Raw genomic sequence first — 56750 nt, forward strand, 5'->3', positions numbered from 1 at the left:
GCCACCGAACACCTGCCTCCCATCACGCGACTCGCATTCGACGGGAACAACGTGTTGAGAAACTACACCTAGGCCACTAGGGCAAGATCAGTTACAGGCCGGCGCGTTGACGATGGCGCGCAGTGCCTCGGTGTCCAGGATGCGCACATGGCGCTGCTTGACCTCGACGATGCCGTCGTCCGCGAATTTCGAGAAGGTGCGGCTCACGGTTTCAAGTTTCAGGCCCAGATAGCTGCCGATCTCTTCGCGTGTCATGCGCAGTACCAGCTCGCTGGACGAGAAGCCACGCGCGTGCAAGCGCTGCACCAGGTTCAGCAGAAAGGCCGCCAGACGCTCCTCGGCGCGCATGCTGCCCAGCAGCAGCATCACGCCGTGCTCGCGCACGATCTCCCGGCTCATGATCTTGTGGACATGCGTCTGCAGGGCGGGTACTTCGCGCGAGAGGTCTTCGATGCGCTCGTAAGGCATGACGCACACCTCAGCGTCTTCCAGAGCGATTGCGTCACAGGTGTGACGGTCGCCCACGATGCCATCGAGCCCCATGATCTCGCCGGCCATCTGAAAACCGGTGACCTGGTCGCGACCATCTTCAGTGGCCACGCAGGTCTTGAAGAAGCCGGTGCGGATGGCGTAGAACGCAGTGAACTTGTCGCCGTTCGAGAACAACGGGGTGCCGCGCTTGATCTTTCGTCGCAGCGCCACCAGGTCGTCCAGCTTCCCCAGATCGTCGCCGCTGAGCCCCATGGGCATGCACAACTCGCGCAGGTTGCAGTTGGAACACGCGACTTTGATGGCTTGAGGTGTCATGCGGCTAGAAAGAAACGCACCACCATTGGTGCGGAGGGTATGTAACCGATTTTAGTTCATATGTCCGAGCTGCGTGTGATTTTGATCCAGGACAAAAACCAGTGCCGGAGCCGGGCGAAATTGATCGTCGTCAAGGTGCCGCAAGCGTATCCGAGCCACAGTACGCACTGACTTTTTCGAACATTTTGAGAGGCGTCAGCGATGCCCGCGATCACCACCGACTTGCTCTCCCGGTTTGATGTACCGGGGCCCCGTTATACGTCCTATCCCACCGCCGACCGCTTCGTGGAGGCCTTTGGCGAGCCCGATTACGTCCAGGCGCTGGAGCAGCGCCGCGCCGGCCCCGCGGCCATGGCCTTGCCGCTCTCGCTGTACGTGCACATCCCGTTCTGCGAATCGCTGTGCTACTACTGCGCGTGCAACAAGATCATCACCAAGCACCACGATCGCTCGGCGCCCTACCTGCGCTACCTGAGCCGCGAGGTGGATCTGCACGTGCAGCGCTTAGGCACCGGCCAGAGCGTGAGCCAACTGCACCTCGGCGGTGGCACGCCGACCTTCTTCAGCGACGAAGAGCTCACCGAGCTGATGAGCATGTTGCGGCGCAATTTCAGCCTGGTGCCGGGCGGCGAGTACTCGATCGAGATCGACCCGCGCACCGTCACGCCGGCGCGGCTGGAGACGCTGGCGCGCCTGGGCTTCAACCGGCTCAGCTTCGGCGTGCAGGATTTCGACCCGCTGGTGCAAAAGGCGGTGCACCGCATCCAGCCCGCCGAGCAGGTGTTCGCGCTGGTGGAGGCCGCTCGGCGCATTGGCTTCGAGTCGGTCAACGTCGATCTGATCTACGGTCTGCCCAAGCAGACGCCCGAATCGTTTGACCGCACGCTGGCTCAGGTGTCCGAGCTGCGGCCCGACCGCATCGCGCTGTACGCCTATGCGCACCTGCCCGAGCGCTTCAAGCCGCAGCGCCGCATCATCGCCATTGAACTGCCGGGCGCGGCCAACAAGGTGTCGATGCTGGCGCGTTCGTTGGCCGCGTTCGAGCAGGCAGGCTACGTTTACGTGGGTATGGATCACTTCGCGCTGCCCAACGATTCGCTGGCCGTGGCCAAACGCCAGGGCCGCCTGCACCGCAACTTCCAGGGCTACAGCACGCAGCCCGACTGCGACCTGATCGGCCTGGGCGTGTCGGCCATCGGCAAGGTGGGCGCCACCTACAGCCAGAACGCCAAGACGCTGCAGGAGTACCAGGACGCGCTCGACCACGGCATGCTGCCGGTGGCGCGCGGTCTGGCCGTTACGCGCGACGACTTGCTGCGCCGGGCCGTCATCATGGGCCTGATGTGCCAGGGCGAGCTGTCCTATGAATCGATCGAGCTGGCGCACCTGATCGACTTCAAGACCTATTTTGCCAAGGAGCTCGAACAGCTCGCCGCCATGCAAGAGCAGGGCCTGGTGGTGCTCGGCGACACCGGCATCCAGGTCACCGCCACGGGCTGGTTCTTCGTGCGGGGCGTTGCCATGGTGTTCGACAAATACCTGCAGGCCGACCGCACCCGCGCGAGGTTTTCTAAAATCATCTGATGCAAACCTCTCTGGCCGTTACCGCCTTGCTCATGGGCTTGGCGGGCGGCCCGCACTGCATTGCCATGTGCGGTGCGGCCTGCGCCGGCATCGGGCAGGCGGCTGCGCCCCGCAGCGCACAAGCCATTGGCCTCTTTCAACTCGGGCGCATCGCCGGGTATTCGGTGCTGGGCGCCTTGGCCGCCGCATCGATGCAGGGCCTGGGCTGGCTGACCGTGCATTCGGCGGCGCTGCGCCCGGTGTGGACCATGGTGCACGTGGCGGCCATCCTGCTGGGCCTGACCTTGCTGATTCTGGCGCGCCAGCCGGTTTGGCTGGATCAGGGCGCGCGCCGCGTGTGGGCGCGCGTGCGCGGCGCCACCCAGCGGCTGGGTCTGGCGGCGCCGCTGGGTTTGGGCGTGGCCTGGGCGCTGTTGCCGTGCGGTTTGCTTTACTCCGCCGTCATGGTCGCGGCGCTGGCCGGCAGCCCGGCGGGTGGGGCGACGGTGATGGCGCTGTTCGCCATCGGCTCGGGCGTCGCGCTGTGGGTCGGGCCGTGGCTGCTGCTGCGGCTGGGCAGCAACGGGCGCGGCGCTTGGGGCATGCGGCTGGCCGGGCTGGCGCTGGCGGCGACGTCGGCTTGGGGGCTGTGGATGGGCCTGATGCACGACCAGGCGCCCTGGTGCATCGTGCCGACCTGATCGCCGATTTGCTACTAATAAGGTAGCTGCTTGCGCAGGTGGCTGTACGGCTGCGGACGTATTTTCTTCAAAGAATTGGCTCAGTTGCCCGCGGCGGTGACGCCCTTGTACAGCATGTAGATCGCCAGCACGTACAGGATGCTGGCGAACACGCGCTTGAGCTTTTTCACCGGCAATGCGTGTGCTGCCTTGGCTCCCAGCGGCGCCATGAGCACGCTGCACGAGGCGATCACCACCAATGCCGGTAGCCACAGGTAGCCGAATGAATAGGGCGGCAGGCCCTCGATGTGCTGGCCCGCGATGATGTAGCCCGCCACGTTGGCCACGGCAATCGGAAAGCCGAGCGCCGCGCTGGTGGCCACCGCGTTGTGGATGGCCACGTTGCACCAGGTCATGAACGGTACGCTGACAAAGCCGCCGCCCGCGCCGACCAGGCCCGACAGAAAGCCGATCACCCCGCCCGCGCCCAGCAGGCCGGGCGTCCCGGGGATCTGGCGCGCGGCGGCGGGCTTCTTGTCCAAAAACATCTGTGTGGCTGAAAAGCCCACGAAGATGGCAAAAACGAAGGCCAGCACCGAGCCCTTGAGCACCGCAAACACGCCCAGGCTCGCCACCATCGCCCCCAGCACGATGCCGGGCGCCAGCGCCTTTACGATGTCCCAGCGCACCGCACCGCGCTTGTGGTGCGCACGCACGCTGCTGATCGACGTGAAGATGATCGTCGCCATCGACGTCGCGATCGCCATCTTGACCGACAGCCCTGGCGCCACCCCGCGTGCCGCCAGAATGGCCGAGATGAACGGCACCATCATCATCCCACCGCCAATGCCCAGCAGGCCCGCCAGAAACCCTGTTGCGAGGCCGAGCAGGGCGAGTTCAATGATCAACAGGGGTTCGATGGGCATGGTTGGCTGCGCGCAGGGGACGGAAAAGAAAGCCCGCTGGCAAGCGGGTGCGCCCCAGAGTCTAGGGGAATGCGGCGTGGTGCTTTTAGCTGGACCACGTCGTACGACGCCCCAGCAGACGCATACCGATGGAGCAGGGCGGCCAGGTTGCCGGATCAGAAGGCCGCGGAGCAGGCCATCCCAGCGAACGCCATGTGCGGACCTGCGCCGCACATCGGCGTTGTCCCCCCTCGCGCAGCAGAGGGGGGAAGGCGCGCAGCGCCATAGGGGGGTGTACCAAATAAGGTGTCTGCGAATGCCGCCGGACCGTCATCCTGAACGCAGGGGTTCAGGTGGGCGAGGTCAGTACTGGCCTTGGGTTCATCTGACGCGAGACGATCACGCTGACCAGACAATGTTCCAAGCCCGTGCTCGTATGAGCATTGGTTCAAGGAAATATAAAGCCCGGCGCGCACCGCAGACATCGCCATTTTAACCGCCGCTCCTTGCTTGCACGCCGACTGGAAACGGGGCGGTACTCTTCCCAATGAGCCTGTTCCCGACTCGGAAGCGTCCGGGTGATCACTTCAAACACCCTGCCTACAGTGGGCTCGTATTCGGCCGCCATGGCTACCCAAGTAGCCCAGATGAACATCTCGGGAACATCCACCGTAGCCGTTGCATTGCCGCCATTCGAGCGCGGGCCTGATCATGGGCTCACCGACGCGCTGGACCGGTGCCTGACCAACGGCCAGCACGGACCCCCACCCAACGCGTTCGGGTTCGGGCCAAAACTGGGCGGACCGCCAACCGCTCCGGACGCCCAAACCGTTCCCACGACCACCGACGGCTTGTGAGCCACGACAAGGTGAAGGTCACGGACAACCGTCCCACTCTGAAGATGCTCGATCCCAACCCGGTCGACGTGTTCAATTTCCTCTGAAGCATCACTGAGCAGGCTCTCGGTCGCACCATGAAAAAACCCCTGGATCGGTCCGATCCCGGGGCTTTTCTTCGGCTGGGCGGCCAGAGCGGCTACAGCAGGCGCCCGTCGTCGCCCAGCGCCTTGTCCAGGCGCGTCAGCAGGGCGCCCAAGGTGGCCTGCTCGGCCACGCTCAGTGCCGGCGGCTGCGCCGCGGCAGGCTCGCCAGAAGGGGCAGCGGATGCGGCGCCTTCAGTCTCTGCAGCGCGGTCGTCGGTCAGTTCATACGCCATGTTCAGCGCCGCCAGCACGGCGATGCGGTCGCGCGCCTTGATCTTGCCGCCGTCCCGGATCTTGCACATCGCCGCATCTACGCGCTGCACGGCGGCCTGCAGCCGGCTTTCGCCACCTTCTGGTGCACCCAGCAGGTAGGCCTGGCCCATGATCTTGACTTCGATCTGCTTCATGCCGCGTCATCCTTGTGGCTGACCACGGCAGGCGAGCCCACGCGGCCAGCGGCTACATCCGGCAGGCGGTCGATCAGCGAGTCGACGCGCGCCCGGGCCGCCATCAGGCGCGATTTGAGGCTGTCGCGCTCCTGCGTGAGCGCCTGGACCTGCTGTGCCAGCAAATCGTTGGTCCGCTGCAGTTCTTCATGGCGCACGAGCAGTCGCTCGACGCGTTCGGCAATCTGTTCGATCAGGGGCGGGGTCGTCATCTGTCTGGGCGCACACGGCTCGGGACAAGTGGGCCATTGTAGGCGGCCCATCTCCGGCGGCGACCCCCAGGCCTGCACTTACAATCGCTTGCGTTGGTGCTCGCGTGCCGTGGTTCACACGGACGCAGTTCAACGGGAAGCAGGAGGGTCTGGGCGCAACACGCGCCATGCCTAACCTGCGCTGCCCCCGCAACGGTAAGCGGACGGTGGCTGGCCGCGCCAGCCCACCGGCTTCAGCCTGACACCGCCACTGGCGTGCTGCCCTGCAGCACCGCCGGGAAGGCGAGGCATCAGAAGCGACCTCCGCCAGCCCGGATACCGGCCAACGAGGAGGGAGCGTGCGCTATGCAAAGCAGGCGGACGGGCCCGTTTTTGCCCCAGACGCCGGCGGGGAAGCTGGCAGGGGTCTGCTTCTGTTGCGTTTTTCCATGACCCACCGTTTGAACCGTTTCCGGCCCGTTTGGCTGCCGCTGGCCTTTTCCTGCGCGCTGCCCGCCGCCTGGGCCCAATCGCCTGGCACGTCTCGGCCCGAGTCAGTCACCGTGGCGCAGATCGATGCGCCTGCCTTGCCGGATACAGTGGTGACCGCCACACGTACCGCGCAGCCGCTGACCGATGTGCTGGCCGACGTGACACTGATCGACCGCCAGCAGGTTGAGCGCAGTGGCGCCGTCAACATCGCCGACCTGCTGCAGCGCCAGCCCGGACTGGAGCTGTCGCGCAACGGCGGCCCGGGCTCAACCACCAGCCTGTTCATGCGCGGGGCCGAGACCCGCTTCACCGCCGTTTACATTGATGGTGTGCGGGTGGATACCCAATCCACCGGGGGTGCGCCCTGGGAGTCGATCAGCCTGAACCAGGTCGAACGCATCGAAATCGTTCGTGGCCCCGCTGCGGCGGTGTACGGCTCCGACGCCATGGCGGGCGTGATCCAAATCTTCACGCGCAAGGGCGATGGCCCTTTCACGCCCTACGTCGGCGCGGGCTTTGGCAACCAGGGCACGCGCAAGTTCGAGGCCGGCTTCAGCGGCCAAAGCGGCGCGGTCGACTATGCGCTGGGCGCTACCCACGCCCGCAGTGACGGTTTTGACAGCCGCCCCGGCACCAATCCCGACCGCGACGGCTACCGCAGCAATGCGCTCACGGGGCGTGTTGGCGTCCAACTGAATGATGCGCAACGGCTGGAGGCCAGCGGCACCTACAGCCGCATGAAGGCGCAGTACGACGGCTACAAGCCCGGACTGGACGACCTGGGCGACAACCGCCTGGCCACCTTGGGTGCGGCTTGGTCGGCGCAGTGGACCAAGAGCTACAGCACGCGTTTCACCGTGACCGAATCGCGCCAGCGCTACGAAACCACGCCCGATCCCTACCGGACCGAAACCACGCTGCGCAACTACCTGTTCCAGAACGAATGGCGTTCGGGCGGCCACTTGGTCACGGCTGCGCTGGAGCGGCGCGAGGACCACCTGAAGAACGACCCGATCGACCAGGGCCGCCACCAGAACGCCATCGCGCTGGGCTACGGCTTCACGGGCGGCGCACATACCCTGCAGGTCAACCTGCGCCACGACCGTGACAGCGAATTCGGCGGCGAAAGTACCGGCGGCCTGGCCTACGGCTACAGCTTTGCGCCTGGCTGGCGTGTAACGGCGGCGGTCGGCACCGCCTTTCGCGTGCCCACGCTCTACCAGCGCTTCAGCATGTACGGGCAGCCTGCGCTGCAGCCGGAAGAGGGACGCAACGTCGAGTTAGGCCTGCACTGGTCACAAGGCGCCAGCCGCTTTGCCGTGGTGGCCTACCGCAACAAGGTGCGCAACCTCATCACCTTTGGCGCGGCCGGGCCGTGCGGGTCGACCTTCGGATGCTACGAGAACACCGGCCGCGCGCGCCTGCAGGGCGTGACCATCTCCGGTGCGCACAAGTTCGGTGGCCTCAACCTGTCGGCTTCGCTCGACCTGCAGGACCCCAAGGATGCCAACACGGGCAAGCAACTGGCCCGCCGCGCCAAGCAGCTGTTCAAGCTGAACGCCGACACCCGCGTGGGCGACTGGACGCTCGGCGCTGAATGGCTGGCGGCTGGCAAGCGCTGGGACAATGCGGCCAACACCAACAAGCTGGGTGGCTATGGCATCGTCAACCTCTACGCCTCGGCCACGCTGGCGCGCGAATGGACGCTGCTGGCGCGCATCGACAACATCGGCGACCGCGACTACCAACTGGCGCGCGGCTACGCCACGGCGGGCCGCACCTTCTACCTGGGCGTGCGCTGGACGCCGCGCTTCTGAGTACGGGGGGCGAAAATACAAGTCAAATCGCCCTCCGGCCCTAGATGAATCTGCGAAGGCAGCTATGAAATTAATAGTTCTGATGCCCCGCCGTGACGCCTTCGCCGCATCCGAGGCGGCGCCAACGGGCGCCTGCGCGGCTTGACGGTGGCGGACATGGCGCAGCGCGAATTCATTCTGGGCGGGCAAAAAAGCGGCAAGTCGCGCCGCGCCGAGCAGCTGGCGGCCGATTGGCTGGCGGCCGATGGCGCCCACCGCGCCGTGCTGATCGCCACCGCCCAGGCGCACGACGACGAGATGCGCGCCCGCATCCGGCGCCACCAGCAGGACCGGGCGGCGCGGGTGCCCGCCCTGCATACCGTGGAGGCGCCGCGCGAGTTGGCCGCGGCACTGGCGGAATGCTCCCGCGCCGATACCCTGGTGGTGGTCGACTGCCTGACGCTGTGGCTCACCCACTGGCTGATGCCGCATGCAGACACCGCTTCAGAGCAAAATACGGTCCTGGCGCACGGCTGGACTGCGCAGGAAGCTCACTTTTTCGAAGCACTGGGCGCCGCGCCCGGGCCGGTGGTGCTGGTGGGCAACGAGATCGGCCTGGGCGTCATACCGCTCGGGCGCGAGGTGCGCGCCTTCGTCGACGCGCTGGGCGCGCTCAACCAGCGCGTGGCCGCTGCGTGTGACCGCGTGACGCTGATGGTGGCCGGCTGTCCGCTGGCCTTGAAAGGAAGTTTATGAAGCGCTGGCTGTGCGCCTGGTGGCTGGTCTTGTGGGTCTGCGTGCCCGCCTGGGCCTACGACGTGACCGACGACACGGGCCGGACGGTGCAGTTCGACACCCCGCCGCTGCGCATCGTGTCGCTGCTGCCGTCGCTGACCGAAACCGTGTGCGAGTTGGGCGGCTGCGAGCGCCTGGTGGGCGTGGACCGCTATTCCAACTGGCCGGCGCCGGTCAAGAGACTGCCGCAGGTGGGCGGCGGCCTGGACCCGAACGTCGAGGCGGTGGTGGCGCTCAAGCCCGATCTGGTGCTGGCGTCCGTCTCCACCCGCGCCGCCGATCGTCTGCGCAGCCTGGGCCTGCGCGTGCTGCAGATGGAGCCGCGCACCGGCGCGCAGGTGCGCGAGGTCACGCAGCGTCTGGGCACGGCCCTGCAACTGCCGACCGCCGACCGGGTGCTGCGCGCCATAGACTCCGGTGTGGACGCGGCGGCGCTGTCGGTGCCCCCCAGCCTGCGCGGCCAGCGCGTGTATTTCGAAGCCAGCGGCGGCCCGCACGCTGCAGGGCCTCAGTCGTTCATCGGCGAGATGCTCACGCGGCTGGGCCTGGGCAACATCATCGGGCCGGAGCTGGGGCCTTTTCCGCGCATCAACCCTGAACTGGTGGTGCGGGCCGATCCGGACCTGATCATGGTCGGCGCGCGCAGCGTGCGCGAGCTGACCGGACGGCCCGGCTGGGGCCAGCTGCGCGCGTTGCGCGAGCGCCGCATGTGCGTGTTCACGACGGAAGAAGTCGACATACTGGTGCGGCCTGGCCCGCGCATGGCCGAGGCGGCGCGCCTGATGGCGCGCTGCGCGGTGGAAAAGGGCCTGCGCGGCCAACGCGAGCCGGCGCGCTGAGCATGCGCCGCTGTCCCTGCACGCTGGCCGGAGTGTCCACATGAGCCAGATGACCGCCAACGGTCTCGCCGTCGAGGGGCTGCACGCCCGCGGTGCGCGCCGCCGTTGGCTGGCACCGCTGCTGCTCGGCCTGTCAGCGCTGGTCATGGTGCTGGGCGCCAGTGTGGGCAGCACCGGCCTAGATGCGCTGTGGCAGGCTGTGCGCGACCCGGTGGCCTGGCAGATCGTGATGGACATCCGCCTGCCGCGCACGGTGGGCGCGTGGCTCACAGGGGCACTGCTCGGCCTGTCGGGCGCGGTGGCCCAGGGGTTGTTTCGCAACCCGCTGGCCGACCCTTTCCTGCTGGGCAGCGCTTCTGGCGCCGTGCTGGGGGTGGCGGTGCTGCTGGTGTTCTCCGGCACGCCGGTGGCTGCGGCCAGCTGGTGGCTCAAGCTGGGGCTGACCGGCGGGGCGTTCCTAGGTGCACTGGGCGGCGTGCTGCTGACCCTGTTGCTGGCCCAGGGCGTGCAGCACACGCTGCGCCTGCTGCTGGCGGGCGTGGTCGTGGGCTACGTACTGGGCGCGGTGAAGGACCTGGTGACGCTGAGCGCCCCCGATGTGCTGAGCAGCATGCTCGCCTTCGTGCTGGGCAACACCGGCCTGCTGGGCTGGTCCGCATGCGGCGTGCTGGCGCTGGTGCTGGTGCCGCTGCTGGTGCTGTCGGCGGCCACCGCGCGGGTGCTGGACGGCCTCAGCCTGGGCGAATCCACGGCCTTCAGCCTGGGGCTTCCGTTGACGCCGATGCGCGCCTTGCTGGTCGCCGTGCTCGCGCTGGGCACCGGCGCGGCGGTGGCGCAGGCGGGGCTGATCGGCTTTGTCGGGCTGGCCGCGCCGCACCTGGTGCGCGGGCTGTTGCGGGTGACGCACGGGCCGCTGCTGCTGCTGTCGGCCATCACCGGCGGGCTGCTGCTGTCGGTGGCCGACATCGCCGCGCGCGTGCTGATCGCGCCGCAGGAGCTGCCGGTCGGCGTGCTGACGGCGGTGCTGGGCGGCAGCTACCTGCTGTGGTTGATGTACCGGCGCACGCGCGGGGGCGGGGGATGAGTATCTTTGCTGCAAAAACGATAGCTGTTCGTGCAGATTCCTCCAGGACGACCATCGGAAACCGTGCGGTTTTGGGCGCGCTGCAGGTGGCACTGCCCACGGCGCGGTGGACCGCCATCGTCGGCCCCAACGGCGCCGGCAAATCGACCCTGCTGCGCGTGCTGGCTGGTCTGCTGCCGACGGAAGGCCAGGTTGAGTTGGCCGGACGCCCGCTGGCGGACTGGCCCGCACGGGAGCGTGCGCGTCAGCTGGCCTGGTTGGGCCAGAGCGAGGCTGGCACCGAAGACCTGCGCGCCTACGACGTCGCGCTGCTCGGTCGCCTGCCTCACCGCGCGTGGCTGGCGCCGGCTTCTGCTATCGACCACGCCGCGACACGCTCCGCGCTGCAAGCCATGCAGGTCTGGCCGCTGCGCGAACGCCGTCTGGGCGCGCTGTCGGGCGGCGAACGCCAGCGCGTGCTGCTGGCGCGCCTGCTGGCGGTGCAGGCGCCGCTGTGGCTGATGGACGAACCCCTGGCCCACTTGGACCCGCCGCACCAGGCCGATTGGCTGGCGGTGGTGCGCGCCCACGTGGCCACGGGCGGTACGGTGGTCAGCGTGCTGCACGAGCTGGGCATGGCGCTGCAGGCCGACGACCTGCTGATCGTCAAGGACGGCGCCGTCGTCCACCACGGCGCCTGCGCCAGCCCGGATACGCACCGCGCGCTGCAGGCGGCGTTTGACTGGCGCGTCAGCATCTACCCGGTGCGCGAACACTGGGTGGCGGTGCCGCGCATGGCGGCAGCGCCGCAGAGTGCGGCGCACGCAGATCACTCGGGCGACCCCGCAGCCGCCCGCGCTGACACCCCCTGAAAGGATTTCACCCATGCAGATTGAAAACCCACCCACCGAACGCAACACCCCCAAGCCCGAGGGCGAACGCCGCGGCCTGGTCATCGTCAACACCGGCGACGGCAAAGGCAAGAGCACGGCGGCCTTCGGCCTGGCGCTGCGGGCGTTCGGGCGCCAGCACGTGCATGGCAAGCAGGTGCGCATCTTCCAGTTCATGAAGGTGCCGAGCGCGCGCTTCGGCGAGCACCGCATGTTCGAGCAGCTGGGCATACCCATCGAAGGGCTGGGCGACGGCTTCAGCTGGAAGAGCAAGGACCTGGACCATTCCGCCCAACTGGCCCGCGACGGCTGGCAGAAGGCGCGCGCCGCAATCCTGGACGGTGAGCATTTTCTGATCGTCCTGGATGAGATCACCTACCCGCTGATCTACGGCTGGCTGCCGCTGGAAGACGTGGTGCAGACCTTGCGCGAGCGGCCCAAGGACGTGCACGTCTGCCTGACGGGGCGGCGCTGCCCCCCAGAGCTGATCGAGCTGGCCGATACGGTGACCGAGATGACGCTCATCAAACACGCCTTCAAGGCCGGTGTGCCTGCGCAGCGTGGGATCGAGGACTGAAGGCGGATGCCGTGAGTTTGATCCTGCACCGCTACGACAGCCCGCTGGGCGAAATGCTGGCCCTGTGCTCGGCCAGCGGCGTGTGCCTGCTGGAGTTCGTGGGGCAGGGCGGTGTCGAGCGCGAGCAGGCCCAGGTCGAAGCGGCGCGCGGCGGTGCGGCAGTGGCCGGCGCCAGCGCGCTCACCGAACAGCTGGGCCGCGAACTGACTGAGTACTTCGCTGGCGAGCGCCAGGGTTTCGGCGTGGCGCTGGATCTGGTCGGCACGCCGTTTCAATTGCGCGTGTGGCAGGCGCTGCAGGAAATTCCGTACGGCTGCACCTGGAGCTACGCCCAGGAAGCGCAGCACATCGGCCAGCCAACTGCCCTGCGCGCCGTGGCAGCAGCCAACGGACAGAACAAGGTGTCGATCGTGGTGCCTTGCCATCGCGTGATCGGCAGCAACGGCACGTTGACCGGCTATGGCGGAGGCCTGCCGCGCAAGCAATGGCTGCTGGCCCTGGAAAGCGGCGAGCGCCGACTGATCTGATCGAGTATTTGCAAAGGAGAACTGTCCATGACATCGAACGACCTCATCGAACACCCCGTCACCCTGCACCCAAGGCGGTCGACGGCCGCTGACGAGGCTGTGCGCGAGCGCTGGAGCGTTGACGCCATCGATGCGCTGCTCAACCTGCCGTTCAACGACCTGATGTGGCGGGCGCAGCAAGTTCATCGCCAGCACTTCGACGCCAATGAGGTCGAACTGGCCACGCTGCTGTCCGTGAAGACCGGTGGTTGCCCCGAGGACTGCGGGTACTGCCCGCAGTCGGTGCACTACGACACGGGCGTCAAGGCCGAGAAACTCATGGCCAGCGGTGAGGTTCGCGCAGCGGCCGAGGCGGCGCGCCAGGCGGGAGCGACCCGTTTTTGCATGGGCGCGGCCTGGCGCGCACCCAAGGATCGCGACATCGACGCTGTCGCCGAATTAGTGCGCACGGTCAAGGATGTCGGGCTAGAGGCCTGCGTGACGCTGGGCATGCTGGCCGAGGGGCAGGCGGAGCGCCTGCGCGATGCCGGGCTGGACTACTACAACCACAACCTCGACTGCGCGCCGGATTTCTACGGTGAGGTGATCAGCACGCGCGACTACCAAGACCGCCTGGACACACTCGGGCGCGTACGGGACGCGGGCGTCAAGGTCTGCTCCGGCGGCATTGTCGGCATGGGCGAAAGCCGTCGCCACCGCGCCGGCCTCGTCGCGCAACTGGCCAACCTGCCCGAATACCCCGAAAGCGTGCCAATCAACCATCTCGTCAAGGTGGAAGGCACGCCGCTGGCCGATCAGCCCGATCTCGACCCGTTCGAGTGGGTGCGCGTGATTGCCGCCGCGCGCATCACCATGCCCACGGCGCGCGTGCGCCTGTCGGCCGGGCGTCAGCAGCAGGGCGATGCGGTGCAGGCGCTGGCGTTTCTGGCCGGCGCCAACTCGGTGTTCTATGGCGACAAACTGCTGGTCACAGGCAACCCGGATGTGGCGGCCGACCGGACCCTGTTCAAGCGCCTGGGCATCGTCAGCCGCGCCGGAATACCCGGCGTGTCAGGACGATAGGGCGCCGCAGCTTCGTCAGGCTCGGGCTGCGGAACGACCGCACCGCGTGGCGGGCGAGTCCGGTTTTCTGGCATTTCAGGTCGCCAGCCCCAGTAGCGCAAGCGCGGCACGCTATAAAAACGAATCATTCTGTACGGTGCTGGTTCGATTCCGCATGTCAGTGCCGGCGCCATGCACATTCGCGTGACACCGGTGTGACCGTTTTGCTGGGGTGATTCCCATCGGGAACCGCACCAGATGACGGAAGCGGTTCAGCTTTCTAGACTGCCCACATCCAACCCATTGCCGTCGCACGCCGACGTGGTGGGTGGCATGTGCGGCGTCGTTGGCGCGCACGTGCTTCATTTTCTGAAAGCACACCATGACCACGCCAGTTACCGAAGCGCCTCAGCGTCCCGTTGCAGCCCCACCGCCTCCCCCACCGCCACCGCCGCCGCGCAAGGACGTTGACCCGGCGGTGCGGCAGCCCGAGTTGCACCAGGGCAAGCCCGATGTGCCACCGCCCGAGCACTACGTCCGACACACGGTAGAGCAGGGCGAAAACCTGACCGAGATCGCACGCCGCTATCAGACCGACGTGCCCATGCTGAAGACGGCGAACCCGCAGATCGGCGACGGCAATCAGATCGAAATCGGACAGGAGATCAACGTCCCCATCGGCGCCGACTACGGACGCGAGCCCACGCGGGACGTGGTCGAGCCCGGCCAGACGCTGACCGAGCTGGCCCGACAGCACCCCGGCGTCAGCGCGCAGGACATCGCCGGCGCCAATCGCCACGAAATCCCGAACGCCAACGCGGTCCGCGCGGGTCAGGAAGTCTGGGTGCCAGGCCAAACCCGGGCCACCCCGCTGGAGCAGAAGGTACAGGCCACCGATGCCGCCGTTGCAGACCTGGGCCGCGCCCAGCGCGCCTACGATGAACTGCCGGCCGACACCAACCGCGCCGCGCGCGATGAGGTGCACCAGGGCGTCACGGCGGCCGAAGGCAAGCTCAAGACCGCTGTGCAGTCCGAGCTGGACGAGCGCGTGCGCACCACCTTGCCGCCTGGCGCCAAGCCCAGCGAGGCCGACTACGCCGCCGCCGGCAAGCAGCTCAAGGACCGCTACCAGGCGGACGCGCCGGCCAGTCGCCAGCTCGACACCGCGCTGACCCGTTTGGCCGACGACCGCTACCGCGCCAGTCCCGCCGGCCAGGCCGAAGCGATCATCGACAAGGCCCGAGCCGCAGGCGACGCGCCGGCGCAGGTGAAAGCGCTACAAGAAGGCGTGCAAACAGCACCACCGGAAGTGCGCGACGCTGTGCTGGCCAGCCCGAAGCGCGAACAACTGCTGCAGGACGCGGCCAATTGGGCCATGGACCCGCTGGCCGGCGGCGACGCCAAGAAGGCCGATGAAAAGGCGCGCAAGGAGTTCAATGGCGCGGGGCAGCAGGTGCCGATCGCCAAGACGATGGAGCGCTTGGAGCTGCTGACGCGCGGCATCGATCCTGCCCTGGCCACTGCTCTGACTGCCAAAACGCTGCCCACCCTAGGGCGCTACGTGGAAAGTTACCGCAACGAAAGCGGTGGCAATCCGTTCGGTCCGTCCGGAATGGCCAACATGCTGAAGGTGCTCGACCGCGGCGCCGACACGCCCGCGGGGAAAGCCAACCTCGAATCGATGGCCAAACTGGGCGTCAATGATCGCGACGCTATCCGCCTGCACGTGTCGCAAGGCGGCAGTCCGGCGTACGCTGTGGCGCTGTCCAAGCAACCTGGGGTTGACGCGGCCTCGGTGGTTCAGCAGGCTTACGACGGCATCGCCAGCCGACGCAGCGAGATCACAGAAACCGCCAAGCAGTACAGCGAGCACATGAGCGAGCTGGGTTGGCTGGTTGACAACTACGCCGGCTCGATGACACCCGAGCAGCTTGAGAAGGCTGTCGCGGACTACACCAAGAGCAAAGGCCCGGAGTGGGAAGCCAAGGGCAAGGCGCTGCAGGACAAGCTGGCCTCGCAGGGCGAGTCCTTGCAGAGTCAACTGGCGACGCTGGGGCAGCTGCCGCCCAATGCGCCGGGCCGAGATAAGGCGCTGGCCGATGTGCTCAACGATCCGGCGGTCGCACTCTCACTGAAGACCGCCTGGGATAAAAAACCCGCGCTGCTCGACGGCAAGTCGGGGGATGACCTTCTCCATCTGCTGGCCGACCCGACAGTCCGCGGCTCGACCAAGCTGACCGACGCAGGCCGCAAACTCATCGCGCAGGCGGGCACCTCCTTCGTTCAGGCCCAGATCAACCAGTTCAAGGACTTCAAGCCCGGCGATGCCGCCAGCGCGGCGCGTCTGGATCGCGCCATGGCGCGACTCGAAAGTCCGGCTTTCGCCAAGTACCTGGGCGTCAAGCAGGACGATCTGAAAAGTGCGGTGGCGGAACTGCGCAAGCTCACGCCGCAGGCCGGAGACACGGTGGAAGTCGCCGCGCGGCGACTTAAGGACTTCAACGAGTTCCTCAGCAGCGACGGTGGGCTGGGCAAGAACATGGGCTTGCAGCTCAAGGATCCTGTCACCGGAAAACCAGGGCTGTACGAAGGCAAGGAAGGTCTCAAGGCCTTTGACAAGAGCACGTTGGCCGGTCAGCTGCTGCGGGGCGCGGGCGTGGCGCTGGCGGGCGTGGGCCTGGCCGGCTCCACCGTGGTCGCTGCGGGTGACCAGTCGCCGGATCGCATCGCCAAGGTGCTGGTGGACGCAGCAGGACTTGCCAACAGGGTGACCGAATTCCGCATCGGCACGGGCGCCGTGGCGGATGAAGGCGCGGCCAAGATCGTCGGCGGCAAAGTGGCGGGCCGTGTGCTCGGGGCCGTGGCTTCGGGTTTCGACTTCATCGCCGCTGGCCGCGCGTTCGGCGAGGGCGACGGCGTCAGCGGCACCCTGTATGCCGCAGGTGGCGTGGGCGGCGTGATGACCTCGGTGGCCGCTGCCGGCGTGTGGGGAGGTCCGGTGGCCTGGGCCGGCATTGCGCTGATCGGCATTTCCGCGGCCGGTCTCATGGTCTGGCAGCACCACAAGCAGGTCACGGCGCACGAGTTCGACAACGATGGCGGCGCTTCTGCCCGGTTCATCCAGCACATCGGCCAGGACGCCGACGGCAAGGGCGGTGTGAGCGAAGCCGCGGCGCGCGCGCTGACCGACCAGAGCGGCGAAGGCTACAGCGTGGTGCCACTGCTCAACCGCTACGCCGAATTGAAGGGGTTGAAGCTCGAAGACCCCGCGCAGCAGCGCAAGTTCGTCGACTGGATCAACCAGCTGTCGCCGCAGCAACTGGGGCAGATGCGTGACCACATGCACCGCACCCTCGATAAGACCGACGGCGACGTCGGGCAAGTCAAGGCGACCCAATCCAACGACGGTGACTGGGAGCCCACCACCGAAGTGAGCACGGAATCCGGCTCGGTTTTCGTCGAAAACGGGCCGACGTCGACCGCGCAGATCGACAAGCTGTTGCGAAGCCTTGGCGCGCCGACCCTGGCAGGCTGACGCGGTGCCAGGCCAGCAGCGGTCTAGCAAACGCCGCGCTGCCAGCGCACCCCCAGCATCCGGCAACCGCCACCTGGGCGGGGCGCACTTCAGCGAACGCCCAGGCGCTACAGTCGTTCCATGAAAGCACTTGCAGCCATCTTCGCGGGCGCCGTGATCGGTGGCTTCTTGCTGTTGGCGCTGCTGCTGGGTATGCAGCAGCTCTGGGGCGGCTGGCCTGCGGCCACGCTGATGATCGCGCTGGTCTGTTTTCCGGCGTTCTGGGTGCTTGGCGGTCTGGCCTGGGCTCGCATGGCCGATGCCCGTGGGCGCGGCCATTCATTGTGGGCAGCGACGGTCGGGCTGGGTTGCCCGCGTTGCGGCCACGCCGCCCTGTCTCCGCTGCGCAAGTGGTCGCTCGGCAGGGACGACACTGCGCAATGCCGCCATTGCGGCGAGACGCTGACCAACAACGACTTTCCCTTCGTGGTGCTGTGCGCGCCGCCGCTGCTGTCGCTGCTGGTGTTCCCTTTGATCGCGGCGCTGGTGCCTGGGGATGCTCCGGTCAGTACGCTGGTCTGGCTGCTCGGCGCCGGCTGCGTGGTGTCGGTGGTGATGGCATTGACCCGATCCTTTGTGCCAGTCAAGCCGCTCGCGCCTGTTGCATCGCCGCTGCGTGCGCAGGAGTCGACAGTGGCAGCGCCTGAGGAATGATCCGGCCAAGCCCGCTTGGGGGTCAGAGGCCAGCCCGCGCAGCGCGCCTGTCCGACGGTTCCGACGGCAGACTGGGCCCAAGTCCAAGCTCGACGTTCTCATGCGGAAATTGATGAAACTGCGGCTCCAGCTGCATCCAGAAAGCGCGAGCAGCTATAAAAAAATGATCGATGGGCTGGACGAACGCTTGTGCAAAGTTCGCCCCGCGGACCCCGCCTACCTGCGCTGGGCTCCGTCAAATCGCTGATGGCACGGCGTCCAGCCTGGGCGTGCGCGTCACTGGCTCAAGCCGCCTCACGACCGTCCCTCGCGCGCCCTATGCGGGCTCAAGGACAATCGCCCCCATGACCGCATTGGCTCGCCCCTGCAACCGACAGCCTGGAGAAATACGCCATGACAACGTGGCTGTCAGGAGCGCCTGACCCCCATGCCGTGCTGCTGGCGGTGGTTCCCGCGCTGGCGTTGACGATCGACCGTGTGTTGGGCGAGCCGACCTTGCGCTGGCACCCGGTGGCATGGATGGGGCGTTACCTGGCTTGGGCGGGCGAGCGACTGGCGCCGCGCGTGGGTGAACCGCGCGTGCTGTCCGACGCGCGAGTATTTGGCTTCGCCGCGCTGTCATGGTGCGCCGCGGCCACTGCGGTGTTCGCGTTGGCGTGGCTGTTCCAGGCCTGGGTGCTGACGCAGCCGGCGTGGCTGGCAGCGCTGGCGTTAGGGTTGCTCCTGAAACCCATGCTGGCCTGGGCCATGCTGCACGACGAGGTGCTGGCGGTGGAGGGCGCGCTGACCGAATCGCTGGCCGCGGGGCGCGTGCAACTGGCGCGCCTGGTCAGTCGCGATGTGGCCGCGCTGTCGGCTGAAAGCGTGCGCGAAAGCGCCATCGAAAGCCTGGCCGAGAACCTGAACGATTCTTTGGTCGCACCGCTGTTCTGGTTTGCCCTGCTGGGCTTGCCGGGCGCGGCAGTGTTCCGCTTTGCCAACACGGCCGATGCGATGTGGGGCTACCGCGGCGAGCGCGGTGGGCGCGACTGGACCTGGGCCGGCAAGTGGGCGGCGCGCGCCGACGATGTGCTGGGCTGGGTGCCCGCGCGCATCACCGCCGCGCTGATCTGGCTGGTGGGCGGATGGCGCGGCGCCGGTGCGCTGGCGCGCGAGGCGCGTCAAACGCCGTCACCCAACAGCGGCTGGCCGATGGCGGCCATGGCGCTGGCGCTGGGCGTGCGGCTGGGCAAGCCGGGCGCATACGCGCTGAACGCGGGCGCTCGCCTGCCCGAAGCGGCGGACACTTTGCGCGCCTGTGCCATCGGCTCGCGCAGCGTAGTGTTATCTGTGTTGTTGGCAGGGGCGGTTCTCCTGTTTTTGTCGCTATAACGACTCAAGGGGCGCCACCAGCATCTCTGAGTACGCCAGGCACAATCCAAGCATCCGCTGTCATAGTCAACTCTGTTGGCTGCAATAGATGGTTAACGCATCCTCTCGCTATGACCCCAAAAATCACCTCTCTAGCCAACCCTGATGCGGTGCTTCAGCAGGGACTTCGATTGCATCAGCAAGGTCAGCTTGACCAAGCCGCGGAGATGTACCGGCACGTTCTGGCCAAGCAACCGCGCCATTCCCAGGCCTTGTATCTGTTGGGCACACTAGCATTACAGGGGCGCCAGTTTGAACTTGCGGAGCAGTTGCTTGGTCAAGCGATCCAAGCGAACGCCAAGCATCTACCCAGCTTGATCAATCTTGCGATGGCTCTGTCGCAACAAGATCGAGACGCTGACGCGCTGACGCGCATCGAACAGGCATTGGCGGTGAATGAAAATTCAAGCGCAGCGCAAAGCACCCGCGTTGGCATCTTAGTTAAATTGAATCGATCAGGGGAGGCTGTGGAAGCTGTTGATCGACTCGCAGAACATGGACATCAGACGCCAGAATTGTGTTTAAACAAGGGGCTTGCACTCTTGGAGATGGGGCAACTTTCTGCAGCTGAGTCTTGCTTTGACACTGCTATTGCAATGGCACCGGGGTACCTCAGCGCGCATCATCATAAGATTCTCTGCTACGTTGCCCAAGAGGACTTCAGCACGGCCCTGATCTTGGCGGATCGGCTGATCGCGACTGCGTCGAAGTATGCCGAAGCGCACGCTGATCGAGGGCTTGCACTGCTGGGGTTAAGGGACTATGAAGCCGCGGTTGTTGCGCTCGAGCGGGCGTGTGCTCTTGCAGCGACAGACCAGCGCATCGCGTATCTCGCGACCAGTTTGGCACTATGTGGTCAAACGCAGAAAGCGCTGGCCTGCGTGGCGCGTGGATTGCAGATCAATCCCGGGAGCGTGGCGCTTTGGTCAGCAGAAGCACAAGTACATATGGCGCTGGGCGACTATGCCAGTGCCGTACAGGGGTTTGACAAGTACTTGAACGCAAAAGGTGAGGTTTCCAAAGTTTTGCTGCTGAAGGCATTTGCGCTCATGCAACTCAAGCGCTATGAGGAAGCAAAGGCTGTAATTGAACGCTGTAACCAGCGTGATCGTGATCGCAATCTAGCGGTCTTGCTATACGCCAAACTGATGACGGCAGACTGGAGCGGTTTGGACGTCTATCGCGAACGCCTTGCGAATTTGGTTGATAGCGATGACCACGACTGCAACCCGTTTGCGACTCTCGGGCTCCTGAACGACGGCGCGGCGCAGCGGCGGGTCGCGTCTACATATTCTGTATCGCATCGTCTTTCGGGTTCGACCTGGGTGCCTGCTCCGGCTCCGGTGACGAGGCTGCGGATCGGATACTTCTCGGCGGACTTCCATCAGCACGCTACGTCTCAATTGATGGTAGAGATGCTCGAGTGTCATGAACACGCGCGATTTGAGTTGTTCGGTTTCTCGTATGGACCCGTCCGAGAAGATCCCATGACAGAAAGAGTTGCTGCGGCGTTTGACCACTTCACTTATGTCAAGGACTGGTCGGATCAAGAAATTGCAGCCAAGGCGCGCCAATGCCAGTTGGATATTGCCGTGGATCTCAAAGGTTTCACGCAAGATGCGAGACCACGCATCTTGCGCGCTGGTTGCGCGCCGATACAGGTTAGCTTCCTGGGTTTTCCTGGGACGCTTGCAATGGACTGCATCGACTACATCATCGCGGATGACACCATCGCGCCGACCGAGCATGAACAGCACTTTTCGGAAAAGATCGTGCGCATGCCGCACAGCTACCAATGCAACGATAGCCACCGCCCCATCGACACGCGTCGCTTTTCACGTGCTGAACTCGGTTTGCCGGACACGGGATTTGTTTTCTGCTGTTTCAACAACAACTACAAGATCGTGCCGGAGGTATTCGAGCGCTGGATGCGCGTGCTGCTGGCCACTCCCGACAGTGTTCTGTGGCTGTACGAAGGCAATGCGTCGTGTGCAACGAATCTGAGGGCACATGCTCAGGCAGCCGGTGTGGAACCTGATCGGCTCGTATTTGCGCCACCGCTTCCGCTTGCTGAGCACTTGGCGCGAATCCAGGCGGCTGACTTGTTTCTGGACACCTTGCCCTGCAACGCGCACACCACTGCTAGCGATGCGCTGTGGGCAGGCGTTCCTCTGTTGACGTGCCTCGGACAAGCATTTCATGGGCGTGTCGCAGCAAGCCTATTGCGCGCACTTTCAATGGACGAATTGGTCACACACGATCTGGATGCCTATGAGGCCGAAGCAATCGCGTTGGCGCGGGAACCGGAGCGCTTGCAAGGTCTGCGTCAACGGTTGACTGAATGCCGGGAGACAGCGCCGCTGTTCGACGGTCGTCGCTTTGCCCGGAACATAGAGCAAGCCTATGAAACGATGGTGCAGCGGCAGCGCTCCGGCCTTCCGCCTGAGAGCTTTTCAGTGATTGAGGCGACGTCGACAGCAACCCCGTAGCGCTGATTTTCGGACAGACGGCACGCGTCTTCTTATTCCAGAACAGTCGGACGCGTTTTCGATAACGCTGTTTTATCAACATCCTCATGAACCGCATGGGTTAAGCGTTGCGTTTCCTCCCTTTGCACGGCGGGGCCGACGCGTTAGGCGTGCCAGCGCACGATTTTTCGACGAATGCCAATGCCTGCGGTCCATGCCCCTGTGCGCTGGCGGCCCTGTCCGCGGCCGACCGCAGCCGCTACCCCGACCCGACCTACACGGCCTTGCGCGCCCGCATCGCTGAGTTCCATGGCGTGGCGGCCGATCGTGTCGTGTTCGCCGCCAGCGCCAGCGAAGCCATCCACCGGCTCAGCGCGATGGCGGCGCGCGCCGGCCTGCGCCATGCAGTGCTGCCAGCGCATGGCTACGGTGACTACCCACGCGCCGCAGCGGTGTGGGGTTTGCAGGCCTCGGCGCCCAATGGGTTTCCCGCGCTGCACTGGGCTTGCGAGCCCGCCAGCCCGCTGGGCACAGCCGACGCCGCCCTGGCGCACTGGGCGGCGGCGCCTGATGTCACAGAGTCGCTGCGCGTGATCGACATGGCCTATGCACCCTTGCGACTGGATGGCAACACCACGCCAACCCCGCCCGGCGCCTGGCAGCTGTGGACGCCCAACAAGGCGCTGGGGCTGACCGGCGTGCGCGCCGCGTACCTGCTGGCACCGTCGGCGAACGCCGCGGCGGCGCTGGACGCGCTGGCGCCTTCCTGGCCGCTGGGGGCCGATGGCGTGGCGCTCCTCACGGCCTGGGCCAGCGACGAGGCGCAGGCATGGTTGCGTGCTTCGCTGCCCACCTTGCGCGCATGGAAAGCCACCCAGATGCAGCTGTGCGCCGAGCTGGGTTGGGCCGTGCACTCAGGCAGTCTGGCCAACTTTTTCGTCGCTCGGCCGCCGCTGCGCGACTTGCCGGGTGCGTTGCAGGCCTTGCGCGCGCAGGGCATCAAGCTGCGCGACACGGCTTCATTCGGGCTGCCTGGGCAGGTGCGCCTGGGCGTGCTGCCGCCCGCTTCGCAAAACGCCTTGCGTGAGGCCTGGGTTGGCCTGGGCGCCCGCTACCATTGAGCATGTCTGTGATTCCCATGACCCCACCGCGCACCGTGACGGTGGAACGCTACGTGACGCCGCTGCGCGAAGGCGGGTCGCTGCCCGCCGTGGTCGAGGCCGACGACCTTGGCCTGTACGTGCTCAAGTTCCGCGGCGCCGGGCAGGGCGTGCGTGCGCTGATGGCCGAGCTGATTTCCGGTGGCATCGCCCGAGCGCTGGGCCTGCCGCTGCCCGAAGTGGTGCTGGCGCAGCTGGATCCGGCGCTCGCGCAGACCGAACCCGACCCGGAGATCCAGGACCTGATCCGCGCCAGCGCGGGCCTGAACGTGGCGCTGGACTATCTGTCTGGCGCCGTCAACTTCGACCCCGCGGCCGACGTCGTCACGTCCGAATTCGCGTCGCGCCTGGTCTGGTTCGACGCGCTGGTCAGCAACGTCGACCGCACCGCGCGCAACACCAACCTGCTGATGTGGCACCGCCAGCCCTGGCTCATCGACCACGGTGCCAGCCTGACTTTTCACCATGCCTGGAATGGCACGGTGGCCGACCCCGGCAAGCCCTTCGCGCCCATCGCCGAACACGTGCTGCTGCCGCGCGCAAGTGAGTTGGGACAGGTGGACGCGGCACTAGCGCCTTTGCTGACGCCAGACGTGCTGCGCGCCGTGCTGGCTGGCGTGCCGAACGAATACCTGGCGCTGGCCGTCGCCGACCGGGCCGACCGCGCGTTGGCCGACCCGGCCGCGCACCGCGCCGCCTACGTGGCCTATTTTGAAGCGCGCCTGGCCGACCGCACGCGCTGGCTACAGGGGGCAATTGATGCGCGCGGTTGAGGTGTACGACTACGCCGTCGTGCGCGTGGTGCCGCGCGTGGAGCGCGAAGAATTCATCAACGCCGGCGTGATCCTGTCCTGCCAGCGCACGGGCTATCTGGAAGCGGCGATTGAGCTGGACGAGGGCCGCCTGCGCGCACTGGACCCGCACGCCGACGTCGACACCGTGCAGCGCCACCTGCGCGCCATCCTGGCCATCTGCCAGGGCTTGCCCGAAGCCGGGCCCATCGCGCTGCTGCCGTACCGCGCGCGCTTTCACTGGCTGACGGCGCGGCGCAGCAGCATCATCCAGACCTCGCCGGTGCACACCGGCCTGTGCGGCGATGCGGCGTCGGCGCTGGGCCGCGTCATGGACCGCATGGTGCGGCCGCTGCCCGCGCCGCGTACCCCGACATGACAGCACGCTGCGTCATGGTGCTCGGCACCAGCAGCGGCGCCGGCAAAAGCTGGCTGGCGACCGCGCTGTGCCGCCACTACGCCAACCAGGGCCTGAAGGTCGCGCCCTTCAAGGCGCAGAACATGAGCAACAACGCGAGGGTGGTCATGGCCCCCACGCTCCCCGCTGCGCGTGGTTCGCTGCCCCCCGAGGGGGCTCTCGCCGCCTTCGGGCGGCCGGGCGGCGGCTCGGGTGTGGCTCCCATGGGTGGATTTGGTGAGATCGGCTCCGCGCAGTACTTCCAGGCACTGGCCGCGCGCGCGGTGCCGGACGTGCGCATGAACCCGCTGCTGCTCAAGCCGGAGGCCGACACGCACAGCCAGGTCGTGTTGTTGGGCCAGGTCAGCCCTGAATTGACGGCGCTGCCGTGGCGCGGCCGCAGTGAGCGCGTGTGGCCGCAGATCGCTGCCGCGCTGGACGCGCTGCGTGCCGAGAACGACGTGGTGGTGATCGAAGGCGCCGGCTCGCCAGCCGAGATCAACCTGATGGCCAGCGACGTGGTCAACCTGCGCGTGGCGCGCCACGCCGACGCGCGGTGCCTGCTGGTGACCGACATCGACCGCGGCGGCGCCTTTGCGCACCTCTACGGCACCTGGGCGCTGCTGGCGCCGGAAGACCGCGCGCGCATCGCCGGTTTTGTGCTGAACAAGTTCCGCGGTGACGCGGCACTGCTGGCGCCCGCCCCTGAACAGTTGCAGGAGCTGACCGGTGTGCCCACGGTGGCCGTGGTGCCGATGCGCTTTGGCCACGGCCTGCCAGAGGAAGACGGTGTGTTCGATGCAGCGCCCAGCGTTGGTTTTCAAGCCAAATCGGCCTCTAGCCCTACAGTAGGTTGCGCGGACAGCTACTCAAACGATAGCGATGGCGCGCCCGACTTACCGCGCCACATCGCCGTCATTGCCTACCCACGCATCAGCAACCTGGATGAATTCCAGCCGCTGAAGAACGTGCCGGGCCTGCGCCTGGTCTGGGCGCGCACGCCGGGCGATCTGGCGGGCGCGGACACGCTGATCCTGCCCGGCAGCAAGGCCACGGCGTCCGACTTGGCCTGGCTGCGCGCGCAAGGCCTGGACGCCGCCATCACCGCCCACGCCGCGCGTGGCGGCCGCGTGCTGGGAGTGTGCGGCGGCCTGCAGATGCTGGGCGAAGCGCTGATCGACGTACACGGGGTGGAAAGCCAGGCCAATGCGCCGGGCTTGGGTCTGCTTTCGCTTGTCACCAGCTTTGAGCCATTCAAAACCGTGCGCCCCGCCGAGTTCCGCTTCGGCACCCTAATCGGCCCGTGGGCCGCGCTTTCGGGGCTAACGGCGCAGGGCTACGAAATCCACAGCGGCCAGACCGCGCAGCACCCGGCGATGGCGGCCGCGGGCGACGTGGCGCGCGAAGTGGTGCCGCAGCTGGCTTGGCAGAACGCGGCCGGCAACGTGCTGGGCTGCTACGTGCACGGCCTGTTCGAAGACGCCGACGTGCTCCAAGCCTTGTTCGGCGCGGAGGCGCCGTCGCTGGATACGGTGTTCGACCGGCTGGCGGGCGATATCGCGCGTGCTTTCGCACCGGGCGTGCTGGCACAGTTGATCGCATGACGCGCGGCACACCGCGCCGACTGTCACAGGCGCTGGCAGCTCACCAGGTGCGTCTGGTAGGGGTAGCGCACCACGGCTTGGCCGCGCAGGGCAGGGTGGCTGTCGATCAGCGCCTGCAACTCGGCGCGCAAGCGGTTGCGTTCGGCTTCCGGCAGGGCGGCGATGAAGCTGGTCGACAGCGTGCGGCCGATGATCACCTGCTCGGGCGGGCCTTCGTGTGCGTGGCGCAGCGTGCACTCGGCCAGCGCGCTGAAGCCAGGGTGTGGGAAGGCGCCGCGCCAGGTCTGCTTCCAGTAGCGTGGGGTGTCGCCTTCGTACGGGTCGATCAGCCGAGTGATGGCGGCCACCCAATCGACCGACTCGTCGCGCACGTTCCACACCAGGCCCAGGCGGCCGCCGGGGCTCAGTACGCGCGCGAATTCGTCCAGCGACGCGCGGCTGGCAAACCAGTGGAAGGACTGCGCGCAGACCACGGCGTCCAGCGTGGCGTCGCCCAGACCCGTGGCTTCGGCCGTGCCTGCGACCACGCGCAGGTGCGCATGGGGCGCGATGTGCTCGCGCATCGCTGCCACGGGCTCGACCGCGATCACCTCGGCGCCGGTGGCCAGCAGGCGCGGCGTGAACTTGCCGGTGCCCGCGCCCACGTCGGCCACGGTGCTTCCCGGCGCCAGTTGCAGCGTACCGGTCAGCCAGTCGGCCAGTGCGGGTGGGTAGTCGGGCCGGCTGCTGGCGTAGGTCTGCGCCTGCGCGTCTTGCGAATACCCGGTTTGTGCGGATGAATGGACCATGAACACCTCGTTGCGTCAGCCAGCCCCGCCGCGCGGCGGCCAGCCACCCGCATGATGCCGCAGCGCGCGGGACCAGCTCGGGGCGTGGGTTTGGACCACCGGCCGGTGCGGGCGGCGCTGCAGACGCCTCCACCCCAATGACATGAAAGGAGTTTTGACATGAATTCAGCGGAGCAAGCCTGGCCCGAGGTGCCCGAGCTGCGCGACGAGGCGTTGCGCGCAGCCCTGCAGCACACGATCGACCGCAAGACCGTGCCGCAGGGCGCGCTGGGCCGGCTGGCCGATCTGGCGCAGCGGCTGGGCGAGATCCTGGGCACGGCGTCGCCCCAACTGGTGGCGCCGCAACTGCTGGTGTTTGCGGGCGACCATGGCATCGTGGCGCGCGGCGTGTCGGCGTACCCGAGCGATGTCACCTGGCAGATGGTGGGCAACTTCCTGGCCGGCGGCGCGGCCGTGAGCGTGCTGGCGCGCCAGCACGGCATCGCGCAGACGGTGGTGGATTGCGGCGTGCGGCACGACTTCGCGCCCGCGCCGGGACTGCACCTGGCCAAGATCGCACCCGGTACGCAGGACGCCTCGCGCGGCCCGGCAATGACCGTGGCGCAATGCCAGCAGGCGCTGGCCAACGGCGTGGCGTTGGTGCGCAGTCTGCCGGGCAACGCGGTGTTGCTGGGCGAGATGGGCATTGGCAACACCAGCGCCGCCACGCTGCTGGCGGTGCGCCTGGGTGGGCTGGACGTCGTGGAGATGACGGGCGCCGGCACCGGTCTGGACGCGGCGGGCATCGCCCGCAAGACCGCCGTGCTGCGCGAAGCGCTGGCCGCGAACGCCGAAGCACAGGCGCCGCTGGACGCGCTGGCGGCGTTCGGTGGCTTTGAGGTGGCGACCATGGTCGGCGCGGTGCTCCAGGCGGCGGCCGAACGCCGCGTGGTGGTGGTCGACGGCTTCATCGCCAGCGCAGCCGTGCTGGTGGCCAGCCGGCTGCGCCCGCACGTGCTGCAGCGCTGCGTGTTCGCGCACCGGTCGGACGAGCGCGGCCACGCGCGCCTGCTGCAGCGGCTGGGCGCCACGCCGCTTTTGGAGATGAGGCTGCGCGTGGGCGAGGGCAGCGGAGCGGCGCTGGCCTGGCCGTTGCTGGTGTCGGCCTGCGGCATCCTGAACGAGACGGCCAGCTTTGAGTCGGCCGGCGTGTCGGACAAGGGGTGAGCGGCACGGCGCTAACATGCGCGGCACCCGTTGACCCTGAAAGCGTGCGTTGAAAATCCTCAAGAAGATCCTGCTGGCCGTGCTGGCGCTGCTGCTGCTGGCCGGCGCGGCGTTCTGGTTCAGCCTGGACAAGGAAACGCGGGGCCTGCTGCAGACCGTGCCGACCAACCGCGACCTGCTGTTCTGGAGCGTGCCGCAGCGCGACGCGGCCTTTCGCGCCATGGACCGCATCCCGCTGCTGGCCAAGTGGCACACCGCCTTGCCCAGCGCGTCGCCACGCGCGCTGCCGGCCGGGCGCGAACTGAAGCTGCCGCTGGACGTCAACGCCTACATGGCCAGCCAGCGCAGCGCCGCGCTGTTGATCCTGCAAGGCGGCAAGCTGCGGCTGGAGCGCTACGGCCTGGACTTTGACGCGCACGGCCGCTGGACCAGCTTTTCAGTGGCCAAGTCGTTCACGTCGATCCTGGTCGGTGCAGCGCTGCGCGATGGCGCGATCAAAAGCATGGACGACAGGGTGACGGAGTACGTCAAGGGGCTGAAGGGCTCGGCCTACGACGATGTCAGCGTGCAGCAACTGCTCACCATGACTTCTGGCGTGCGCTGGAATGAAGACTATGCCGACCCGAACTCGGACGTCGCCCGCTTCAACAACCACAAGCCACACCCGGGCGAGGACGCGCTGATCAGCTACCTGCGCCAGCTGCCGCGCGCCGCCCCGGCGGGCGAGCGCTGGAACTACAGCACCGGCGAGACCAACCTGATCGGCATCCTGGTCATGCAGGCCACGGGCAAGCCGCTGGCCGAGTACCTGCAGGAAAAGGTCTGGCAGCCCGCGGGCATGGAACAGCAGGCCACCTGGCTGCTCAGCAAGACGGGCCAGGAAATCAGCGGCTGCTGCCTGCAGGCCGCGGCGCGCGACTACGCCCGGTTTGGCCAGTTCATCCTGGAAGGGGCGCAGGTGGGCGGCGAGCCGGTGGTGGCCGATGGCTGGCTGCAACAGGCCACGCGCAAGCAGGCCGACATCGGCGTGCCGGGGCGCGGTTACGGCTACCAGTGGTGGACCTACGGCAACGGCAGCTTTGCCGCGCGCGGCATCTTCGGCCAGGGCATCTTCATCGACCCGCAGCGGCAACTGGTCATCGTCAGCAACGGCAACTGGGCCGGTGGTGCGCGCGATGCCGCCGCCATGGCCGAGCGCGACGCCTTCTACCAGGCGGTGCAAAAAGCCATCGACGCGGAAAAATGAAGGGCGTGGTGCGGCGCTCGTCGGTTCCAGCCGCGGCCGGGGGCCAGCGTTTCGGTGCCCAAGGTCGAGCAGGAGCGCCCGCGTGAACGGCGTGCGTCACTGGCTGCTGGCCTTGCAGTTTTTCACCCGCATCCCCGTCACCGGGCGGCTGGCGGCGTGGGTCGGCTACAGCCCGGCCATGCTGCGCGCGGCCGCGGGGCATTTTCCGGGCGTGGGCTGGGTCGTGGGCGCGGTGGGCGCGGGCGTGCTGTGGGGCGCGCTGCACGGGCTGCCGGCCGGCCCACTGGGTGCGCTGGTGGCGGCAGCGCTCAGCACCGGGGCGACCGTGTGGCTGACCGGCGCTTTTCACGAAGACGGCCTGGCCGACAGCGCCGATGGCCTGGGCGGCGGCGCCACGCGCGAGCGCGCCCTGGCCATCATGAAGGATTCGCGCATCGGCAGCTACGGCACGGTCACGTTGCTGGTCGTGCTGCTACTGAAGGTGGCGCTAATCGCGCTGCTGGCCGGCCACGGGGCAGGGCGCGCAGCGCTGGCGCTGCTGGCCGCGCACGTGCTGTCGCGGCTGGCACCGGTGCTGATCATGCGGGCGCTGCCGTACGTGGGCGAGGCCGACGGCAGCAAGTCCAAGCCGCTGGCCGATGCCGTTTCGCGCACCGGTGTGCTGGTGGGAACTTTGTGGTCTTTTCCTGCTCTGGCCCTACTGTGGTCTGGGCAGGCAGCTACTAGCTTGATAGCATCGCTGATCGCCTGGGGCTTGGCCTTGCTGTACATGGCGCGCCTGCTGCAGCGCCGGCTGCAGGGCTTTACCGGCGACACGCTGGGCGCCACGCAGCAGCTGTGCGAAGTCGCCTTGCTGCTGGGCCTGGCACTGACATTGACATAACGACAACCATGACACTTTGGCTCGTTCGCCATGCGCCCGTGCTGGCCGACCCCGGTCTGTGCTACGGCGCCACCAACCTGCCCGCCGACGCCAGCGCCACGCGCGCCGCGGCCGAGCGGCTGGCCCGAAGCCTGCCGGAAGGCACCCGCGTGGTCAGCTCGACGCTACAAAGATGTGAGCTGCTCGCGCAGACTCTTCTAGGGCTGCGGCCCGATTTGATCTATACCGTGGATGATCGCCTGCGCGAGATGGACTTTGGCAGCTGGGAGCTGCGCCCCTGGGACGAGGTGCCGCGCGCCGACATCGATGCGTGGCTGGCCGACTTCGCCGATGCGCGCCCGGGCGGGGATGGCGAGTCGGTGCGCGCGTTAATGGCGCGCGTGGGCGCGGCCTGGGACGACACACTGGCGGCGCCTGCGCCCACGCTGTGGGTCACCCACGCGGGTGTCATGCGCGCGGCGCTGCTGCTGTCGAAGGGTGTGCGACTGCCAGCGCAGGCCGCCGATTGGCCGGACGCCGCCTTGGCGTTTGGCGAACTGGTGCAGCTGCCCATGCTCTCGTTCCAAAAGGCATGAGGCCATGATCGTTGCCCCGCTCGCGCTGCAGGTCGACGGCCTGCGCTTCGCCCACCCGGGCCGCCCGCTGTGGGACGGCTGGTCGCACCGCTGGCCGCCTGGGGTGTCGCTGGTGCTGGGCGGCGACGGCGCCGGCAAGAGCACGCTGCTGCGCCTGCTGGCCGGGACCGAGCGCGCGCAGGGCGGCCGCATCACGCTGGCGGGGGTCGACGCCGGGCAGGGCGCGCCGTACCGCGCGCAGGTGGCCTGGATCGACCCGCGCCAGCCCGGTTTGCCGGCCCAGGACGGCCTGACGCTCGCGCGGTGGTGGCAGGCGCTGCCCGCGCGTTACCCGGGCTGGCGGGCGGCCGACCTGCAAGCGCACATCGACGGCTGGGCGCTGGCGCCGCACCAGGACAAGCCTTTTCACGCCCTGTCGACCGGCACGCAGCGCAAGGTCTTCATGGCGGCGGCGCTGGCCAGCGGCGCGCCGCTGACGCTGATCGACGAGCCCGACGCCGGGCTGGACAAGGCGTCCGTCGCCTACCTGCAGCAGGCGCTGGACGCGCTGGCGGACCGCACAGACCGCATCGTCATCGTCGCCCATTACGCCGCCTGGGCTGGCGTGCGCTGGCAAGACGTGGTGCAATTGCCGGACTGATTCGCCCTTTTTTTGAAAGCCCTCCATGGACGCTCTGGCGTTTGCCCCCCTCTCGGTGTTGATCGCGCTCACCCCCGGGCCCAACAACTTCTGCGCGCTCAACAACGGCATGCGCGCCGGGGTCGGCAAGGCCTTGTGGGCGACCTGGGGCCGCGTGGCGGCGTTCGCCATCTTCCTGACCATTTCCGCGGTCGGCCTGGGCGCGATGCTGCTGGCGTCGGAGACGGCCTTCGTCACCGTCAAGTGGATCGGCGCCATTTACCTGTTCTGGCTGGGCTGGAAGACCTGGCGTAGCCGCGACTTCAGCGGCTTTGATGCGGCCGAGGCCAACGCCACCGACGCCACCCCGCGCCAGGCGCTGACCGTGCGCCGCCTGATCGCGCAGGAATTCGCCCTGGCCATCACCAACCCGAAGGCGATCATCCTGTTTGCCGCCGTGTTCCCGCAGTTCATCGACCCGTCGCGCCCGCCAGCGCAGCAATTCCTGGTGCTGGGCAGCCTGTACCTGGCCAGCGAATTCATCTCGTCGGCCGTGTACGCCACGGGCGGGCGCCAGATCCGCCGCTGGGTGCGCACGCCGCGCGGCGCCACGCGCATCAACCGCGCAACGGGCGGCATCTTCATGGGCGCGGGTGGGCTGTTGCTGACGGCGCAGCGCTGAAGCGGTTGGTTGGGCGTGCTGGCTCGATTTTTAAGCAAAATCGACCTCTGGCCCTAGTGTCATCTGCGCGGGCAGCTATGAAAATGGTAGTGCAATAGGCGGCAACGCGACGCACGGCGCGAGGGCTGTGCGCTTGCGTACGGGCGAAATCGGTCGTAATATGACTGTATGTTCGTACAGTCTTTTTTGTTCGCCCAGGAGGCCGTCACGCTGGTGTCTGACGCGGAAGGCGGCATCGTCTACCACCCCGGCGTGGTGACCGAAGCGCAGGCGCAGGCCTGGTACGCGGCCCTGCGTCCCCAGGTGCCCTGGCGCAGTGAAGACCGGCCCATGTACGACCGCATCGTGGCCGTGCCGCGCCTCATGGCCAGCGTGGTGCTGAACGACCCGACGCGCCCGCCGGAGATGGACGCCGCCCTGGCCGCCGTGCAGTCGGTCGCGCTGGCGCCGTACACGCGCGTGGGGCTTAACCTGTACCGCGACGGGCGCGACAGTGTGGCCCTGCACAACGACCGGCTGCACGACCTGGCGCCGCGCCAGCCGATCAGCCTCCTGTCGCTGGGCGCGCCGCGCGACATGCTGATCAAGCCCAAAGCCGGTGGCCCCGCGCAGCGCGTGCGGCTGGAGCCCGGCAGCGTGCTGGTGATGAGCCACGCGTGTCAGCGCACGCACGAGCACGGCATTCCCAAAAGTGCCGAGCCGGTTGGCCCCCGCATGAGCCTGGCGTTTCGCGTGCGTTGCCCGGTGGATTGAGCGGCGGTGAGCTTGGGTGCCGCGTAGGCACGGTGCTTGGCGGCCCAGCCGGTGCGCCTGGCCTCAGCCCATGTCGCGTAGTGCGGTCTCCACGGCGGCGGCCGTTGCCAACGGCTTTTCCATGGGAAAGAGGTGGGTGCCGTCCAGCATGGTCACACGCCCGCGCGCCATGCGGCGGGTGCTTTCCACACCGCCCACGGCGCGCAACTCGGCCGAACGCAGGCCGCCGACGAAGCTCATCGGGCAGCGCAGCGGGTGGCGGCGCAGCAGGCTTTCGATGTTGTGCGGCAGCGTGTCGTAGATGCGGCTTTCAATGTCGCGGTCGAATGCCAGGCGCCACACGCCGTCGGCGTCCAGCATGCCGTGGTTGACGTAGTCGTGCAGCACCTGCTCGTCCCAGCCGGCAAACACCTTCTTGCCGCGAAAGTGCTGGAACACGGCGTCGCGGTCGTCCCATTCGTTGCGCCGGCGGCGGCTGACCTGGCTGGGCGACAGGCGCTTCATGAGTGGTGTGCGTTTGGCCAGGCCCAGGCCGCGCGCGCGCCAGCCGCTCACGACCGGCGAATCCAGCAGCACCACCGCGTGCGCCAGATCGGGGTGCTGCGCCGCGCACATCAGGCTCAGGATGCCGCCCAGCGAATGGCCGACCAGGCAAGGCGCCTCGCCGCCGTGCGCCTTCTTCTGTTGCGCGGCGAAGTCGGCGAGCTGCTGCACCAGATGCGGCCAGCCGTCGGTGACGGGGTAGTCCGGATCGTGGCCGTATTTCTCGACCGCGCTCACGCTCCAGCCGCGCGCGCGCAGGCTGTCAAGCATCACGCGGTAGGTGCTCGCGGGAAAGCTGTTGCCGTGGGAGAAAACGATGTGGGTCATGGGGCGAGCGGTGCGGCGCCCGCAGCGGCTGCGGGCGAGAAGGGCGCTGGTGCGTGGCTTGCAGCAGCGTTGACGGGGCAGCGTGGTCTTAGGGCTGGCCGACGACCACTTCGCTGATCTGCGTGACCGGTTTGATGTCGGTGTAGTTGGGGATGTCGGCCATGATGGCTTTCACGTGCGGCCCGAACCCGGCCTGGAAGGCTTCCAGTGACTCGGCGTAGATGTTGCCGAAGGCGACGTAGGCAGCGGCCTGACCGGGCGCGCCGCCGCCAATGCCCTTGTCCACGGTGTAGAACAGGCAGGAAGCGCCCATCTTTTCCTTGACCATGGGCATGTGCTTGTCGCGGTAGTAATCGTGGTCGAACCGGGCGTTCGGCTGGTTGGGGTACATCACGCTGACTTTGATCATGAAGGCTCCTCTGGGTGTGGGGCGGGCGCCCCCGGTGGGCAGCCCGTCGCGTGAACGATAGCGGATGACCGATGCCGGTTCGGCGCGGCGTCGGTCGAAGCTTCAAGGCGGCAAGCGCGGACGGGCAGACAGGCACCTCACTGCGGCTGAGGCGCGTCGCCGCCCAGCGCCTTGTAAAGCGCCACGCGGTTGATCTGCTCGGCCAGGCGCAGACCGATCAGCTGCTGCTGGGCCTGGTACAGCGTGCGCTGGGCATCGAGCACGCTCAGGTAGTTGTCGGTACCGGCCTTGAAGCGCGCGTTGGACAGATCGAGCGCCTTCTGGTTGGCGGCGACCAGCGCCGTGGCGGCCGCCAGACGTGCTTCCCAGGTGAGCCGATCGGCCAGCGAGTCGGCCACTTCGCGGAACGCGGTCTGTACGGCGCGGTCGTACGCGTTGACGGCCAGGTCGCGGTCGACCTCGGCCACGCGCAGATTGGCCTGGTTGGCGCCCCCGTCAAAGATGGGGAGTGTGAGGGCCGGGCCGAACGACCAGGTGCCATTGCCCGCGCCGAACAGTGCCGACAGCGCGCGGCTGCCGGTGCCGATGGCCGCGGTCAGGTTGATGCGCGGGAAGAAGTTGGCGCGCGCCACGCCGATGTTGGCGTTCATGGCGCGCAACTGGTGCTCGGCCGCGTGGATGTCCGGGCGGCGCAGCAGCACGCTGGATGGCAGGCTGGCGGGCGCTTGCATCACGACGGCGACGTAACGGTCGAGGCTGTCAGAAGGCAGCGGCAGCAAGGCATCGTCCACCGGGCCGCCCGTCAACAGTTCCAGAGCGTGCCGATCCTTGGCGATCTGGCTGGTGGTGGCCGCAACGTCCAGACGGGCCGCGTCGACTGTCGTCTGGTTCTGGGCCAGCACCAGCCCCGACGTGGCGCCAAGCTCGTGCATGCGCTGCGTCAGGGTGTAGGCCTTCTCGCGCGCAGCTAGTGTGTCGCGCGCCAGACGCAGGCGCTGCTGGTCGGCGGCCAGGTTGAGCCAGGCTTGCACGACGTCGCCGATGAGGGTCAGGCGGACGTTCTGCTGAACTTCGGTTTGGGCGAGGTACTGCTGCAGCGCGGCTTCGCTCAGATTGCGCACGCGCCCCCAGAAATCCAGCTCGAACGCGGTGATGCCCAACTGCACGGTGAACTGATTCAATTCGGTGGACTGGCCCGAACTGCTCAGGTCGGCCGCCGTGCGGGTGCGCGAGGCCTGCGACGACAGGCCGATGGTGGGCAATTGGTTGGCGCGCGAAATGCCGTAGACGGCGCGCGCACGCTCCACGTTGAGAATGGCCTGCTGCAAGCTGCGGTTTTGTCCCAGCGCCTGGGTCAGCAACTGACGCAGGCGCTCATCCTGTACCCAGTCGGTGAGCGCGAGCGTCGGGGCCATCGCGGCCTCGTTCCATTCGACGGGGGTTGTGGGCAAGCCGTTGGCGGGCGTGATTTGCGCGGGCACGCTCAAGGGCGGTGCCTGAACGGTGGGCGCAAGGTTGCACGCGCTGAGCGCCAGCACGGCGGTGGTCAGGGTGCCAGCGCGCATCCATCGCACCGGGGTCAGAGCGGTGCTCATGCCGTCACCTCGTGCGTGGGCGCTGCAGGCGCTTCGTGGCGCGCGTGGTCCTTGAACCAGCTGCGAATCAGCAGGAAGAACACCGGCACGAAGAACAGGCCGAGCACGGTCGAGAACACCGTCCCGCCCAGCACGGCGGTGCCGATGGAATGGCGCCCGGCCGAGCCAGCACCCGCGGCCAGCGCAAGCGGCAACACGCCGACCCCGAAGGCCAGCGAGGTCATGACGATGGGCCGCAGGCGCAGGCGAACCGCTTCGAGCGTGGCCTCGAACAAGGCCTTGCCCTGTTCCTGCAGCTGCGTGGCGAACTCGACGATCAGGATGGCGTTCTTGGACGCCAGGCCGACGGTGGTGAGCAGGCCCACCTGGAAGTACACGTCGTTGTCGAGCCCGCGCACGCTGGTGAACAGCACGGCGCCCAGCACGCCGAGCGGCACACCCAGAATGACAGCGAGTGGCACCGTCCAGCTTTCGTACAGCGCGGCAAGGCAGAGGAACACGAACAGCACCGAGATGGCGTAGAGCAGCGGCGCCTGCGCACCGGCCTGCCGCTCCTGGTAGGAAGCGCCCGACCATTCGTGGCCAATGCCCGCAGGCAGCGTCTTCATCAGCTCTTCCATGATGTTCATGGCTTCGCCGGTGCTGACGCCTTGCACGGATTCGCCCTCGATCTCAAGCGCCGGGGCAGCGTTGTAGCGCCGCAGTTGCGGCGAGCCGTACGTCCAGCCGCTCTCGGCAAAGGTGTCGAACCGCACCATCTGGCCCTGCGTGTTGCGCACCGCCCATTGGTTGATGTCCTGCGGCAGCATGCGGTAGGACGTGTCGCCCTGCACGTACACGCGCTTGACGCGGCCGTTGTGCACGAAGTCGTTGATATAGCTGCCACCCATGGCGATCGACAGCGTGCGGTTGACATCGGCCGTGGTGAGGCCTTGCGCGCCGGCCTTGCGGTCATCCACGGCGACGCGCAGCTGCGCGGTGTCGTCCGAGTTCTGGGCGCGCACGCGGGTCAGGCGCGGGTCGGCGTTGGCGCGGCGCAGCAAGTCGTCCTTGGCGGCCATCAGCGCGTCGTGGCCCAGGTCGTTCATGTCCTTCAGCTCCAGCAGGAAACCGGCGTTCGAGCCCAGGCTGCGGATGACGGGCGGCAGCGTGACGATGACGTTGGCATCGCGGATCTTGCGCAGATCCTGCGTGGCCTTCTGGGCCAGCGCACGGGCGCTTTGCTCGGGCCGCGTGCGCTGAGACCAGTCGGTCAGACGCACGAACGCGCGCGCCGAGGCCTGGTTGCCGCCCAGGCCGGTGACGATGTTGATGTTCACCGCCTCGGGCATTTGGCGGAAATAAGCCGTCACTTCCTGCGCCACCGCGTTGGTGCGCTCGGCGGTTGCGCCGGCGGGCGGGTTGATGATGACCGTGAGCGCACCCTGGTCTTCTTCGGGCACGAAGCTGGTGGGCAGCTTGTGCAGCAGGAAGGCGATGCCCACGCCGATCAACACGTAGATCAGCATCACCTGCCATGCGCGGCGCATGGCGCGGCTGGCGAGGCTGACCGTGCCGTTCGTGGCGCGGTCGAAGCCGATGTTGAATTTCTGGAAGAAGCGGTCGTTCAGCCCCAGCAGGCCGCGCCGCACCTCGCCATCGTGGCGCGGCGGCTTCAGCAGCGTAGCGCACAGCGCTGGCGTCAGCGTCAGCGCCACGAAGACCGACAGCACCATGGCGGTGACGATGGTGATCGAGAACTGGCGGTAGATGATGCCCGTGGAGCCGCCAAAGAACGCCATCGGGATGAACACGGCCGACAGCGTCATCGTGATGCCCACCAGCGCCGGCGTGATCTCCGTCATCGACTTGCGCGTGGCTTCCTTCGGTGGCAGGTGTTCGGTGTGCATCACACGCTCGACGTTCTCGACCACCACGATGGCATCGTCCACCAGCAGGCCGATGGCCAGCACCAGACCAAACATGGTCAGCGTGTTGATCGAGTACCCAAACGCCGCCAACACGCCGAAGGTGCCCAGCAGCACCACCGGCACGGCGATGGCGGGGATCAAGGTGGCGCGCAGGTTCTGCAGGAACAGGAACATCACCAGCACGACCAGCAACAGGGCTTCGAACAGCGCCTTCACCACCTCTTCAATGGAGGTTTTCACGAAGGGTGTTGAATCCACGACCACGGCGGGCTTCAGACCGTAGGGGAACATCGGCTGCATCTCCGCCAGCTTGGCGTTGATCAGCTCGGCCACCTTCATGGCGTTGGCGCCGTCCGCCAGGACGATGCCCATGCCCGCGCCGGGGCGACCATCCAGCCGTGAAAGCACCGTGAGGTTCTCTGGCCCGAGTTCGACCCGGCCCACGTCCTTGATCGTCACCGCTGAGCCGTCGGCAGCGATCTTCAGGAAAACGTTCTCAAATTGTTCGGCGGTCTGCAGCTTGGTGCGCGCAGTGATCGCCGCATTGATCTGCTGGCCTTTCACGCTGGGCAGGGCGCCCAGCTGACCGGCCGATACCTGCGCGTTCTGTGCCTGAATCGCGGTGGCCACGTCGCCCGGCATCAGGGCGAATTTTTCGAGCTTGGCAGGGTCCAGCCACACCCGCATGGCGTAGCCGGTGCCGAACACCTGTACGTCGCCCACGCCGTCGATGCGGCCGATCACGTCCACCAGGTTGCTGCGCAGGAAGTCGCCCACGTCCACGTGGCTGACCGAGGGGTCGGCCGAAGTGAACGACACCACCATCAGGAAGTCCTGGCCGCCCTTGAAGACGAACACCCCGCGGCTGGTCACCTCGTTGGGCAGGCGGCTCATGGCCTGTTGCAGCTTGTTCTGCACCTGCACCTGCGCCACGTCGATGTTGGTGCCGGGGGCGAACGTCAACGTGGTGCGCGACTGGCCGGATTCGTTGCTGGTCGCGTTGATGTAGAGCAGGTTGTCGATGCCCTTGAGCTGCTGCTCGATGACCTGGGTGACCGAGTTGTCCACCGTCGCGGCCGAGGCGCCCACGTAGTCGGCGCCTATGGTCACGCGCGGCGGCGCAATGTTGGGAAACTGCTCGACCGGCAGCGTGAACACCGCCAGCCCGCCCGCCAGCATGATGACGATGGCGATCACCCACGCGAAGATGGGCCGATTGATGAAGAAATGCGCCATGGAACGGGCCTCGCTGCGCTCAGCGCTGACCGGGGGCCACGGGCGCGTTCTGCGCCACCACGGCAGCGGACGCCGCGGCCGCAGGGCCTTGCGCCGCACCAGGTGCAGCGCTGGCGCCTGCGCGCGGGCCCGAGGCCGCCGTCGCCGGGCCGGTACCGGCCGACCCCGCCACCGGTTTGACCTGAATGCCGGGCCGCACACGCTGGAAGCCATCGACCACGATGCGATCGCCCGACTTCAGTCCGTCTTCCACCATCCACTGACTGCCAATCGCCTGCGCCAGCGTGACCGGCCGGCGTTCGACCTTGTCGTCGGCACCCACGACCCACACGTTGGCGCGCCCGGAAGGATCGCGCACCACGGATTTCTGGGGAATCAGCAGTGCCTGGGGCTGCACCCCGACCGGCAACTGCGCCCGCACGTACATTCCGGGCATCAGCACGCCGCCCGGGTTGGGCACGGCTGCACGCAGGGTCACGCCGCCGGTGCCCGGGTTGACGATCAGGCCGGAAAACGCCAGCTTGCCTTGGTGCGGGTAGGGCGTGCCGTCTTCCAGCACCAGCTTGACCGGCAACACCTGGTCGGCCACGCCCTGGTAGCGTCCGGCATCGATGTCTCGGCGCAGGCCCAGCAGTTCAGCCGTCGACTGGGTGAAGTCGACGTACATCGGGTCCAACTGGACGATGGTGGTCAGCGGGGCAGCCTGGTTGGCCGTGACCAGAGCGCCGGCCGTGACACTGGAGAGGTTGACCCGCCCGGCGATCGGCGCCTTGACCTGCGTGTAATCGAGGTTGATCTGCGCCGCTTCGACGGCCGCCTGCGCGCCGGCCACATCGGCCTGCGATTGCGCGGCCTGCGCCTGGCTTTCCTGGGCGACCTGGCGGCTCACGGCGTCGATCTTCACCAGTTCGGCATTGCGCTCGGCATTGACGCGCGCAGTGCGCGCCGCCGCTTGCGTCTTGCTCAGCGTGGCCTTCGCCGATGCCAGCGCGGCACGGTAGCTGCTCGGGTCGATCTGGTAGAGCACCTGGCCCGCCTTGACCTGACTGCCTTCGGTGAACAGGCGCTTTTGCACGATGCCGTTGACCTGCGGCCGCACTTCCGCGTTCATGAAGGCCGCGGTGCGACCCGGCAATTCGGAGTTGATGGCCTGGCTGCGCGGCGCCAGCGTCAATACCCCCACCTCGGGCGGGGGCGGGGGCGCCGCCGCGGTCTGTTTGCGGTCGCCGCAACCGGCCATGCCCAGCCCAAGACCCAGCACCAAGGGCCCCAGCGCCCACAGCGCACTACGCGATGGCAGGGCCGGGGAGACAAGCGAACGCGCAGGACGATGAAGGTCCACGGAAGGGGCGTAAGGCGGCATGGCGTGGCGGACGTACAGATGTAACGGATATTGTCGGGCAGAAGCGCCGTCCGAAGCGGCCACGCGTGGCGCTCGCCGTCAAGGAATCGAGGGTCTGCGCGGGCGCGCGACACGGTCGAACACAGCCGGCAGTGCCGACCAAGTACGAGGTTTCTGTCTGGGTGACAAGGGTAACGGCAACCGGGGCCGATCCGGCTGGGCGCCAGGATGTTTACCTCAGGTTTACGTTGCCGCTCGACCTGTCCTGCGGCCAGCGCCGAAGGTGTGACGGGCTCCAGGGTTCTCGGACCGGATCCGCCACCGTTGTCGTTGGCCAGGGCAGCTGGTTGCAATGTCGTTCAGGCGGTGGCGGTTGCTGGCTACGTTATTGATAGCTGCTCGCGCAGGCCTGTATTGCCTTAGAAGTTGATTTTTATTGAAATTTCAGATCAGTCGTTCGAGCGGCGAACCGATCTTGCGCAGCGCGGGGTGGCGTTTGGATTCGACGCGCAGCGGGATGGTCGTCTGGCCGCCGTTCCACTGCGGGTCTTCGATGCTGTCGAACACCTGGCGCAGGCGTTCGCCCCAGCTGCTGTGAAGCATTTCGAAGTACGGGTTGTCCCGGTCGATGCAGATCACGCGGTCGGTTTCGAGCTTGTCCGCCTCGTACACCACCAGGTCCAGCGGCAGGCCGACCGAGAGGTTGGACTTGAGCGTCGAATCCATCGACACCAGCGCGCACTTGGCGGCCTCGTCCAGCGGCGTGGCCGCGCTGATCACGCGGTCGAGCACGGGCTTGCCGTATTTGGACTCGCCGATCTGGAAATACGGCGTCTCGTTGGTCGCCTCGATGAAGTTGCCGGCCGAATACACGAGGAACAGGCGCATGCCTTCTCCCGCAATCTGGCCACCGAAGATCAGCGACACGTTGAAGTCGAGCCCCGCCATGCGCAGCGCGTTGCCGTCGCGCTCTTCCACGCGGCGCACGGCGCTGCCCAGCACGCGCACGGCGTCGAACATGCTGCGCGCATTCCAGATGGTGACCGGGTCGCCCGTTTCCGGGTCCTTGATCGACTCGTTCTGCAAGATCTCGCGCACCGACTGCGTGATCGACAGGTTGCCGGCCGAGAGCATGACCATGAAGCGGTCGCCCGGACGCTCGTACACCAGCATCTTGCGGAAGGTGCTGATCGAGTCGACCCCCGCGTTGGTGCGCGAATCGGACAGGAACACCATGCCTGCGTTGATCTTGATGGCGCAGCAATAGGTCATGGGAAAACTTCGAGGGGAAAGGCGGAAGAAGTGGGGTGCGTCAGCCGGCGTCGGCCAACTTCTTCAGGCGGTACAGCGCTTCGAGCGCGTCGCGGGGACTCAGCGCATCGGGGTCGATGCCGGCCAGCGCCCATTCTACGGCGCTGGGTTCGGCCGCGGCGGCCTCGGCCGGTGGGGGCGTGAACAAATCGACCTGGCGCTGGGCCTCCTGCGCGCCCGCTTCCAGCCGCGCCAGCGCGTGGCGCGCGTGGTTGACCACGGCCGTGGGCACGCCGGCCAGACGTGCCACCTGGATGCCGTAGCTGCGGCTGGCCGGGCCGGGTTGCAGCTCGTGCAAAAAGACGATGTCCTGGCCGCCGCGCTCGCTGGTGTCGGCAGCGCTGACGTGCATGTTGAAGGCGCCGTGGTGGGTCTTGGGAAACTCGGTCAGCTCGAAATAGTGCGTGGCAAACAGCGTGAAAGCCTGCGTGCGGTCGTGCAGGTGCGCGGCGATGCCGCTGGCCAGCGCCAGGCCGTCGAAGGTGCTGGTGCCGCGGCCGATCTCGTCCATCAGCACCAATGACTGAGCGGTCGCACCGTGCAGGATCTGCGCCGCCTCGGTCATCTCCAGCATGAAGGTGGACTGCGCGTTGGCCAGGTCGTCGGCAGCGCCGATGCGGGTGTGGATGGCGTCGATGGGTCCCAGCCTGCAGCGCGCCGCCGGCACGTAGCTGCCGATGCTGGCCAGCAGCACGATCAGCGCCACCTGCCGCATGTAGGTGCTTTTGCCGCCCATGTTCGGGCCGGTGATGATCTGCAGCCGCGCCTTGGGGCCCAGCGCCGTGTCGTTGGCGATAAAGGGCGCGCCCGTGGTTTCCTGCAGGCGCGCTTCGACCACCGGGTGGCGGCCGCCGCGGATGTCGATGCAGGGCTCGCGCACGAAGTCGGGCGCCTGCCAGTTCAGTGTGAGGGAGCGTTCGGCCAGCGCGGCCAAGGCATCCAGCGTGGCCAGCGCGCGGGCGAAGCGCGTCAGCGCCGGCACGTGCGGTTGCAGCTGGACCAGCAACTGCTCGTACAGCCATTTCTCCCGTGCCAGCGCACGTTCCTGCGCCGACAGGGCTTTGTCCTCGAAGGCTTTGAGTTCAGGTGTGATGAAGCGCTCGGCGTTCTTCAGCGTCTGGCGGCGGCGGTAGTCGTCAGGCACCTTGGCGGCTTGACCCTGCGTGACCTCGATGTAGAAGCCGTGCACCTTGTTGAACTGCACCCGCAAGTTGGCGATGCCGGTGCGCTCGCGCTCGCGCGCCTCCAACGCGACCAGAAAGGCGTCGCAGTTGTCGGCGATACCGCGCAGCTCGTCCAGCTCGGCGTCCAGGCCGGGCGCAATCACGCCGCCGTCGCGCACCAGCGCGGCGGGTTCATCCAGCAGTGCGGCCTGCAGCAGCGCGGCGGCTTCGGTGGGCGGCGCCAGTGCCTCGGAAATCTGAGCCAAATAGGGCTCTAGCGATTGCTGTATTAGCGCGGGCAGCTCCTGTTTTTGTAGTGTCTGGCGCAGTGCGACCAGCTCGCGCGGGCGCACCTGGCCCAGCGCCAGACGGGCGCTGATGCGCTCCACATCGCTCGTGCCCTTGAGCAGCGTGCGCACGCGCTCAGCCAAGCCGTGCTCGCGCAGCGCCCCGATCGCGCCCAGGCGTTGCTGCGCCACGGTGCGGTCGCGCGGGGGCGACAGCAGCCAGCTTTTCAGCAGGCGGCTGCCCATGCCGGTGCGGCAGGTGTCGAGCAGCGAAAACACGGTCGGCGCGTCTTCACCGCGCAGGGTTTGCGTCAGCTCCAGGTTGCGGCGCGTGGTGGCGGGCAGGTCGATCAACTCGCCTGCGCGTTCGACCAGCAGGCCTTGCAGGTGCGGCAGCGCGCGGCCCTGTGTGTGTTCGGCGTAGGCCAGCAGCGCGGCGGCGGCGGCGTGCGCTTGGGGCAGTTCTTCGGCGTGCCAGGCGGCCAGGCTCGCGGTCTGCAGCTGGTCCAGCAGCTTGCGCCGGCCCAGCGCCGCGTCAAACTGCCATTCCGGCCGGTGCGTCACGCTGGGCGCGCGGCCTGCGCTGCGCACGGCCTGCGCACTGCGCAGCAGCGTGTCGGGCGCGTCGGCGGGCAGCAGGATTTCGCTGGCGCCGATGCGGTCCAACCAGCCGGGCAATTCGTCGGCCGTGCATTCGGTCAGGTGCACCTGACCTTGCGTCACCGCCAGCCAGGCCAGGCCGCAGCGCTGGCGCGTGCCCGGGAACACAGCCAGCAGCAGCGATTCGCTCTTGTCGGACAGCAGCTCTGCGTCGGTCAAGGTGCCGGGCGTGACCACGCGCACCACCTTCCGCTCCACCGGCCCTTTGCTGGTGGCGACGTCGCCGACCTGTTCGCAGATCGCGACCGATTCGCCCAGCTTGATCAGCCGTGCCAGGTAACCGTCCACCGAATGAAAAGGCACGCCCGCCATCGGGATCGGCTGGCCCGCCGACTGCCCGCGCGTGGTCAGCGTGATGTCCAGCAGCGCCGCCGCGCGCTCGGCGTCGGCGTAGAACATCTCGTAGAAATCCCCCATGCGGTAGAACAGCAGGGTGTCGGGGAAGTCTGCCTTGAGCCCGTGGTATTGGGCCATCATCGGGGTGTGACCAGCCTCGGCGGCGGCTTTGGCAGCGGAATCGGTCGGGGCGCGGCGTTCGGCCGCTGGAGATGGGCTGGGCATGGTCGGCGCTGGAGGCTGAGCGGCTTGAATGCCTGGATTCACAGCGCAGAAAGCTTGGTTCAGCGCTTCTTCGATAGCACGTCCGGCGCAGCGGCTTCCAGTTGGTCCGCCACTTGTTGCAGAGATTGTCCCAGCGCGCGCAGCTGTTGGGGTGAGAAGCCAAAAATCGGGCTCTGTGCGGGCGCACCCGCGATGTCGCCAGCGGCGGTGAGGTACTCGATCCGAAGCAGGCCAATCTGGTGGGAGGGTGCTTGGCTGATGCCCCAGCGCACGACCGGGAGCACAGGGTTCTGGTTTTCCATGAACAGGTGTCTTGGTTACGACGAAGTCAATCGAGCATTGTAAAAGCGCTTGAAATCGCAGCGACATGCGAACTAGGGCCGGGCAGCGCCGGCAACCTCCAACTCCGCCAAGACTCCCGCGGCATCGGCGCGCACGCGGCGTGCCAGAGCCTCGGACAGATTCAGGCGTCGCAGCAGCCAAGGGCTTGCGTCCTGTAGGTAGGGGTCGGGCAAGGTTTCCGGGACGGCGGGCAACGAGACGTCCAGGTCGACGCGTGCGGTGTCCAGCGAGTGCGCCGCGGTTGACACGCGGTCGAACGCCAAGGTCTGTTCGATGACGGCTGCGGCCTGCTCCAGCGGGACGGTCAGCCCATCGAGTTGCAGGCGCTCGCGCCGCAGCAGCATCAGCGACTTGATGGCGCTCAGCTGGCCCAGCAGCTGGTAGCTGTGGCCTTGCAGTTGCTCCAGCAGCGCCAGTGGCGGCTGCACCGCGCGTGGCTCCACCAGCGCGCGGGCGGTGGCCTGAACCAATGCCGACAGCGCGTCATAAGCTTCGCGGCGCGCGAGCCGCCAGGTGAGTTCGGATTGGGTGTCGATGGCCTCCACCTGCGCCAGGCTGAGCGACTGACGTGCGTGCTGGTCCAGCGCCTTCAGCACACGCCGAACCAGGCCCGTCAGCTGCCCGCGTTCCCAGGACGGCAGCACGTAGGCAAAGGCCCAGGCGATGCCCGCGCCCAGCAGCGTGTCGCCCACGCGCTCGAAGAAAGCGAACGTCGCGTTGCTGCCCGCGAACAGCAGGTGTGCCTGCACCAGCCCCATGACCGACGCGGCCATGGCGGTAACGACGTAGCGGCGCATGGCAAAACCGTGCGCGATGCCCTGCGAGACCGTCACGGCGATCAGCAGCAGCAGGGCGGGCGGATGCAGCGCCAGCAGGCCGGTCGCGAGCAGACTGCCGACCAGCGTGCCGGCCACGCGCTGGTTGCGGCGCTCGAGCGTCTGCGCCAGGCTGCCGCGCAGCACGACGACGATCGTCAGAAGGATCCAGTAGGCGTGCGAGCCCCAGGGCAGCAACACCGCGACCGTGTAGCCGGTGCCGACAGCCAGCGCGGCCCGCACCGCGTGACGCAGCGCGGGTTGACGCCAGTGCCACACGGTCAGAAAGGGCTGCAGCGACCAGTCGGTTGGGCTGACGAACAGGCGCCAGCTGTTGCGCACCACGGCAAGGTCGGGCATGGTTTCGCCGCGCGCCAGCAGGCTGAGCTGCCGAACCGCGTCGTTCTGGTGCTCGATGCGAAAGCTCACGCCACGCAGCAGCGCGGCCTGCGCGGCGCCGGTCGGGTCGGCCGACAGGTCGGCGCTGGCTGGCTCTTCTCGCAGCCGCAGGGCGGCGAGCCGGGCGCTGTGGTCGGTAGCAACAGGGGGGCGCCGGCGCAGCAGCAAGTCGTCGGCCAAGAAGGCCAGTTCGCGCGCCATCTGGCGGTAGATGGCGGCGATCTCTTCGAGCGCATGTGCGTGGTCTGCGGCTTCACGCACGCGGTCGAGATCCAGCTCGCTGGCCACCAGGTGGTCGCGCATTTCCAGCACCACCAGCAGCATGCCCGCTAGGCGCTGGCGGCGCGGTGTGTTGGGCGATTCCAGCACCACGTCGCGGGTGGATTGCAGCTGGTCGGCCAGCGCTGCCTGGCGCTTGAGCAATTCGGTCAGGCCCGCAGCGGAATCGGGCGCGACTTCGCCCGGCCCGGGTGCGCCGTCCGCGCGGGGTGACACGCGCCGTGCATGGGCCTGCAGCAGTGCCGAGACGGCCAGTAGCAGATCGGCCGTCAGCTGGGTGCGGTAGCGCCCGTTCAGGACGCTGTTGGCGATCACCGAATAGACGACGTACAGGGCCGCGCCCAAGCCGCAGTACAGCGTTCGCAGCAGCACCTGCTCGGTCCCGCTGGCCGGGGGCAGCGACATGGCGAACACCAGCGCGAGCATCACGCCGATGGCGACTGGCGCCCCCCGCTTGCCCCACGCCATGCCCAGGAACACGACGAAGGTGGCCGGCACGAGGAACAGCCCGAGTTCCAGCGTCTTGCCTTCCAGCGCCAGCACCGCGGCAAACAGCGGTACACCGATCACTGGGCCGACGACCATGTGGGCCAGCTTGCCCCGGCGAGGGCCCACCATGTCGGGCGCCAGCGTGGCGATGACGCCGACCGTGGCCACGGCTGCCGCTTCGGTGCCGAACAGCAGCATCACCGTGGATGAGACCAGGAACAGCCCCAGCGCGCACGAGGCGCCGTTGAGCACGTAGTAACTGAGCGCCACGCGCAGGAAGCGCCGCTGCCGCAGACTCAGCCAACGGCGCATTTGCTCGGGCTGCAGGGCCGGCAGGTTCATGATGGGCGTTCGTGCTGACGGAACGCGCCGTGGTGTTCCCAACGCCCGGTTGGCAGGCGCGGCAAGACGGTGGCGGGGCTGAGGACGGGCACGGCAGGCGAGGCGGGCGGCCGGTGGGTACCGGCAAAAAAGCCGATCAGGCGGGCGGCCAACCGCTCCCGGGATTGTCCCATGGCGGTCTATCATGGGCTGCATGAACAAGGCATTCACCCGTGAGCGTGACGGGGAGGACGAAGACGACGACATCGCGCTGCCGCCCTTGCCCCCGGGTGGCAAGAACTACATCACGCCGCAGGGCTACGCCCGTTTGCGCGCCGAGTTGCTGACCCTGATCGATGAGGAGCGCCCAAAAGTGGTGGAGGCCGTGCACTGGGCGGCCAAGAACGGGGACCGCAGTGAAAACGGGGACTATCTCTACGGCAAGAAGCGCCTGCGCGAGATCGACCGGCGCATCCGCTTCCTGACCAAGCGGCTGGAGATCGCCGAGGTGACGGACCCGAGTGCGCACCATGGCGGAGAGCAGGTGTTCTTCGGCGCCACAGTGACCTACGCTGACGAGGAAGGTGAGGAACGCACCGTCACCATCAAGGGCATCGACGAGGCGGAAAGCGCGCAGGCTGAGGTCAGCTGGATCAGCCCGATCGCCCGCACCTTGCTGCGCGCCCGTGTGGGCGATGTGCTGCAACTGCCCACGCCCGCAGGCACGCACGAGATCGAGGTGGTGGCCGTGGATTACCCGGCGCCGCCCGTGTCCGACTGATCTGGGGCAGTCTGATGATTGCTATCGTTTAAGTAGCTGGCTGCGCAGGTGGTTGTAGGGCTGAGTGCCAAAAAGACCTGAAATTTCGGAGCGCACCAAGCTGGTGTATCAGAGGGGTCAGTGCTGGGCGGTTGGCATGATGCGCGCTGCGCGCAGCACCGACTGCGTGCGCTTGAGGTGGCGCAGCACCGTGTCGAGGTGCGTGCGGTCGCGCACGGTGATGACGAAGCGCAGGTCCAGCGCTTCCTGCGCGCTTTCGTCGGCCATGCCCAGATGCACGATGTCGGCCTCGGCGCTGGCCAGAGCGGCCGCCACGCGCGCCAGCACGCCCTTGCCGTTGACCACGGTGACCACGATGCCCACCTCGAACTGTCGCACAGGTTCGTCCGCCCAGGCCACTGTGATGAAGCGTTCAGCGTCCTTGTGCTGCAGGCGGCGTGCCACCGCACATTCGTCGGTATGCACCACCAAACCTTCGCCACGGCCCAGGTAGCCCAACACACCATCGCCCGGGACCGGGCGGCAGCAGGTGGCGTATTTGACGGACATGTTCTCGGCGCCGTCCAGGATCACGGCGCCCTGCGACAGGTTTTCGTGCGCGGTGAAGCGCTCGCGCGTGAGCAACAGCGCGTCGGGCTTGATGCCTTCGGCCGCCAGCAGTGTGACCAGGCGCTTGGCGACCATGTTGGCACTGCGCTTGCCCAGGCCGATGTCGGTCATCATCTCGTCGCGCGTGCGGTTGCCGGTGAAGCGCAGCAGTTTGTCCCAGAGCGGCTTGTCGCCGCTGTCCTGCCCGGGCGGCTGGCTCAGACCCTCGGCGCGCAGCGCCTGCGCCAGCAGCTTTTCGCCCAGGTCGCGCGATTCGTCCTGCGCCAGGCTTTTCAGGTGGCTGCGGATGCGCGAACGGGCGCGGCCGGTGCGCACAAAGCCCAGCCACGCCGGGTTGGGCGTGGACACGGGCGCGGTGATGATCTCGATCACGTCGCCGTTGGCCAGCTCGCTGCGCAGCGGCACCTGTTCGCCATTGACTTTGGCTGCGACGGCGTGGTCGCCCACATTGCTGTGGATGGCGTACGCAAAATCGACGATTGTGGCGCCCTGCGGCAGCGCCATGATCTGGCCCTTTGGGGTGAAAACGTACACCGCGTCGGGCACCAGATCGACCTTGATGTGGTCCCAGAACTCGGCCGCGTCGCGCGTCTCGTTCTGGATGTCGAGCAGCGACTGCAGCCACTGCGTGCCCAGCTCGTCGCCACCACCCGATTCCGCCTGGTTGACCTTGTAGAGCCAGTGCGCGGCCACCCCGGCTTCGGCCACCAGGTCCATCGCCTCGGTGCGAATCTGGAATTCGATGTTCACGCTGGCGGGGCCGACCAGCGTGGTGTGCAGGGACTGGTAGCCATTGACCTTGGGCATGGCGATGTAGTCCTTGAAGCGCCCGGGCACCGGCTTGTACAGCTGGTGCAGCAGCCCCATGGCGGTGTAGCAGTCCACCACGTGGGGCACGATCACGCGCACGCCGTACAAGTCGTTGACCTGCGCGAACGACAGGTGCTTGTCGTCCATCTTCGTGTAGATGGAGTAAAGCGTTTTTTCGCGCCCGACGATGCGCGCGTTCAGGCCGGCCTGGCTCAGCACGTCCTGCACCTCCTGGCCCACTTTCTGGATCAGGTCGCGGCGGCGCTGGCGCGCCTTGTTCAGCGCCTTGGCCAGCACGCTGTAGCGCCACGGTTTGAGGTGGCGGAAGGCCAGATCCTGCAGTTCGCGGTAGGTCTGGTTCAGGCCCAGGCGGTGCGCGATGGGGGCGTAAATCTCCAGCGTTTCCGCACTGATGCGCCCCCACTTGCTGCGCGGCATGTCGCCCATCGTGCGCATGTTGTGGGTGCGGTCGGCCAGTTTGATCAGGATCACGCGTACGTCGCGCGCCATCGCCAGCAGCATCTTGCGGAAGGACTCAGCCTGGCCTTCTTCGCGCGTGCTGAACTGCAGCTTGTCCAGCTTGGTCAGGCCGTCCACCAGCTCGGCTACCGAGACGCCGAACTGCTCCACCAGATCCGCCTTGGTGACGCCGCAGTCTTCCATGGCGTCGTGCAGCAGCGCTGCCATCAGCGCGTGGGCGTCCAGCTTCCATTCGGCGCACTGGGCGGCGACGGCGATCGGGTGCGTGATGTACGGCTCGCCGCTGTGGCGCATCTGGCCCAGGTGAGCGGTGTCGGCAAAGCGGTAGGCGCGGCGCACCAACTCGCGGTCGTCCGGGCCCAGGTAGTCCAGCTTGCTTTCCAGCGCGGCAAAGCTGGCCGCCGCCGCGTTGGCCGCGGCCAGCGGTTGCTCCATGGGGGGCAGCACCGAACTCATAGCCCCCGAATTTAACCCGGTTGTCATCTGGCCGCCGCCGGGCACGAAAAAGGGCGCTTCGAGAGCGCCCTTTTAGAGACTTGTAGGCCTGTGGTGGCCCGCAAAGAGTGACCTGAGTTCAGGGCACTTTCTTGAGCATTTCGAGCCCGACCTTGCCGGCGGCGATCTCGCGCAACGCGGTCACGGCGGGCTTGTTGCGCGCTTCGATCTTGGGCGTATGGCCCTGGCTCAGCATGCGGGCGCGGTAGGTCGCGGCCAGCACCAGCTGAAAACGGTTGGGGATTTGCTCGAGGCAGTCTTCGACGGTGATGCGGGCCATGGCGGTGCAGCTTGGAGGCTGTTCAGACGATGTTGAGGGCTTTGAACGTGTCGGGGCGGGCACGGCGCTGGGCGATGTACTTCAGCCGCTGCGCGTGGACGATGGCTTTCAGGTCGAAAAGCGCGCGTTCAAATATCTCGTTGATTATAACGAAGTCGAAATTTTCGGCTTGTGCCAACTCCTCGGCGGCATTGCACAGTCGCAACTCGATCACGTCGGGTGCGTCTTCGCCGCGGCGCGTGAGGCGCGCGCGCAACTCGTCCAGGCTCGGCGGCAACACGAAAACGAGGATGGCGTCGGGAAACAGCCGCTTGATTTGCAGCGCGCCCTGCCAGTCGATCTCCAGCACCACATCGCCGCCGCTGCCGATGCGCTGCTCGATGGCGCGGCGCGACGTGCCGTAGCGGTTGCCGTGCACCAGCGCCCATTCCAGGAAGTCGCCGCGCGCGACCATGCCGTCGAAATCGTCGTTGGAGATGAAAAAGTACTCGCGACCGTCCTTTTCCTGCCCGCGCGGCGCCCGCGTGGTGTGCGAGACCGAGGGCGCCACCCCCGCATCCACCTCCATCAGCGCCTTGACCAGGCTCGATTTGCCCGTGCCACTGGGCGCCGCGACAACAAACAGATTTCCGGGGTAGTCCATGTGGGATCAGCGCAGGGCGCTATCGAATCGGGAGTAAATGAGGCCCATCATTTTAGTCCGACAAGCGCTGCCGATGCGCCGGGCTCCGATCGCTTGCGCGGCGTGGGCTCCTTCCTGAGAGCCGCTGCCGCCTTGATGTCACCCTCGTTCGAACACCAGCAGCAGGTTGTTGGCCGGCAGCGCCGCGCGATGCGCGAGGCGCAAGCCCGCAGCGTGCGCTTCGCGTTCGACCGCCGCGCGCTCACGGATGCCCCAGTCCGGGTGGCGCGCGCGCAGGTCGGCATCGAAGGCCAGGTTGCTGGGCGCGGTCGGGACGTCGGCCTCGAAGTAGGGGCCGTAGGTGACCAGGCGCCCGCCCGGCGCCAGGTGGCGCGCCGCGCCGCGCATCAGCGCCGGGGTGCAGGCCCAGGGCGCGATGTGGAGCATGTTGGCGGCAAAGATCAGGTCGAAAGGCTTGTCCCACGCGGGGCCGGCGCTGGGCCACGGGGCGTCCCGCACGTCGAGCCGCACCGGCGCCGCGACGCGGGGCAGGTGGGCGGTGCGCGTGACGATGGCGGCGAACAGGTCTGCGGTGAGGTCGCTGGGTTGCCAGTGCCAATCGGGCAGGGCGTGCGCGAAATGCGCCACGTGCTGGCCGGTGCCGCTGGCAATTTCCAGGGCGCTGCCTGCGGGCGCGAGCCAGGGGCGCAGGGCGGCCAGGATGGGTTCGCGGTTGCGCTCGGACGCCGGACTGAAAGGCAGGGCAGAGGTCATCTGGGAGGCAAGGTTCTTTATATATATAAAAAAAGGCTCTGGCGCTACAAACACCTGCGCGAGCAGCTACCGATTCAATAGCGACAATCCGCCGTTACCGGCACGCGGGCTGACCCGGTGGCGGCGGTGCGTCGCCGGTTGCCGGGCGGCAGGCCGTCGCCGCGGCTGAATGGTTCGTGGCATCGGCCGGTGCGTCGCTGATGCGTTCGCGCACGACGATGCCGCTGCGGTCGCTGCCCGATGGGCTGCTGGCCGCGTCGATGCCGGCGCCGATCGCCTTGCCGGTGAGGCCGATGCCGGTCGACACCACGGCGCCTGTGACCGAAATGGCGGCGCCGGCCGTGGCGCTGGCCACAGCGCAGCCGGTGCTGCTGATCGCCAGTGCGAGGCAGGCGCCGACCGCGGCGGCCCGGGTCAGGTGCGCGGCCGAGGTGTGGGGGGCGCAGGGCCGGTTCACGCCGCCACGTCGGACGTCGTCGCCGGCCCGGCGGCCTGGCGCACGTCCATGGCGATGTCCATCGCCCGCAGGCGCAGCGCCGGGTCGTAGATGTCGCAGGTGAACATGATCTCGTCGCAGCCGGTCTGCTCGGCCAGCTGCTGCAGGCCCTGGCGCACGGTGTCGGGCGAGCCGATGACGGCGCAGGCCAGAAAGTCGGCGATGCCGGCCTTTTCCTGCGGGCTGAGCTGTTGGAAGAAGCCCGGCTGCGGCGGCATCAACAGCCCGCGCGTGCCGCGCAGGACGCCCAGCACGCGCTGGAAGATGCTGGTGGCCAGCAGCTGCGCTTCGTCGTCGGTCGGTGCGGCGATCAGCGGCACACCGATCATGACGTAAGGCTTGTCCAACGTGGGCGAGGGTTTGAAGTTGCGGCGGTAAATCTCGACCGCTTGCAGCAGCATGGCCGGCGCGAAGTGCGAGGCAAAGGCGTAGGGCAGGCCGCGCTCGGCCGCGAGTTGCGCGGAGAACAGGCTGGAGCCCAGCAGCCAGATCGGCACGTGCGTGCCCGCACCGGGGTTGGCGATCAGCTTCTGGCCGGGTTTGACGTCGCCCAGCAGGTGCTGCAGCTCGGCCACCTCGCGCGGGAAGTCGTCCACGGTCTCGACCCGGTCGCGGCGCAGCGCGCGCATGGTCATCGGGTCGGTGCCGGGCGCGCGGCCCAGGCCCAAATCAATGCGGCCTGGGTACAGCTCGGCCAGCGTGCCAAAGGCTTCGGCCACGACCAGCGGTGGGTGGTTGGGCAGCATCACGCCGCCGGAGCCGACGCGGATGCGCTCGGTGCCGCCCGCCACGTGCCCGATCAGCACGGCGGTGGAGGACGAGGCGATCGACGCCATGTTGTGGTGCTCGGCCAGCCAGTAGCGGGTGAACCCCAGGCGGTCGGCGTGCTGGGCGGTTTGCAGCGACACGGCCAGGGCGTCAGCCACGCTGCGGCCTTCGCGCACCGGCACCAGGTCCAGCATGGAAAAAGCGATCTCGTTCAGGGCTTTGCTCATGCGGGCCATTGTGCGCTGGCTGGATCGGCTGCGCGCGCGGCGGGGCTCTCCGGCGTCCGCAGCCTCCGCCATGCAGGCGCACACGCTGAGTTGGCCGATGGGCCTTGGGCGAAGTGGTAACCGGATCGATAAGATGCGGTGTTCGATTCACAGCCTACGACGCGACCGCCCATGTCCCTGCCACCGCCCGTTCTGGAAGTCCTGCCGCGCGATCTCTGCGCCTACCGCGCGGGCAACACCGGTATCGACTACGTTCACCGTTTCGAATCGGGCCAGCCAGGGCCGCACGTGCTGATCAACGCATTGACGCACGGTAACGAGATTTGCGGGATGGTGGCCGCCACGCACCTGCTGGACCAGGGCGTGCGCCCGAAGATCGGCACGCTCACGATCAGCTTTGCCCACGTCGAGGCGTACGAGGGCTTTCGCCAGGACGACCCGTTCGCCAACCGGCAGATCGTGCACAACCTGAACCGTATCTGGTCCGACGAATGGCTGGACGGCCCGCAGGACAGCCCGGAGCTGCGCCGCGCCCGCGCGCTGCGGCCGGTGGTGGCGGTGGCCGACCACATCCTCGACATCCATTCGACCAGCCAGGACGTGGAGCCGTTCTGGGTCTACCCCGATTACCCGCGCAACGGCCACGCGGCGCTGGCCGTCGGCGCGCTCGGGCGGGTGACCACCCATCTGGTCATGCCCAGCGGCCTGGGCAGCGGTACGCCGCTGATTCAGCACGGGCGCCACGGCGTGGCCGAGAGCAATGCCGGTGTCGCCATGGTGGTGGAATGTGGCCAGCACTTCCTGCAGGCGGCTGCCGATGTCGCCACCGCCACGGCGCTCGACTTTCTGGCGCATTTCGGGCTCATTGACGCGCTGCCGGTGTCGGCCGAGGCGCGCGCGACGCCGCAACGGCGACTGGCGCTGTTGCAGACCTGCATGGTGCATACGCCGGAGTTCCGGTTCGTGCGCCCGCTGCAGGGCTTCGAAATCTTTGCCGAGGGTGAATTGATCGCCACCGATGGCGACGCGGGTGAAATCCGCGCGCCCTGCGACAACTGCACCGTGATGATGCCTGCGCGCGTGCCGATCGTGGGGCGCGAGGCGGTGTATCTGACGCGGCCGATCGCCGCCGCGGCCTGACGCGCTGGCACCTCGTGTCGGCGAGAATTCATGAAGAAAACATCACATTGCGCTACAACCACCTGCGCAGGCAGCTATCAATAGCAGAGTAAAAATCGCCCTCTTGGGCAGGAGTGAGACATGTCCACCACGCTTCCCGGTGCGGACCTTGAGCAGAACGAACGTGTGCGCGCCGTGTTCGAGGACATCCGCCGCACGCGCGGCTCGGATTTCATCAACGCGTTCTGGCGCCACCTGGCGCTGGATCCTGCGCTGCTCGAAGCGACCTGGGCGGAGGTCCAGCGCACCATGGTCGCGCCGTCCGCGCTGGATCCGCTCACTAAGGAACTGATCTACATCGCCGTGTCCACTGCAAACGGTTGCGGCTACTGCGTGCATTCGCACACCGCCGCCGCACGCGCCAAGGGCATGACCGATGCGCAGTACGCCGACCTGCTGGCCGTAATCGGTCTGGCGGGCAAGACCAATCACCTGGCGACGGCACTGCAGGTCCCGGTTGACCCGGTTTTTGACCTGCGTCAGGACGGCGGACGTGCATGAAGCCGAAAAATTTCGCGCTTTGAAGGCCCGGGCGACCCCAGTACGGGTAAAACAGCCACGTGGGAGCGATACAGTTGGCAAAAGCAGACATCCGCGGCAGCCGTTTTGGCCGACGGTGTAATCTGATGGCCTCCACCTCCCACCCATGCAAGCGGTCAGCACCAACAGCCCATTGATCAAGCGCAGCAGACAGGAAGCCGTGTTCCTGGCTTCTTCGATGATCGACCGCTGCGTGGAAGCTGCCAGTGCTGCGCTGCACGAAGCCGAGCGCACGGCCAAATCGATGGCCACCCGCATAGAGCTTGGGGACGCCGCTGCTGCGCTGACCAAGCAACGCGCCACGATGCGCACCGGTTACGCCGCCAGCGTGGATGACGCCATCGGCAAGGCGCTGAACGAAGCGCGCTCGCAGGCCGACGCGCACAAGCCCGAAAAGGGCGGCCGGATGCTTGAGGCCGACTCGTCGCTGGCCTTGTTGGACGACGCAGAAGTGGCGCGCTTCGTGGAGGCCTCGCGCCTGCAGCAGACCGCCATGCCGGTGGTCGAGCATGCGCTGGCACGCCTGGACTCGCTGATGAGCTCGGCCCTTGGTCTGCCCGTGGTGCGCGCCGACCTGAACCCTCTGCGCCCCGAAATCCTGTGCAACGCGCTGCTCGAGTTGCTGGGCTCATTCGGCGAATCGACCCAAATCCAGAGCCACTGGACGCGCGCGCTGGCGCGGCCATTTGCAGGCGAGTTGCAGCGGCTGTATGAAGCCATCGGAAAGTTGCTGGAGTCGCAGGGCGTCGAGGAAGCCCGCTATCGTCTGAAGCTGACCGAAGGGGGGAGCTTGCCGCCGCAGAAGTCCGGCACGGGTGGCTCCGGGACCGGAAACGCCAGTGGGAATGGCTCCGGGTCCGCAGGCAGCGCGCCGGGTGGCGCGCCAGGCCAAGGAGTTCCTGCGACATCCGGCGATGGCGGTGCTTCTCGCCGTGCGCTGTTCCCCCACATGGGCGATCTGGCTCAGGCACGGCCAGCGGTTCCCCAAGCACTGATCCGAGACTTTCTGTACCGCCCGCAGTGGGTCTCCGAAAACGACGAGCCGCTGCCGCCGGCTTACTACGAAGCGGTGACCGCGCAACTGGCCGGGGCCATTCGTGCCAGCAGCCACGCGCCATCATTTGACGAAGCGGCACAGGCCCGTCAGCGTCTGCGCGACAAGGCGCTCAGTGTGGTCGACCGGCCAGCGCGTGCGGTCGACGTGGCCACGCCACTGCCACCCCAACAATGGGGTGAAGCTGCGCAGCCGGCGGCGCGCACGCGCACGCTGATGGAATTGAAGAGCCAGGCCACCAAGATCAGCCAGGCGCTGGGCCTAGACGCGGTGCGTACCCTGGTTTCCCAGGTGGCGGGTGACCATCGCGTGATGGCACCGGTGCGCGAGGCGTTCGTTGCCATGGAGCCGGCGCTGCTGCGCATGGCCATGAAGGACCCGCGCTTCTTTGGGGACGACCACCATCCGGCGCGGCGGCTGATTGAAGGTGTTGCACAGCGCAGCTTTAAGTACAACGACGAGTATGCGGATGAGTTCGAGCAATTCATGGCCCCGGTGCGCGACGCGGTGCGAGAACTCAATGACCGGCCCGAAGCGAGTAATTCGGCCTTCGGCGCCCAATTGGAGCAACTCGAAACGCGTTGGCAAGCCGAGGATGTGGTCGAGACGGACGCGCAGGAGGCCGGTCTGCGCTCCATGCATTTTGCGCAGGAGCGCCAGACGCTTGCTGACAAGGTCGCCTGGGAGTTCAGCCTGCGCTCCGACCTGGATCGCGTGCCGGTGGTTGTCGCCGATTTCCTGTTCCAGGACTGGTCGCTGGTGATTGCGCATGCCCAGTTGACCGACAAGCGTGGCCAGTTGGACCCAGGCGGCTATCTGGCGGTGGTGACCGACCTGCTGTGGAGCGTGAAGCGCGAAGCCGTGCTGAAGGAACCACGCCGGCTGTTCGAGGTGGTGCCGGGTGTGTTGCAGACGCTGCGCCGCGGGCTCGAGATGCTTGGCAAAGAGGCGCGCGAGACCGATACGTTCTTCAATGCGCTGATGCGGTATCACGACCCGGTGTTGCGCTTGCGGCGTCTGCGCAGCGCGCGCGACGCCGAGGCATCGGGCCTGACAAGGCTGGACGACGACTCGAGTCTGCTCATGCCGCTGGACATGGAAACCGAAGCCCTGCCTTTGGAGCGCCCATCGCCCCGTGTGGCTGAGCAGCCCTGGTTGGGCAGGCACGAGCGAGTGGCAGCGGGCTTTGACGATCATGGCTCGGGTATGGCGCCACTGGAGGCCGACGAAGGCATGACGTCC

General features: G+C 67.5%; 50 protein-coding genes and 1 riboswitch (1 of these 51 running past the window's edge). Of the genes, 29 read left to right on the plus strand and 21 right to left on the minus strand.

Annotation, left to right across the window (positions count from 1 at the left end; translation table 11 throughout):
* Positions 1-87: 87 nt before the first annotated feature.
* Entirely contained in the window at positions 88-807 is a 720-nt protein-coding gene (gene fnr / locus FVQ98_RS13215) for a fumarate/nitrate reduction transcriptional regulator Fnr (RefSeq protein WP_147913923.1), read from the minus strand.
* Positions 808-1008: 201 nt separating this feature from the next.
* Between fnr and hemN the strand changes: the two genes are divergently transcribed.
* Positions 1009-2391, plus strand: coding sequence for an oxygen-independent coproporphyrinogen III oxidase (gene hemN / locus FVQ98_RS13220; RefSeq protein ID WP_147913924.1), 1383 nt, complete (start codon positions 1009-1011; stop codon positions 2389-2391).
* A complete protein-coding gene (locus FVQ98_RS13225; RefSeq protein ID WP_147913925.1) occupies positions 2391-3071 on the plus strand; it encodes a sulfite exporter TauE/SafE family protein in 681 nt (226 codons plus the stop codon). Before hemN ends, FVQ98_RS13225 begins: the two co-directional genes overlap by 1 nt.
* An 80-nt stretch (positions 3072-3151) precedes the next feature.
* Here the strand turns inward: FVQ98_RS13225 and FVQ98_RS13230 are convergent, their stop codons facing one another.
* The 3 genes from FVQ98_RS13230 to FVQ98_RS13240 form a co-directional block, all read right to left on the minus strand.
* A complete protein-coding gene (locus FVQ98_RS13230; protein WP_147913926.1) occupies positions 3152-3976 on the minus strand; it encodes a sulfite exporter TauE/SafE family protein in 825 nt (274 codons plus the stop codon).
* Positions 3977-4990: 1014 nt separating this feature from the next.
* Entirely contained in the window at positions 4991-5344 is a 354-nt protein-coding gene (locus FVQ98_RS13235; RefSeq protein WP_147913927.1) for a cell division protein ZapA, read from the minus strand.
* Positions 5341-5595: a DUF904 domain-containing protein gene (locus FVQ98_RS13240; RefSeq protein WP_147913928.1), complete on the minus strand. Its 255-nt coding sequence runs from the start codon at positions 5593-5595 to the stop codon at positions 5341-5343. The genes FVQ98_RS13235 and FVQ98_RS13240 overlap by 4 nt, the downstream gene beginning before the upstream one ends.
* 77 nt (positions 5596-5672) lie before the next feature.
* Positions 5673-5936: riboswitch (cobalamin riboswitch) on the plus strand.
* 87 nt (positions 5937-6023) lie between these two features.
* Here FVQ98_RS13240 and FVQ98_RS13245 point away from each other — a divergent pair.
* The 16 genes from FVQ98_RS13245 (at position 6024) to FVQ98_RS13320 (ending at position 25652) form a co-directional block, all read left to right on the plus strand.
* Entirely contained in the window at positions 6024-7883 is a 1860-nt protein-coding gene (locus FVQ98_RS13245) for a TonB-dependent receptor domain-containing protein (protein ID WP_147913929.1), read from the plus strand.
* 156 nt (positions 7884-8039) lie between these two features.
* Positions 8040-8618, plus strand: coding sequence for a bifunctional adenosylcobinamide kinase/adenosylcobinamide-phosphate guanylyltransferase (locus FVQ98_RS13250; protein WP_147913930.1), 579 nt, complete (start codon positions 8040-8042; stop codon positions 8616-8618).
* A complete protein-coding gene (locus FVQ98_RS13255; protein WP_147913931.1) occupies positions 8615-9496 on the plus strand; it encodes an ABC transporter substrate-binding protein in 882 nt (293 codons plus the stop codon). The genes FVQ98_RS13250 and FVQ98_RS13255 overlap by 4 nt, the downstream gene beginning before the upstream one ends.
* Before the next feature lie 40 nt (positions 9497-9536).
* Positions 9537-10580, plus strand: coding sequence for a FecCD family ABC transporter permease (locus FVQ98_RS13260; RefSeq protein ID WP_370512959.1), 1044 nt, complete (start codon positions 9537-9539; stop codon positions 10578-10580).
* The gene (locus FVQ98_RS13265) at positions 10577-11431 is read left to right on the plus strand and encodes an ABC transporter ATP-binding protein (protein ID WP_147913932.1); all 855 of its coding nucleotides are present in this window, start codon (positions 10577-10579) and stop codon (positions 11429-11431) included. Before FVQ98_RS13260 ends, FVQ98_RS13265 begins: the two co-directional genes overlap by 4 nt.
* A gap of 13 nt (positions 11432-11444) precedes the next feature.
* Entirely contained in the window at positions 11445-12026 is a 582-nt protein-coding gene (cobO, locus tag FVQ98_RS13270) for a cob(I)yrinic acid a,c-diamide adenosyltransferase (protein ID WP_147913933.1), read from the plus strand.
* Between the two features lie 11 nt (positions 12027-12037).
* Positions 12038-12553 (plus strand): methylated-DNA--[protein]-cysteine S-methyltransferase, encoded by a 516-nt coding sequence (locus tag FVQ98_RS13275; RefSeq protein ID WP_304653957.1) that lies wholly within the window; start codon positions 12038-12040, stop codon positions 12551-12553.
* A 27-nt stretch (positions 12554-12580) separates the two neighbouring features.
* A complete protein-coding gene (gene bioB / locus FVQ98_RS13280; RefSeq protein WP_147913934.1) occupies positions 12581-13615 on the plus strand; it encodes a biotin synthase BioB in 1035 nt (344 codons plus the stop codon).
* 361 nt (positions 13616-13976) lie between these two features.
* Positions 13977-17129 carry a LysM peptidoglycan-binding domain-containing protein gene (locus FVQ98_RS13285; RefSeq protein WP_147913935.1) on the plus strand — a complete coding sequence of 1051 codons (3153 nt, stop codon included), beginning with the start codon at positions 13977-13979 and terminating at the stop codon, positions 17127-17129.
* Between the two features lie 120 nt (positions 17130-17249).
* Positions 17250-17822, plus strand: coding sequence for a hypothetical protein (locus FVQ98_RS13290; protein WP_147913936.1), 573 nt, complete (start codon positions 17250-17252; stop codon positions 17820-17822).
* 393 nt (positions 17823-18215) lie between these two features.
* The gene (gene cbiB / locus FVQ98_RS13295; protein ID WP_147913937.1) at positions 18216-19193 is read left to right on the plus strand and encodes an adenosylcobinamide-phosphate synthase CbiB; all 978 of its coding nucleotides are present in this window, start codon (positions 18216-18218) and stop codon (positions 19191-19193) included.
* 110 nt (positions 19194-19303) lie between these two features.
* Complete coding sequence (locus FVQ98_RS13300; RefSeq protein WP_147913938.1) at positions 19304-21721, plus strand: tetratricopeptide repeat protein; 2418 nt, start codon at positions 19304-19306, stop codon at positions 21719-21721.
* A 107-nt stretch (positions 21722-21828) separates the two neighbouring features.
* Complete coding sequence (locus FVQ98_RS13305; protein WP_147913939.1) at positions 21829-22821, plus strand: aminotransferase class I/II-fold pyridoxal phosphate-dependent enzyme; 993 nt, start codon at positions 21829-21831, stop codon at positions 22819-22821.
* 2 nt (positions 22822-22823) lie between these two features.
* Positions 22824-23633 carry a HipA family kinase gene (locus FVQ98_RS13310; RefSeq protein ID WP_255507773.1) on the plus strand — a complete coding sequence of 270 codons (810 nt, stop codon included), beginning with the start codon at positions 22824-22826 and terminating at the stop codon, positions 23631-23633.
* Complete coding sequence (locus FVQ98_RS13315) at positions 23620-24030, plus strand: DUF3037 domain-containing protein (protein ID WP_147913940.1); 411 nt, start codon at positions 23620-23622, stop codon at positions 24028-24030. The genes FVQ98_RS13310 and FVQ98_RS13315 overlap by 14 nt, the downstream gene beginning before the upstream one ends.
* Positions 24027-25652: a cobyric acid synthase gene (locus tag FVQ98_RS13320; protein ID WP_147913941.1), complete on the plus strand. Its 1626-nt coding sequence runs from the start codon at positions 24027-24029 to the stop codon at positions 25650-25652. Before FVQ98_RS13315 ends, FVQ98_RS13320 begins: the two co-directional genes overlap by 4 nt.
* A gap of 23 nt (positions 25653-25675) precedes the next feature.
* Here the strand turns inward: FVQ98_RS13320 and FVQ98_RS13325 are convergent, their stop codons facing one another.
* Positions 25676-26446: a class I SAM-dependent methyltransferase gene (locus FVQ98_RS13325; protein WP_147913942.1), complete on the minus strand. Its 771-nt coding sequence runs from the start codon at positions 26444-26446 to the stop codon at positions 25676-25678.
* Between the two features lie 153 nt (positions 26447-26599).
* Between FVQ98_RS13325 and cobT the strand changes: the two genes are divergently transcribed.
* The 7 genes from cobT (at position 26600) to FVQ98_RS13360 (ending at position 32404) form a co-directional block, all read left to right on the plus strand.
* A complete protein-coding gene (gene cobT, locus FVQ98_RS13330) occupies positions 26600-27646 on the plus strand; it encodes a nicotinate-nucleotide--dimethylbenzimidazole phosphoribosyltransferase (RefSeq protein ID WP_147913943.1) in 1047 nt (348 codons plus the stop codon).
* A 49-nt stretch (positions 27647-27695) separates the two neighbouring features.
* Positions 27696-28892: a serine hydrolase domain-containing protein gene (locus tag FVQ98_RS13335; RefSeq protein ID WP_147913944.1), complete on the plus strand. Its 1197-nt coding sequence runs from the start codon at positions 27696-27698 to the stop codon at positions 28890-28892.
* Between the two features lie 82 nt (positions 28893-28974).
* Entirely contained in the window at positions 28975-29775 is an 801-nt protein-coding gene (locus FVQ98_RS13340) for an adenosylcobinamide-GDP ribazoletransferase (RefSeq protein WP_147913945.1), read from the plus strand.
* An 8-nt stretch (positions 29776-29783) separates the two neighbouring features.
* The gene (locus FVQ98_RS13345; protein ID WP_147913946.1) at positions 29784-30350 is read left to right on the plus strand and encodes a histidine phosphatase family protein; all 567 of its coding nucleotides are present in this window, start codon (positions 29784-29786) and stop codon (positions 30348-30350) included.
* 4 nt (positions 30351-30354) lie between these two features.
* Positions 30355-30990, plus strand: coding sequence for an ABC transporter ATP-binding protein (locus tag FVQ98_RS13350; RefSeq protein WP_187265730.1), 636 nt, complete (start codon positions 30355-30357; stop codon positions 30988-30990).
* Between the two features lie 25 nt (positions 30991-31015).
* The gene (locus tag FVQ98_RS13355) at positions 31016-31651 is read left to right on the plus strand and encodes a LysE family translocator (protein WP_147913947.1); all 636 of its coding nucleotides are present in this window, start codon (positions 31016-31018) and stop codon (positions 31649-31651) included.
* 168 nt (positions 31652-31819) lie between these two features.
* A complete protein-coding gene (locus tag FVQ98_RS13360; protein WP_147913948.1) occupies positions 31820-32404 on the plus strand; it encodes an alpha-ketoglutarate-dependent dioxygenase AlkB family protein in 585 nt (194 codons plus the stop codon).
* Positions 32405-32467: 63 nt separating this feature from the next.
* Here FVQ98_RS13360 and FVQ98_RS13365 read toward each other — a convergent pair whose 3' ends face one another.
* From FVQ98_RS13365 to FVQ98_RS19700, 10 genes are all read right to left on the minus strand, one after another.
* Entirely contained in the window at positions 32468-33274 is an 807-nt protein-coding gene (locus FVQ98_RS13365) for an alpha/beta fold hydrolase (protein ID WP_147913949.1), read from the minus strand.
* An 88-nt stretch (positions 33275-33362) separates the two neighbouring features.
* Entirely contained in the window at positions 33363-33683 is a 321-nt protein-coding gene (locus FVQ98_RS13370; protein ID WP_147913950.1) for an EthD family reductase, read from the minus strand.
* 137 nt (positions 33684-33820) lie between these two features.
* Positions 33821-35248, minus strand: coding sequence for an efflux transporter outer membrane subunit (locus tag FVQ98_RS13375; protein ID WP_147914007.1), 1428 nt, complete (start codon positions 35246-35248; stop codon positions 33821-33823).
* A 26-nt stretch (positions 35249-35274) separates the two neighbouring features.
* Entirely contained in the window at positions 35275-38424 is a 3150-nt protein-coding gene (locus FVQ98_RS13380) for an efflux RND transporter permease subunit (protein ID WP_147913951.1), read from the minus strand.
* 19 nt (positions 38425-38443) lie between these two features.
* Positions 38444-39787 carry an efflux RND transporter periplasmic adaptor subunit gene (locus tag FVQ98_RS13385; RefSeq protein ID WP_147913952.1) on the minus strand — a complete coding sequence of 448 codons (1344 nt, stop codon included), beginning with the start codon at positions 39785-39787 and terminating at the stop codon, positions 38444-38446.
* A gap of 423 nt (positions 39788-40210) precedes the next feature.
* A complete protein-coding gene (locus tag FVQ98_RS13390) occupies positions 40211-41038 on the minus strand; it encodes a proteasome-type protease (protein WP_147913953.1) in 828 nt (275 codons plus the stop codon).
* Between the two features lie 40 nt (positions 41039-41078).
* Entirely contained in the window at positions 41079-43664 is a 2586-nt protein-coding gene (mutS, locus tag FVQ98_RS13395) for a DNA mismatch repair protein MutS (protein WP_147914008.1), read from the minus strand.
* Positions 43665-43807: 143 nt separating this feature from the next.
* Positions 43808-44050: a hypothetical protein gene (locus FVQ98_RS13400; RefSeq protein ID WP_147913954.1), complete on the minus strand. Its 243-nt coding sequence runs from the start codon at positions 44048-44050 to the stop codon at positions 43808-43810.
* 72 nt (positions 44051-44122) lie between these two features.
* On the minus strand, positions 44123-46414 hold the full coding sequence (locus FVQ98_RS13405) for an FUSC family protein (RefSeq protein ID WP_255507774.1): 2292 nt from the start codon (positions 46412-46414) through the stop codon (positions 44123-44125).
* A complete protein-coding gene (locus tag FVQ98_RS19700; protein ID WP_187265731.1) occupies positions 46411-46587 on the minus strand; it encodes a hypothetical protein in 177 nt (58 codons plus the stop codon). Before FVQ98_RS19700 ends, FVQ98_RS13405 begins: the two co-directional genes overlap by 4 nt.
* A 20-nt stretch (positions 46588-46607) precedes the next feature.
* Here FVQ98_RS19700 and greB point away from each other — a divergent pair, with 20 nt between their 5' ends.
* The gene (gene greB, locus FVQ98_RS13410) at positions 46608-47174 is read left to right on the plus strand and encodes a transcription elongation factor GreB (protein WP_147913955.1); all 567 of its coding nucleotides are present in this window, start codon (positions 46608-46610) and stop codon (positions 47172-47174) included.
* A 117-nt stretch (positions 47175-47291) separates the two neighbouring features.
* Here greB and FVQ98_RS13415 read toward each other — a convergent pair whose 3' ends face one another.
* The 6 genes from FVQ98_RS13415 to FVQ98_RS13440 all read right to left on the minus strand — a co-directional run bounded on the left by FVQ98_RS13415 (position 47292) and on the right by FVQ98_RS13440 (position 52735).
* Positions 47292-49508 carry a RelA/SpoT family protein gene (locus tag FVQ98_RS13415; RefSeq protein ID WP_370512960.1) on the minus strand — a complete coding sequence of 739 codons (2217 nt, stop codon included), beginning with the start codon at positions 49506-49508 and terminating at the stop codon, positions 47292-47294.
* A 139-nt stretch (positions 49509-49647) separates the two neighbouring features.
* Positions 49648-49848: a DNA-directed RNA polymerase subunit omega gene (rpoZ, locus tag FVQ98_RS13420; protein WP_147913957.1), complete on the minus strand. Its 201-nt coding sequence runs from the start codon at positions 49846-49848 to the stop codon at positions 49648-49650.
* 22 nt (positions 49849-49870) lie between these two features.
* Positions 49871-50491, minus strand: a complete 621-nt coding sequence (gene gmk, locus FVQ98_RS13425) for a guanylate kinase (RefSeq protein ID WP_147913958.1) — start codon at positions 50489-50491, stop codon at positions 49871-49873.
* A 138-nt stretch (positions 50492-50629) separates the two neighbouring features.
* Positions 50630-51244, minus strand: a complete 615-nt coding sequence (locus FVQ98_RS13430; RefSeq protein ID WP_147913959.1) for a DUF938 domain-containing protein — start codon at positions 51242-51244, stop codon at positions 50630-50632.
* A gap of 94 nt (positions 51245-51338) precedes the next feature.
* A complete protein-coding gene (locus FVQ98_RS13435; RefSeq protein ID WP_147913960.1) occupies positions 51339-51701 on the minus strand; it encodes a hypothetical protein in 363 nt (120 codons plus the stop codon).
* Entirely contained in the window at positions 51698-52735 is a 1038-nt protein-coding gene (locus tag FVQ98_RS13440) for an LLM class flavin-dependent oxidoreductase (RefSeq protein ID WP_370512961.1), read from the minus strand. Before FVQ98_RS13440 ends, FVQ98_RS13435 begins: the two co-directional genes overlap by 4 nt.
* Before the next feature lie 171 nt (positions 52736-52906).
* Here FVQ98_RS13440 and FVQ98_RS13445 point away from each other — a divergent pair, with 171 nt between their 5' ends.
* The 3 genes from FVQ98_RS13445 to FVQ98_RS13455 form a co-directional block, all read left to right on the plus strand.
* Positions 52907-53875, plus strand: a complete 969-nt coding sequence (locus tag FVQ98_RS13445; RefSeq protein WP_147913962.1) for a M14 family metallopeptidase — start codon at positions 52907-52909, stop codon at positions 53873-53875.
* Positions 53876-53995: 120 nt separating this feature from the next.
* Positions 53996-54415, plus strand: a complete 420-nt coding sequence (locus FVQ98_RS13450; protein ID WP_147913963.1) for a carboxymuconolactone decarboxylase family protein — start codon at positions 53996-53998, stop codon at positions 54413-54415.
* A 145-nt stretch (positions 54416-54560) separates the two neighbouring features.
* On the plus strand, positions 54561-56750 hold the 5' portion of the coding sequence (locus tag FVQ98_RS13455) for a DUF1631 family protein (protein ID WP_147913964.1). Its footprint extends 474 nt past the window's final position; 2190 of the gene's 2664 nt are visible here — the first part of the coding sequence; its start codon is at positions 54561-54563; its stop codon lies beyond the right edge, outside the window.

Origin of the sequence: Ottowia flava (assembly GCF_008017535.1) — a bacterium.
Lineage (GTDB): Bacteria > Pseudomonadota > Gammaproteobacteria > Burkholderiales > Burkholderiaceae_C > Ottowia > Ottowia flava.

Excerpts from the sequence above, each read along its gene's own strand:
- fnr (WP_147913923.1), bottom strand. The coding sequence starts at position 807 with ATGACACCTCAAGCCATCAAAGTCGCGTGTTCCAACTGCAACCTGCGC.
- hemN (WP_147913924.1), top strand. The coding sequence starts at position 1,009 with ATGCCCGCGATCACCACCGACTTGCTCTCCCGGTTTGATGTACCGGGG.
- FVQ98_RS13225 (WP_147913925.1), top strand. The coding sequence starts at position 2,391 with ATGCAAACCTCTCTGGCCGTTACCGCCTTGCTCATGGGCTTGGCGGGC.
- FVQ98_RS13230 (WP_147913926.1), bottom strand. The coding sequence starts at position 3,976 with ATGCCCATCGAACCCCTGTTGATCATTGAACTCGCCCTGCTCGGCCTC.
- FVQ98_RS13235 (WP_147913927.1), bottom strand. The coding sequence starts at position 5,344 with ATGAAGCAGATCGAAGTCAAGATCATGGGCCAGGCCTACCTGCTGGGT.
- FVQ98_RS13240 (WP_147913928.1), bottom strand. The coding sequence starts at position 5,595 with ATGACGACCCCGCCCCTGATCGAACAGATTGCCGAACGCGTCGAGCGA.
- FVQ98_RS13245 (WP_147913929.1), top strand. The coding sequence starts at position 6,024 with ATGACCCACCGTTTGAACCGTTTCCGGCCCGTTTGGCTGCCGCTGGCC.
- FVQ98_RS13250 (WP_147913930.1), top strand. The coding sequence starts at position 8,040 with ATGGCGCAGCGCGAATTCATTCTGGGCGGGCAAAAAAGCGGCAAGTCG.
- FVQ98_RS13255 (WP_147913931.1), top strand. The coding sequence starts at position 8,615 with ATGAAGCGCTGGCTGTGCGCCTGGTGGCTGGTCTTGTGGGTCTGCGTG.
- FVQ98_RS13260 (WP_370512959.1), top strand. The coding sequence starts at position 9,537 with ATGAGCCAGATGACCGCCAACGGTCTCGCCGTCGAGGGGCTGCACGCC.
- FVQ98_RS13265 (WP_147913932.1), top strand. The coding sequence starts at position 10,577 with ATGAGTATCTTTGCTGCAAAAACGATAGCTGTTCGTGCAGATTCCTCC.
- cobO (WP_147913933.1), top strand. The coding sequence starts at position 11,445 with ATGCAGATTGAAAACCCACCCACCGAACGCAACACCCCCAAGCCCGAG.
- bioB (WP_147913934.1), top strand. The coding sequence starts at position 12,581 with ATGACATCGAACGACCTCATCGAACACCCCGTCACCCTGCACCCAAGG.
- FVQ98_RS13285 (WP_147913935.1), top strand. The coding sequence starts at position 13,977 with ATGACCACGCCAGTTACCGAAGCGCCTCAGCGTCCCGTTGCAGCCCCA.
- FVQ98_RS13290 (WP_147913936.1), top strand. The coding sequence starts at position 17,250 with ATGAAAGCACTTGCAGCCATCTTCGCGGGCGCCGTGATCGGTGGCTTC.
- cbiB (WP_147913937.1), top strand. The coding sequence starts at position 18,216 with ATGACAACGTGGCTGTCAGGAGCGCCTGACCCCCATGCCGTGCTGCTG.
- FVQ98_RS13300 (WP_147913938.1), top strand. The coding sequence starts at position 19,304 with ATGACCCCAAAAATCACCTCTCTAGCCAACCCTGATGCGGTGCTTCAG.
- FVQ98_RS13310 (WP_255507773.1), top strand. The coding sequence starts at position 22,824 with ATGTCTGTGATTCCCATGACCCCACCGCGCACCGTGACGGTGGAACGC.
- FVQ98_RS13315 (WP_147913940.1), top strand. The coding sequence starts at position 23,620 with ATGCGCGCGGTTGAGGTGTACGACTACGCCGTCGTGCGCGTGGTGCCG.
- FVQ98_RS13320 (WP_147913941.1), top strand. The coding sequence starts at position 24,027 with ATGACAGCACGCTGCGTCATGGTGCTCGGCACCAGCAGCGGCGCCGGC.
- cobT (WP_147913943.1), top strand. The coding sequence starts at position 26,600 with ATGAATTCAGCGGAGCAAGCCTGGCCCGAGGTGCCCGAGCTGCGCGAC.
- FVQ98_RS13345 (WP_147913946.1), top strand. The coding sequence starts at position 29,784 with ATGACACTTTGGCTCGTTCGCCATGCGCCCGTGCTGGCCGACCCCGGT.
- FVQ98_RS13350 (WP_187265730.1), top strand. The coding sequence starts at position 30,355 with ATGATCGTTGCCCCGCTCGCGCTGCAGGTCGACGGCCTGCGCTTCGCC.
- FVQ98_RS13355 (WP_147913947.1), top strand. The coding sequence starts at position 31,016 with ATGGACGCTCTGGCGTTTGCCCCCCTCTCGGTGTTGATCGCGCTCACC.
- FVQ98_RS13360 (WP_147913948.1), top strand. The coding sequence starts at position 31,820 with ATGTTCGTACAGTCTTTTTTGTTCGCCCAGGAGGCCGTCACGCTGGTG.
- FVQ98_RS13365 (WP_147913949.1), bottom strand. The coding sequence starts at position 33,274 with ATGACCCACATCGTTTTCTCCCACGGCAACAGCTTTCCCGCGAGCACC.
- FVQ98_RS13370 (WP_147913950.1), bottom strand. The coding sequence starts at position 33,683 with ATGATCAAAGTCAGCGTGATGTACCCCAACCAGCCGAACGCCCGGTTC.
- FVQ98_RS13375 (WP_147914007.1), bottom strand. The coding sequence starts at position 35,248 with ATGCGCGCTGGCACCCTGACCACCGCCGTGCTGGCGCTCAGCGCGTGC.
- FVQ98_RS13380 (WP_147913951.1), bottom strand. The coding sequence starts at position 38,424 with ATGGCGCATTTCTTCATCAATCGGCCCATCTTCGCGTGGGTGATCGCC.
- FVQ98_RS13385 (WP_147913952.1), bottom strand. The coding sequence starts at position 39,787 with ATGCCGCCTTACGCCCCTTCCGTGGACCTTCATCGTCCTGCGCGTTCG.
- FVQ98_RS13390 (WP_147913953.1), bottom strand. The coding sequence starts at position 41,038 with ATGACCTATTGCTGCGCCATCAAGATCAACGCAGGCATGGTGTTCCTG.
- mutS (WP_147914008.1), bottom strand. The coding sequence starts at position 43,664 with ATGATGGCCCAATACCACGGGCTCAAGGCAGACTTCCCCGACACCCTG.
- FVQ98_RS13400 (WP_147913954.1), bottom strand. The coding sequence starts at position 44,050 with ATGGAAAACCAGAACCCTGTGCTCCCGGTCGTGCGCTGGGGCATCAGC.
- FVQ98_RS13405 (WP_255507774.1), bottom strand. The coding sequence starts at position 46,414 with ATGAACCTGCCGGCCCTGCAGCCCGAGCAAATGCGCCGTTGGCTGAGT.
- FVQ98_RS19700 (WP_187265731.1), bottom strand. The coding sequence starts at position 46,587 with ATGGGACAATCCCGGGAGCGGTTGGCCGCCCGCCTGATCGGCTTTTTT.
- greB (WP_147913955.1), top strand. The coding sequence starts at position 46,608 with ATGAACAAGGCATTCACCCGTGAGCGTGACGGGGAGGACGAAGACGAC.
- FVQ98_RS13415 (WP_370512960.1), bottom strand. The coding sequence starts at position 49,508 with ATGGAGCAACCGCTGGCCGCGGCCAACGCGGCGGCGGCCAGCTTTGCC.
- rpoZ (WP_147913957.1), bottom strand. The coding sequence starts at position 49,848 with ATGGCCCGCATCACCGTCGAAGACTGCCTCGAGCAAATCCCCAACCGT.
- gmk (WP_147913958.1), bottom strand. The coding sequence starts at position 50,491 with ATGGACTACCCCGGAAATCTGTTTGTTGTCGCGGCGCCCAGTGGCACG.
- FVQ98_RS13430 (WP_147913959.1), bottom strand. The coding sequence starts at position 51,244 with ATGACCTCTGCCCTGCCTTTCAGTCCGGCGTCCGAGCGCAACCGCGAA.
- FVQ98_RS13440 (WP_370512961.1), bottom strand. The coding sequence starts at position 52,735 with ATGAGCAAAGCCCTGAACGAGATCGCTTTTTCCATGCTGGACCTGGTG.
- FVQ98_RS13445 (WP_147913962.1), top strand. The coding sequence starts at position 52,907 with ATGTCCCTGCCACCGCCCGTTCTGGAAGTCCTGCCGCGCGATCTCTGC.
- FVQ98_RS13450 (WP_147913963.1), top strand. The coding sequence starts at position 53,996 with ATGTCCACCACGCTTCCCGGTGCGGACCTTGAGCAGAACGAACGTGTG.